Here is a 57671-nt window from a genome sequence, read left to right as displayed (position 1 = left end):
GAGTTGGTCCCGGTCGAGTTCGTCGAGTTCGTATCCGGTGTAGAGCAGGACGTCGGGTTCGCCGTACCCCGCATCGGCGTACCCGTGGCCCGCTCGGACCTCGGCGGCGCGCCGCAGGAATTCCGCGAGCGGTCCGGGCTGCGCGAGCGGTTCACCGCCGCTGACGGTCAGCCCGGTGGCCCCGTCGGCCAGCGCCGCTTTCCACTGGTCGACCAGCTCGTCGACGGTGATCCGCACGCCGCCGGCCGCGTCCCACGTGTCGCGCGACATGCAGCCTTTGCAGGCCAGCGGGCACCCCTGCACCCAGACCCCGAGGCGGACGCCGGGACCGAGCGCGGTGACCGGGTAGTGGCTCCGGCTGATCCGGAGCGCCGGCGCGTTCACGCCGTCGTCCTGATGCCGCGCCGGTGCTGGACCGCCTCGGTGAACGCCGGATCGCCCTGGGCCTGCGCCAATGCCGCGTAGTAGGCGTTCTCCGCGGCCGCGTAGGCCTCGGTGATCGCGCGCTCCTGGTCGGCGGTGGCCGGGGCTCCGTTCTCCGGGTCCAGATAGCCCGGGTTGATGCGACCGGCGATGATCCGCATCACGGTCTCGAAGCGGTCGCGCCGGGCCCGCTGCCGCAGATAAGCCTCCTGATACGGGTGGCGCCTGGCCAGGCCGATCATGAAGGCCATGGCGCCGACCACGAACGACAGCCCGATGAACATGACCACGACGGTGGCGAAGGTGATGTGCGCGGTGTCCGGTCCGGCTTGGCCCGCCTGGAAGATCCGGGCCCTGATGAACCCCGACGCGGTGACCACGGTGAGCCAGGACAGCACCAGCGCCAAGATGGCGTAGCCGATGCGGCGGTCGGTACCGGTGGCCGCGCGGGTCCGCAGCACGGTCCCGGCGACGAAGGGGCCGAACACCACGATCCCGGACGTCGCCGCGGCCAGCCAGCGCGCGGTGCCCGATCCGGCCGGGTCCGTACCGGTGAACCGCTGGAACAGGGAGAACTCGACCCCGGCCTGGACGACGGCCAGACCGATCAGGATGAGCAGCCGCCATACGAACGGCAGCGGCGAGGACTCGCCTTCCCACGGAGTCTGGGCGGCCGGCACCAGGGGGTCGTCGGGGGTGTCGAGCGGGGTGTCGAGCGGGTTGCCGACCGAGTTGCCGAGCGTGGTGCCGATCGGGGTCTCAGCCGGCGCCGTGACGTCGTCCTCGGAGTCGACCAGGCCGCGCAGCCTGGCCTCCTCCTCGTCGGCTGCCAGGCCGGACATCCGGTCCTGGGCCACCGCCATGCGCTCGCGGGCCTCGTCGCGGCGGCGGCGGGCCACGGACACCCGGTCGTCGGTGAGGCGCTGCGCGGTGCGCAGCGACAGCAGCGCGGCCTCGCGCTGGTGGCGCAAGCCCCGGACGTAGTCCAGGTCGTAGTCCTCGGACTCGGTGTCGCCGGCCCCGCCGAACGACCACGGGTCGACCATCGCCGACCGCCCGTCCGCGGTGCCCCGGGCCGCGGCCAGGGCGATCAAACCGGCCCCGGACACGGCGGGCATGGCCGGCGCCGGCAGCGGGGCCGTGCGGCTCACGTCCAGGCCCCGGGCCGCGGCCCACAGCGACCACCACAGGCCGATCAGCCGTTGGAACAGGTTCACAGTCCCCTCCTATCGTGCGTAGACCGCGGCCAGGCCCTCGGCGTGCAGGGCGAGCCGGATCCTGTGGCCGTCGCGCAGGCTGTGCCGATCCGTCCCCGGGATCTCGCTGCCGTCCAGGAACGTGCCGTTCGGCGTCGGCAGCGGCCGGATCCAGGCGGTGCCGTCCGCGTCGACACCGACCACGGCGTGCCGCCGCGAGACGTTGGGGTGGTTCCGGAAGATCCGCGCGTACGGCCCCACCCGGCCCAGTTCCGCGCTGGCCCCCGGTTCCAGCTCGACCTCCCCGGCCGGGAACCGGAGCAGCAGCCGGGGCGGAGTCAGAGCCCTGTGACAGTCCAGGCACTCGACGTTGGTCTCGTCGGGCGGGACGCTCCCGCAGTTCCAGCACCGGGACCGGTCCCAGGCCTGCGCGCCGTCCGGCGCCGGCCCGGGGCCGATCCCGCCCGACACTCCGCCGATCGTCCCCTCCACGTCCGGCGGCGGGTCGTCATAGTGGTCGGCCCGAATGAGCTCGCACATGTGGACCGGGCACATCGGGTCGTCGTCGCCGTAGAACTCCCCCGGTCCGCACTCCGGGCAGCACCAGTTCATCGCCGCGCTCCCGGCGTGACGCGGGCCCGCAGCCGCGGAGCGGAGACGACGTCGCCGGGGATCACGGCGAGGATCTCGACCGTGGCGCCGGCCCCGGCTTCCTCGTCGAACAGCAGCCGGGCCAGCGGGTTGATCAGATTGCTCTCCAACCGGTTGCCGATACCCCGGCCGCCGTTGGCGCTGTCCTGCACGCAGGCCTGGATCAGGTGCCGCCGGGCCGTCTCGTCGAAGCGCAGCTCGATCTCCAGCTCCCGGTCGATGGTCTGGACGATGTTGCCGATCTGCTTGGCGCAGATCTCCTCGGCGGCCGCCGGACCGATGAAGTCGAACACGACGATGTTGTCTCCGAGCCGGTTGAGCAGTTCGGGACGGCCGATCTGCGAGGTGAAGTGGTCCCGCACCGCCGCCGTCACCTTGCTCTCCAGCTCCGAGTAGGGCATCCCGGGCTGGACGATCTGCCTGCGCTCCCCGCTCTCGGGGTCGGTGGCGACGACGCCGAGGTTGGACGTGAAGATCAGGACGCACTCGGAGAAGTAGGTGGTGACGCCCTGGCCGTCGGTGAGCCGGCCGTCCTCCAGGATCTGCAGGAACTTGTCCAGGACCAGCCGGTGCGCCTTCTCGATCTCGTCGAACAGCACCACCTGGAAGGGATTGCGCCGCACCGCCCCGGTGAGCTCGCCGCCGGCCTCGTAGCCGACGTAGCCGGGCGGGGCCCCGATCAGCCGGTCGGCGGCGTGGTCGGCGGCGAACTCGCTCATGTCGAAGCGCAGATAGGAGTCGACGTCGCCGAACAGCAGCGCGGCGACCTGCTTGGCCAGTTCGGTCTTGCCCACGCCGGTGGGACCGGCGAAGAACAGCACGCCGCGGGGCCGGGACTTGGTGCTGGTGGCCTGGGCGCCGGACAGGCCCAGCGCGGCGCGCTTGAGGATGTCCAGGGTCTTGCCGACCGCGCGTTCCTGGCCGATCACGTTGTCCCGGATGACCTTCTCGCCCTCCAGGATGTGCGAGCGGATACTGTCTTGCCGCCAAGGGTTCTGCTCGACGCCCAGCTTGTAGATGCGCACCGCGTCGGCCACCCGGTCGGCGGCGATGCCGCGGTCCAGGGACAGCCGGGCGATCTCGGTCATCGAGCGGAGCGTCATCCCGTCGGTGCGGCCGGCGAACTCCTTCGCCGTCAGTTCGGCCGCCGCGGGATCGGCGGGCGGCGAAGGCAGTCTGGGCACCAGAACGCGGGCGTGGGCTTCCCGGTCCCCCAGGGTCGGCAAGCCGACCGCGACGGTACGGATCGGATCGGCGCCGGCGGTCAGCCAGGCCGGCAGGTCCCGCTCCCCGTCGGCGAGCCAGATGATCGGGTTGAACAGGTGGCCCTCGGCGTCCTGCGGCCGAAGCGGTTTCGCGGTGAGCGCGAGCTTCAGGCAGTAGAGGAAGAAGTCGCGCTCGCCGGTGTCCAGCTGGCCCGGCATGTGCGTTATCCGCGAGGCGTAGTCGAAGACGACGGCGGCGCGCACCGGCGGGACGCAGGCGGGTGGCTTGGCGTGATCGGCCGGTTCGGCCCGATCTGCCTGGCCACTGGGGCCGGTCTGAGGGGTCTGACTTGCCGAGCCGGCGCCGGCGCCGGTGCTGGCGCCGGCATCGGCGGGCGGCTGGGCGGGGGCGCCGACCACTTTGGCCAGCAGCGGCCGCATCCGCTCCAAGGTCGGCCGGCGTCCGACGGCGCGGTTGCCCAACAGCCGATGCGCGGCGGCCAGCGCGGCCGGGGTCTCCGGATGGACGCTGATCCCGTCCACGATGTCGAAACAGATGAAGCACTCGTATCCGCGCGGTTCCAGCGCCTGCCACAGCAATGGCAGCAGCGACGTCGGCCGCGGCGGCCGGCCGGGCTGGGACACCGGGAACTGGTCGCGCAGATTGCCGTGCAGGACGTACTGCGAATGCACCGCGAGGGTGCCGGCGACCTCGCTGACGAAGGCCGGGAAGCCGGGCGGATCGGGCCGCGTTCCGGCGGCGGCGCGGGGGCTGGTGTCAGTGCCGGTGCCAGGGCCGCCGCTGCCGGTGCCGGTGCCGGTGCCGGTGCCGGTGCCGCTGCCGCCGGTGCCCGCGCGAGTGCCGCTGCCACTGCCGGTGCCGCCGGTGTCGGAGCCCATGTCGGTGCCGCCGCTGCCGCCGACGCTGCCGCCGTCCGTATCAGTGTCGGAGCTCATTGCCTGTTCCCCTCCGCCGACGGCGACCGATCGTGGTACCGCACGCCGGGCTGCTCGACCCTCTCGCCGCCCGTGCTCCCGCCGGTGCTCCCGCCCTTGCCCTGCGGCACGTAGCCCTCGTCGGTGACCACGGCCGCGCCGAGCCTGCTGCCCAGCACCCGGATGTCGGCGTTGAATCCGACGCAGCGTTCCTGCTCGCGCGCGGCGGCGTCGTCGCCGTCCACGCCGTGCTCGCGGACCACCCGGCCGTGCAGTGCGCCGTGGCCGTCGACCCAGATCTCGGCGGAGTGTTCCGAGCCCCAGTCCTGCCGGACCAGTCGTAGCTCTGCCGAGTGCCGGATGGCGGGCCCCGACTCCGGTTCCAGGGAGTAGCCCAGCTCGGTCAGGCAGGAGCGCATCAGGCCCTTGACGAAGCCGGCCCGCGCCTGCGCGGCGGCCCACTCGGCGGCCTCGGCGCCCTCGGCGCGCAGGTCCGCGCTGAGGTCCCGGTCGCCGGCGACCACGGCCCGCAGCTTGGCGGCGGTGCCGGAGAACGGCGCCGGCGGATCGACCAGGGCCGACTGCTCCTCCAGCACGATCAGCCATTGGCCGGCCAGCCTGCGCCGGGACGCCGCCGCGTTCACCGCGGCCACCTTGGATCGCAGACTGTCCATATACGACCTCGCCTCGCGCGCGTCGTCCTGGGCCACGCACGCCGCCGCGGCCAGCACCTCGAGGTGCTCGCGCTCGTCGGCGTCCGGGTCGAGGCCGTCCAGGACCGCGTTGACGTCCTGCGTGGTCGGTACCGCGGGGGTCTCGGCGGTGGCGCCGGCTTCCACGGGCTCGCCACGGCGCTTCTGCAGCGTGTGCTGGTAGTCGGCCAGCGCCTTGGCGGCGTCCGGCCGGGCCAGGACGTACTGCGGCAGATAGGCGCCGAGGTGCCTGGCCTCGTCGTCGGCGACCGCCGTGCGCACGGCCGCCTGGGCCTGGGCCACCAGGCGCGCGGTCTTCTCGGTACGCCGCGAGGCTTCAGCGGCGGTGCAGCCGGCGATGCTCAGGAGCGGCGGGATCTCGACCAGGACGCCGGCCTTGGCGGCGCGGGTTTTCAGAGCCCTGATTCGGCTGTTCAGCTCCACGGCGTCGGCCGCGACCACGCCCCAGACCCGGCGCGTGATCTCGGCGTCGGACTGCGCGGCGGCGATGTCCTCCAGCCGCGCGCCGTAATCCCCCACAGCGCGGACCGCGGCCTCGGCCGCGATGCTCGCGGCGCGGGCCACCAGCACGGCTGCCGCCCCCGCGGCCAGCACCGTGGCCGTGGCCGCGGCCGCTGCCGCGGCGTGGGGCGCGATGATGATTGCACCAGAACTCATATATTCCTCCCGTGATGATGTGACGGACAGTGCGGGCCGACGCCCGTCATCGCCCGAGCCCGGCGCCCAGTTCGCGCGCCGCCCGCTCCACGGCGGCCCGTTCGCGCGCGGCGTCGGCCCGCCACGACAGGTAGCGGGCCACGGCCCACACGATCGTCGTGCCGCCGAGGACGAGCGGCGTGGTCACCGGCTGGTAGACGGTCAACAGATACGCCCCCGCCAGCACGCCGGCCGTCACCGCGAGCACGATGCCGCGGCCGGCGATCGTGCGGGCGGCGCGGCCGAGCAGGATGAGGCCGGCGCCGAGCATCGAGTAGCGCGGATGGAAGCGTCCGCCGATCTCCCACGCCAAGAGCGACTCGAAGCCCAGCGTCGAGGCGACGGCGAAGACGGTGGCGACCCAGGCCCGCAGGATCGTCGTCCCGGGCACCTGGCCGGCGATGTCGCTGACGCTCACCGTCAGCGCGCACAGCAGGCCCATGAGGAACACCCCCGCCACGGCCCAGGACAGCGCGAGCGGCCGGTTCTGGCGGCGCGACCACTCGCGCAGCCGCTGGTTGCGCAGCAGCCAGCGGGCGTGGCGCCGTTCGCGGGCCTCCTCCTCGTCCCGTTCGGCGGCGACCTGCTCGGCGTGGCGGCTGAGCCGCAGGGCGATCCACATCCGGTCCGGGTCCTGTGCCAGTTCGGTGAACCAGGGCAGGCGCACGGACCGGGCGCGGCGGCGAAGGTCCGCGCTGATGTCGGCGCGCCGGGCGTCGTCGGTTCCGGCGGCGGCTGCCAGCAGGCACAGGGCAACCGTCCGCCCGGTCGCCTCCGCGTCGCGCCCGCGCAGGATCCGACGCGCCTCGTCGTCGGCGACCGTACGGACCGCCCTCGGCCACCACTCGTACCAGGCCCGCCAGCCGGCGTCGAGCTCGGCCAGGCCGGCACCGCCCTCCAGGCCGTCGGCGGCCACGCCGGTGGTCAGCAGCGGCAGCAGCCGGTGGTTCCACAGCTCCCGGACGATCGCCGGCGCGATCCCGACCCCGTCGGCCGCCTGGCTCGCGAGGTCGGCCAGGCGCGTGCTGGCGATGTGGACGGCCCGGTAGATCGGCGGCTGGGACGGGTCCATGGCGCGCACGAGTCGCAGTAGCCTGACATCGACCGGCTCCCGCGGGTCGCCAGGATCGGGAATCGCTGTCGGACCGTACTGCCCGAGCCAGTGCCGCAGCCGTGCCAATGGTTCCGGGTCACCGGACCGGAACAGGAGCTCGGCAGCGGTGTCCCAGGTCCGGGTGAGGTCCAGGGCCAGCGCGTCGCGGTTGAAGTAGTCGGTGTCCAGATACCGGTAGGCCGTTGGGACCTGAGCCGCGACCCTCCCAGGATCGGCCGGCGCCGGACCCGGGACGGGCGGCGACTCCCCGGCGAGCCAGCGGTCGACCTGGTCGGCGCCCCATCGCGCGGTGTGGTCCTGGGCCAGCAGGCCCTGGCACAGCAGCCGGAGGCGGTCGTCGACCACGCGGTGCACCGCCAGCGGGCCGCCGGCGACGTGGCGGCGCACGGCGTCGTCGTCGGCGCCGGCCAGCAGCCGCGTCCCGGTGGCCAGTTCCATGACGGTCAGGCCGAGCGCCCACCAGTCGCAGGCGGTGGAGAGCCAGCTGCCCGCCAGGAACTCCGGGGGCTGATAGCGCACCGTTCCCGAGCGGTCCTGGGACAGTCCGGGTGCCGGCTGGTGGGAGCTGATGTCGAAGTCGAAGAGCGCCACCTCGAACGGTTCGAGCGTGCGCACCGCGATGTTCGAGGGCTTCACGTCCCGGTGGATCAGGCCGGCCGCGTGCATCGCCGCCAGCGCCGCGCCGAGTTGGCGCACGAGCGCTGTGACGCGGGCCGGGTCCAGACCGCCGGGATGGGCTTCGGACAGCGCCAGCAGGGTGCCGCCGCCCAGGTGCTCCATGATCTCGTAGTCGCGGTCCGCCTCGGTGCCGACTTCGTAGACCGTGACGATGTGCGTGCTCTGTTTCCGCTGCAGGAAGGACTGCACGATCCGCGAGCGCCGGGCATCGTCGTAGAGCTTGAGCACCCGTTCCTCGTCCGTGGCCCGGTCCTTGACCAGATAGACCTCGGCGCGCGCGCCGACCCTGTGCAGGCTGCGGATCACCGCGAAACGGCTGTCCAGGCCCGGCGGCAGGCCGGTGGCCGAGGCTGGGCGCCAGTCGGGGCGATCAGGATCGATCTCAGTCACATCGGCCTCGCCCGGCCGTTGCCGGCCGGGGTCGAGCACGGTCGGCGGGGCCTCCTGGGCACCCGTGCCGATCCCGGAACCGGCCACCGCTAGCTCCGGCAGGTCAGGATGACGGTGACCGACCGGTTCCGCTCGGCCGCCCACGGGATCAGGCTGCCGGTGGCCGTGCGGTCCGGCACGTGGCCGGGGCCGGCGGCCTCGCCGTCGCCCTCGGTGGTGATGCGCGAGGGGTCCACGCCCAGATCGACGAGCACGTTCTTGACCGCCTCGGCGCGGCTCAGGGACAGGATGTGGTCCACGCTCGGGCTGCCGTCGCTGGACACCGAGCCGATCAGCCGGACCTGCTGGGTGTGCCCGGCCAGCAGCCGGGCCAGCGAGCTCAGCGTGGTCTTGGCCACCGCGGGATCGCGGAAGTCCGAGGAGCCGGCGACGAATCCCACGCTGCCCTCGTCGCCGAGCGTGGTGGTGCCGCAGCTGTCGAAGGCCGGCGGGGCTTGCGGCCGCACGACCGCGACCGGCACGGCGGTGGGCACCGAGGTCTGCGGATGGGTGACCTGGACGGTGGTCTGGCACGACGCGCCGGCGTCCTTGGCGATCGTCGTCCACAGGGCATTGATCTGCGTCTGGACGTTCTGCTCGAACATCGGCTGCGGGCCGGCCGTCTGGCCCAGGTCGACGAAGACCACGGCCTTGCCCCGCAGATCCGGTGTCAGGTGCTGGGCGTCCAGGTACTTGGCGACCTCGGCCGGGTCCACGCCGAACATGGCCTGGTCCTGGAAGCTGACCGGCCCGGCGGTGGCGACCCCGGAGTCCAGCACCACGATGGTGCCGCCGGCCGGAGTGTGCTGCCCGGCGACCGACAGCCCGGTGAGGAAGTCCACCTGGGGAGCGCTGGGGCGCAGCGCGCTCACCGCCGCCCCGGTGTCGGCGACGAAGCGGTCGAGGTCGCGCTCCTTGATCCGGGGGTTCTGGCTGCTGGAGGAGAAGTGGCGGTCCTGCACGGTGGCCGGCGTGCCGTCCAGCAGCTCGACCTGGACGTCCTGCCCGGCCAGGGCCGCGTCGTGTACCAGGGTCCTGATCTGCGGCGGCAGCTCCGGCTGCGGACTGTTGGCATGCGCGCCGACGACCAGAGTCAACGGCGCGGAACCGGTGCCGGGACAGGACATCGCCACCGGCTGCTGCTGGGGCGCGGCGTCGGCGCTGCCGGTGAAGAACCCGCAGCCGCTGACGGTGCCGGTCACCGCCAGCAACAGGGCGACCCAGGCATGGCGGGCGGTCGCGATGGTCATGACAGTCATGACGATGCCTCCTCGTGGTGGGCCGGTGCCGGCGCCGAGCGCCGCAGGAACAGGCAGGCCTGGGCCTTCAGCCGTTCGGCCGCGCTGCGGCATTGGTCCTCGGTGGCCTGCCGTGCGACTTCGCGGCGGCGGCGGGCCTGCTCGATCTTCTCCGCGGTCCGCTCCACCCGGGTGTACTGCTGGGCGGTGCGCGCGTGCCGCCGGGCGGCCCGGGCGCGCCGCCGCTGGGCCCGGCCGACCTGCCGGGCGGCGGGGTCGGGGCGGAAATAGCCGGCGACGGCGGCGACCGCGCCGGTGGCGATGTAGAGCATGAAGAAGAAGAGGGCGGCGTAGTGCTCCGTCGTCTCGTCGATGCCGCCGGACACCGTCGAGACCGCACCGTTGGTGTCGACCGTCGAGGTGTCGGAGGAATCGGCCTGGGCGAGCTGGTAGCGGATGACGAAGGCGAGCACCCCCAGGCCGAACCAGACCGCGAACAGGAGCACGGCCAGCAGGCGCGACCGGTGCGGCGAGCGCGGATCCCGGTGCTGCCGGGACTGCCAGCCGGCCCAGTGCGCCAGGGTCAGCGCGACGGCCGCGAAGCCGAACACCACCACCCACACCACGCGTTCCGGGGCGTCCAGGACGGTCACCAGGACTTGGTAGAAGGTGCCGACGTCGACAAGTGCGGCGGCCAGAGCCACGGCCCACAGGCCCAGGCGGGTCCAGCCGGAGCCGAGGATGTCGCCCAGGCTGCGGGTGGTCACGTCGCCGGCGTTCAGCCCGGTGCGCCGGTGCGGGCTCACTGTGAGGTCCTTCACCGGTGCTGCTCCGGCGGGTCGGGGCGGTGCGGGGAGAAGACCGGCGGCTCCTCGGTGGCCGCGACCCGGATCACCTGGTCGGTGATGATCGCGTCCAGCAGCTCGATGCGGAACTGCTCGTCGCGCATCAGGGTGTGGATGCGGGCCAGGTGCGGGGCCACCTTCAGCTCCAACCGGTCCAGGGCGCCGAGCCGGGCGTCGTGGCGGGCGTCGACGCGGCGCATGAACTCGGCGATGTAGGCGTCCACGTAGCGGTCGACGGCGGCCGGGACCACGTCGTCGTCGAGGCCCGCGGCCGCGACGCCGAGCACGGCGACCAGCTCCTCCCAGATCGGGATGAGGTCGATGGCCTCCGGCTCCGGTTCGTCGCTCTTCGCCAGCTCGCGTTCCACCAGCTTGAGATCGCGGCGCATGGCCGCGTTGCGGCCGAAGACGGAGGCGGTCAGGGCGAGATCCATGTCAGAACTCCTGTCGCAGCCACTCGGGGGCGGTGCCGTCGGGGGTCGGCCAGGTCGTGTCGGGGTCGGTGTCGGTGTCGGTATTGGCATCGGTGCCGGTGTCCGTGTTGGTGTCGGCATCCGTGCCGGTGCCGGTGCCGGTGCCGGTGCCGGTATCCGCGTCCTCCGCCGCGGACAGCACCAGCGCCGCGCTGACGGTGTCCTGCCAGCGCAGGGCCGTCAGCCAGTCGGGTTTGTCCAGGACCGGCTTCGGCAGGATGGAGACCAGGCTCGGGCCCTCGGGATGGGTCTGCACCAGCCCCTCCCAGTACCGGCCGATGCGCAACAGACACCTGTCGTGGTGCCGCCAGCCCTGAGCCTGCGCCACCGCGAAGTCCTCGGCGATCAGCGCGTGGACATCGAGGATCGCCTGCCGCCGCACCTGCGCGGCGTTGCGCGCCGACGTCAGCCGCAGCCGTGCCGCCTCGATGCGCTGACGGCGCATAGAACGCCGGCGGTCCAGCAGGGCGCCGGAGGCGACGAGCGACGCCTCGCGGGGGTTGCGGGGCCGCAGCTCGTCCTCGCTGAGCTCGGCGGTGGCGTGCAGCAACTCCTCGCGGCACTGCGCCACCTGCCGCAGATCCGCGGCCAGGCCGTTGTTCAGCGGGATGAGGTGCTTGCGGTGCGGATGGAGGCTGTCCACGAAGGCGCGGAAGGCCTCGTTCATCTCGAACCGGCCGGTGTTCAGCAGGTGCTCGTGATAGACCGTGAGCACCGGCAGTCCGGCCTCGACCAGCTTGATGACGCCGGTGTAGGTCGGGATGCGCTGACGGCCGTCCCGTTTCCCGCGCCGGCCGTCCTGACGCTCGCGACGTCGCCACCTCATCTGGTCGTCTCCTCCGCCCCGGGGCCGGCAGTACCGAACGGCTTTGCGTTGGAGTACTGACGGACGAGAGCGGGAAGCGGCGACAGGGTGGCGATTACGGCGCGACGGGAGCGACCGACATAGTCATCACCCTGATGCGGTGGGAGTGCCCGCGTTGCCCTGGTGGATGAAGGGCGCCCAATTCCAGACGTCGTCCAACGGCGTGCGCGTCTCAGCGAGCAGATATCCGCTCACCGCCGCGATGGGCTCGCGATCGGGGTCCAGCATCCAGCGCTGAGCGGCCCGCAACGCCTCGGCCGGAGTGCTGCCGGCGGCGAGATAGTGGTGGAAGACAACCATGCAGACCGCGGCCGACCAGTCGTCGACCGCCCAGCGCGACCCGATCGCGTCGACGGCGCCCCGGGCCACGAAGGCGGTCGTGAGGGTCAGCGCCTCGTCGTGGTCCCGGCTGCTCAGGTCGGTCTCACAACAGTCGAGGATGACCAGTGCGGAGAACCGGTCCTGCGCGCCGGGCCGCGAGGCGTCGACGATGTCGGCGACGGTGAGGTACTCCGAAGCGGCGTCCGTGTTCTTCCGCGGTCCGGCCGGGCGCGCCAGCAGCAGCCGCGAGGCGGTAGGACGCGTGCTGGCGGTGCCGTGCGCGATGATCTGGACCATCGACGCCGGGTCGCGGTGTTCGTCGCCGGCGAGGGCGATGTGCACTTGTTCGGGGGTACCCGCTGCCTCGACCGGCCCGCCTGTCGCGGCGCCCAGGAGGCGCGCGCCGGGCAGATAGGCCTGCCGGACCGCGGCCGCCTCTTCTTCGGCGTATGGCAGGGTCCTGCTGGGGTCCACGACCAGGACCGGATCGGTGTCGTACGGCTTCCTGCCCCGGGACAGACTGCGCACGAGCTCGTCCGCCGACGCCGCGTAGGAGATGACGAGAAGGTCGCAGGCACGCGGCGGCCGGGACAGTCCGGCGAGCGCAGGCGTGGCCGAGATCCTCGCCGCGTGCCAGGGCACGAGCCCGAGCCGACCGCAGGGGATGAGCACGACGCGGGCCGGCGATTCCGGGGTGGGCACTTCGGGCAGTGCCGCGATCAGCGGATCCAGCACGGATGCCCCGGCCCACGCGCAGAGCTCGTCCAGGGAGACCTCCCAGCGCGGCACTGCCGAGAGGTCGCGCGTCGTGTCTTGGCCGCGCAACCGCTGATAGCGCTTGGCAGACGCGTCCAGGTAATCCACCAGCGGTCCCCGACCCGGGAGCGGAAGCTCTTGGGTGGAACCGTCCCGGCGGATCATCAGGACTGTACCGTCGGCACCTTCAGCGCCGGGCAGGAGGTAGGCGACGGCGTCCACGCCGGCGGCGTCGAGGTGCCGGGCGATCTGGGGCGGCGTCGCCACGATCGGCAGATCCCGCCGGTCCGGCATGCGCAGGGCCGCCAGCGCGCGCCGCCTGAGATCACTGGGCAGATCGAGGTCGCCGGCGGCCTCTCCGACTACCGTTCCCACCTGGTCTCCAGCGCCCGGTCCCGTTCCGATCGGGCGTGACATGGAGCTCTCCCACTGCTCGGCGAGCTCTGTCTCGCCGGCCGCGCGAAGCCGGTCCGGAACGGAGCCGGCGGTCGCGATGGACCGCAGGACCAGGGCGCGGCCGAGCTCCAGGCACTCGATCGCGTCCTGGACGCGGTGGTCCTCCAGGGCCCAGCCGGCGGCTCGAAGTCCGCGCAGGGCCCCGGTCCGCGCGGCCCGCAGTCCGTGTTCGGCGTTGAGCTGGAGCAGCACGTCGTCGGCGACCATGCCGAGGGAGTCGCGGGTCAGTGCCACGGCCCGGCGGTTGTCGTCCAGCGCGGGGTCGTGCCGGGTGCGCAGGGCGTCGGCCAGGCTCCACAGGACGCGACCGGCGATCCGCGAGCCGGTGCGCTCGGTCAGGGCGGCCTCGGCTTGTTCGAGGACGTCGATGGCCTCACCGAGGGCCTGGTCCTTGGCAGGCCCCTCGGTGAGGAGGTATCGCGTCATCAGGCCGGAGGCGATGCCCAGGCGTGTTTGGACCGGACCGTCGTACGAACCCATGTCCGCGCTCAACAGACCGCGCGCACTGTCCACGGCGTCCGCGATCTCGGTCGGCTGCCGTTCGAGCACCGCTGTGATCATGTGGGTCGACGACCATGCGGCCTCCATGAGGGTGCGGACGGCCGTCGGCATCGGCTTGTCGAGCGCGGTCCGCATGAGCGCCTGCGCTTCTCGGGCCATATCCGTGTCCTGACGACGGACGGAGACGCTGAGCTTCGCCAGCGCCAGCTGAAGCGGGTGGAGGAACGCCCATTCGCTCTGGGCCGCGTCCGTAGGAGGACGGGCTTCGAGGAGTTCCGCGAGGAGGCCGTCCAGCGCTTCTTCGTCGTCGGTCTCGATGGCCTCGGACAGGCGCAGGTTCGTGCCGAGGGTCGCGCGTATGAAGCCCAGTTCTTGCTCTGCCGCCGGGATCGGCGCTGGTGGCGGTGGCGCTTGGTGCTCATAAAGACCCAGGGCTTTCGCGGCATCGCCGATGTTGCCGTGGGTGTCGGCCGCCAACGCCAGCAAGCCGGGGTAGACGGAAGTGAAGAGCCAGGACAGTTCGGGGGCCTCCGGACTGCCGGCCACGTCCCGCAGGTGGCGCAGTGCCTGATCCATCTCGCCGGGGTCGTTCGTCCGGCTCGCCGCGGCGAATCGGCCGATGGCGGCGATGGCGGTGCTCCGGCTGTCGCCCTTGTCCGCGTAGCCGGTGATCAGGCTCCTGAACTCGGCGGGAGTCAGGGAGCCGGGAACCGTCACCTCCACGAGCATCGCGAGGTCGTTCCGGATCAGTTGGTCGTCGTGGTCGGGCTGGTCGAGCTGGTCGACAACATCCCGGCGCCCTTGCTGCTGTAGCTGCTGCTCGAGTCTTTCGCCCTGCTGCATCAAGGCACCCATGATCGAGCCGAGCCGGCCGTCGGGCGCCGAGGGCATCCCGCGGATCAGGTCGCCCATCCGCGCCATGCTGAACCCGGTGCCGTCGGACAGGCCGCGCATCAGCTGCAATACGCCGCCCAGCGTCGTGGCGTACGCCATCAGGGGCGGAACACGCGGATCGTCGGGCCGGGCCGCGACGATCTCGTCGAGGACCTCGCGCATCTCGGTCAGGTCCTCGATGAGCTGACCGCCTTGCCGAAGCTGCCCGGCGAAATCAAGGATCGCACCCAACGTGCCGGCGGCCTGCCCGTCGAAGGTGGCCGCGGCCCGGGGCACGAGCAACACCGCGAACAGCAGCATCGCGCTCGCGTCCGTCTCCGCGCTCAGATGCCCGCCGGCTCGCCCCGCCCGGAACCGCCGCAGTCCTTCATCCCGGTCGCCGTCGCTCCATCCGAAGCGAAGACACCGCGACGCGTACAACCCGCCGAGTGTCACCCGAAGCCGCCCGAGCGCGGGGTCGTCATCACTCAACAGCCCACTCGCGCGCACCTCGACCTCGGCGGACTCCTCGATCATCCGATCGAGATCCGCCGCCAGGGGTGTCGCGGTGACGAACGCCTCTGCTCTGACGACCAGGTTCTGTATCTCCGCACGCAGGTTCGAAGCATCCACGAGGCAAGTCTGACGGACGAGACACGCCCATCCCCCGCATAGCCCAGCGCACCATCCACCCGGTCCTGTAAACGAGATCCCCCGAGCAGACAGACTTACCGTGGAAGCATGCCACTGGTTCCGTGGTGGGCGCTGCTGTCATCCGGCACAGCCCCGGTGCTGCTGGTCGTCGGCTCGGCGGCCGCGTCGGCGCTGCAGCCCGCGGGGTACGACCCGCTCAGTCACACGATCAGCGCGCTGGCCTCCAACGAGGCTACGGACCGGTGGTTGATGACGTCGGTGTTAGCCGGGATCGGGGTGTGCTACTTCGTCACCGCGTGCGGGCTGAGGCATGTGCGGCCTGCGGGGCGGGTGATGCTGCTGATGGGCGGGGTTGCTTCGATCGCGGTCGCGCTCTTTCCCGAGCCCGGTTATGGCGGCACCACGCCGCAGCATGTCGTGGCCACCGGGATCGGGTTCACCATGCTGGCCCTCTGGCCGTGTCTGGCCGTGGAGGGGGGTCCGGCGGCGCCGTGGCCGCTGCGGCGGGGGATCTCAGTTGGGTTCACCGTGCTGGTGCTGGGCAGCGCGGTGTGGTTTCTGGTCGCCCTGAACGGTCACGGCGATGCCGGGTTCGCCGAGCGTGTGGTCATCGGGTTGCAGGCGGTGTGGCCGTTGGTCGTCGCCTCGGGCCTGCGGTACTCGGCCCGTCAGCAGGGTCGCCGTCATCCCGACGGCGAAGCCGGCCAGCGCGGGGCCTGGCAGGCCGCCATGCGGAGCGAAGCCGTCGACGGCGAAGGTGGCCAGGCTCTGAGCCGCGGCGGCGATGCCGACCGCCAGCAGCACCGGTGACCACCAGCCGGCCGGGCCGATGCCGCCGGGCAGGCGCAGCATCGGGCGCTCGGCCCAGGTGACGGCCCCGACCACCAGGACGAGCAGCACCGTCAGCAGGGCCAGCCAGAGCAGGCGCAGCTCCCACCACTGCCCGCTGCCGACGGCGGGCTGGCCGAACACCCCGGTGGCGTAGAAGGCGACCGCGACGATCAGCGCCGGCACGAAGTGCCACAGGTAGACGTTCATGACCACGCTGTTCAGGCGCCGCACCCGCGGCCACAGGCGCGGCCCGGCCAGCCGCCGGGACGCCCACGGCTCGGCCGCCAGCACCAGGCCCGACTGGGCCGCGGCGAAGGCCAGGAACGCGATCGAGGGCGGGTTGGTGTTGCCGGACCCGACCATGTCGACCTTGTAGGCCCCGGACGCCACCAGCCCGACCAGCAGCGCCGCCCCGGCCGTGGCCAGCGCGTACGGGCGCCACCGCGGCGAGGTCAGCCTGCCGTCCAGCCACGAGAAGCCCAACTGGTGGATACAGCCCCAGACGAACAGGTAGTCGGCGTAGCCGACGAAGTGCAGGCCGGGGACGGTCTTGAGGATCGAGGCCGCCCCGGTCGCCACGGCCATCGCGGCCGGCACCGCCAGGCCCCAGCGCCGGTGCGCGGCCAGCAGGACCGGCGTGAGGGCGTTGAGCAGCAGGTAGACCGGCAGGAACCACAGGTGCAGGGCCATCAGCCAGGCGATCTCGGCGAGCTCGGCCGAGGGCACGTCCGCCGCCCGCGCGATCAGCACCGCGATGATCGCCACGGCGATGTAGACCGCGGTCGGCCACAGCAGCCGCATCACCCGGTCGCGGACCCAGCGGGTCCAGTCCTGGCCCTCGGCGTGGTGCTTGGCCCAGGACCCGGCGTTGACGTAGCCCCCGACCAGGAAGAACACCGGCATCACCTGCATGCCCCAGGTGACCCAGCGCCCCCAGCGGATGGAGTCGATCGCGTTGACGCCGGACAGCTGCCCGTGCTGGTACGTCACCGAGACCAGCAGCCAGTGGCCGTAGACCACCCCGCTGATGGCCAGGACCCGGAGCAGGTCCGCGTAGCGATTCCGCGCCATGTCGCAGGGCCTACCCGGGTCTGGGGAAATCATCCCCTTCCGCTCATACCGGGGTTCCCGGCGGACGGCCGGACATCGAGGTGATCCCGCCGCTGACCGTCGCCACCCCGGCCGCGACCGCGACCAGGATCGGGAAGACCAGCAGCGCGGCATGGCCGGCGACGTGCGCCAGCAGGACTCCGGCCAGGGCCGGGGCGGCGGCCGCGGCCGAGGTGGCGGCGAGCAGGATCACGCTGACCACCCGGCCCTGCAGGTGGTCGGGGGTGACCGCGGCCTGGTACCCGAACAGGGCGGCGTTGGCGCTGGGGCCCAGGAAGACCGCCACGGCCAAGGGCGCCGCGGCCGCGATGCCCGGGGCCAGCAGGACGCTGACCGTCATCAGGACGGCGGTGGACCAGCAGATCAGCCGGATCAGGGTGGCCAGACGCAGGCGCCGTTGCAGGGCCGGGGCCAGGAAGGCGCCGAGCAGGCCGCCGACCCCGATGATCGCGGTGGCCACGCCGATCAGGGCCGGCGGCTGGCCCGCGCGGCGCAGGGACAAGGTCAGGGCGAAGATCATGCCGGTGAAGGCCATGTTGAGCGGGGTGGCGATGGCGATCAGGGACCGGAGGAAGGGGTTGGCCAGGACGAACCGAAGGCCTTGCCAACCGGACCTGTCACTGTCGACCTCGCCACTACCCCCTCCTTCTCCGTTGCCATCGGCCGGCCCGGGGACCGGCTCTGGGGCCGGCCCGGGGACCGGCTCGGGGACCGGCTCCGGCCGGGCTCGTTGCAGAGGCCGCCGAATGCCCAGCACGGCCACCAGCGAGAACGCGTAGCTCAGAGTGTTGCCCAGGAACGGCAGCGCCCTGCCGAACCCGAACAACAGGCCGCCCAAAGGCGGCCCGGCCAGCGAGGTGCCATACGACCGCGCCTCGTTGCGCGCGACGGCGGTGACGATGTGGTCCGGGCTCACCAGGGCACGGACCGCCGCGTACTCGGTGGTGCTGAACACGGCGGTCGCCGCGGCGCCGGCGACCACCACTGCCAGGATCACCGGCAGCGTGGCCGCCTTCGCCATGACCGCCCAAGCCAAGGCCGCGTAGCCGACGAGGCGGATGGCATCGCAGACGATCAGCAGCCGGCGGCGGTCGAAGCGGTCGGCCAGGACGCCGGCGGGCAGGCGGCAGGCCGTGGCGATGGCCAGGCCCACCGTCCCCACCAGGCCGGCCCGCGTCGGCGAGCCGGTCAGTTGGAGAACCAGAAGGGGCAGAGCAAGGTCGGACATGGCGGTGCCGAGGTCCGACAGGCACTGGCCGCCCCAGAGTAGGTTGAAGTCGCGGTTGCGCCACAGGCCGGGCGCGCTGCCGGCCTGTGGCTGTGCTTGCGGCTGCGGCTGTGGCTGTGCTTGAGGCTGTGACACCCCAGCGGCGGCGACGCGTTCGGTCACGTCCCCTCCGTCGTGGAGATGACGATCATCTTCGACACCGTGCCGTCGTCCCCGACGACGTCGCGCAGGAACCGGAAGCCCAGCCGGCGGCACATCTCCAGGCTCGCGGTGTTCCCCGCGCCGACCATGCCGTAGGCCTCCTTCAGACCGAGGTTGTCAGCGGCGTGGCGTAACAGCCCCCGGACCACCTCCGAGCCCACGCCCCGGCGCCAGAACGGCGGGGCGAGCGCGACGATCAGCTCGTGGCCCTCGACGTTCCCGGTCTTCTTCACCTCCGCGTGGCCCGCGAACTCGCCGTCCATCCACAGGCCCCACACGTCGAACAGCTCCTTGGGGTACACGTCGTCGCGGATCGCGCGGAACAGCGCGCGCAGCTCCGGCTCGCTCACGAGGTCCTGGCCCATCCAGTGGCACACCTCCTCGTTGCGCAGCAGGGTGACGAAATGGTGTTCGTCCTCGTCTCGGTAGGGGATGAAATCCAGGCGGTCGGTGCGCAGGACAGGGGTCACGGTGACCTCCGTGAGAAATGAGCCGGGCTGTGCCGCCGCTCGGCAGTACGAGCGGGGGCACGGGGGTGACGGGGCGCCGGGCGGTGGTTCACCGCCAGCGCCCCGTCTCGCGGTCGATCAGGCCTCGGTCTCGGCCATGCGCTCGCGCAGGCTGCGCGGCCGCATGTCGGTCCAGACCTCGTCGACGTAGGCGGAGCACTCCGCTTCGGTGCCCTCCTTGCCGACGGGCTGCCAGCCCGCGGGCACCTCGATCTCGAGCGGCCACAGCGAGTACTGCTCCTCGTCGTTGCGCAGCACCTGGTAGCGGGTGTTCTCGTCCATGTCACATTCCTTCGTCATCGCTGGGATCGTCCGGGCGGCGAGCGCGGGCGGCGCCGGCGGCGCGCGGCAGTTGCGGGGGCGAGGCCGTGGTGGCATCAGCGGCCTCCTCGGGCATGCCGGGCGATGTTCCGCAGGGCCTGGCCGAACTCCTCGGCCACGCGCCGCACCGCCGGCGTGTTGTGCACGGCGGGCCGGTAGTGCCAGGTGAAGGCCATCCGGCCGTCCCGCACCGCGCCCACCACTTCGACCAGGTGCGAACCGCCGTCGCGCGGGTCGTGGTCCTGGCCGAACGAACCGTGCTCGGCGCGCACCAGGGCGCTGACGGACTCCTGCGATCCGCTGACCGAGCTGACCGAACTGCCCGAGCTGACCGAGCTGACTGAGCTGTCCGCGCGGGCGTCCCACTGGCCGAGGTAGTTGAAGACCACCTCGCTGTGCTGGTGTCTGCCGGCGGCCAGCCGCTCGCGGATCTCGGGCGAGCCGAAGGCGCGCAGAGCTCCGAAGCCCAGACCGTTCGCCGGGATCGTGCGCAGCTGGCGGCGCACCGCCTTCACCAGGGACCGCCAGTCGCGGTCCGGGCCGGAGCCGTCGGGAGAGGGGACCCGCAAGGTGACCGGGTAGACGGTGGTGAACCACCCGACCGTCCGGGACAGGTCCACCCCCTTGATGATCTCCTCGCGGCCGTGCCCCTCCAGGTCCAGGCGGACCACGTCGGTCCCCCGGCACCGGGCCAGCGCCAGCGCCAGGGCGGCCAGCAGCACGTCGTTGACGGCGGTGCGGTAGGCCGCCGGCGCGGCACGCAGCAGGGCGGCCGTGTCCTGCTCGGTCAGCTCGACGGTCACCGCCGCGGTCTCGGCCGGCGGGAACGCCACGAGGTGGTCCGGGACGCCGGGCTCGACGGCCAGCGCCTGCTCCCAGTAGGCGACCTCGTCGTCCAGGCCACCTTCGGCGACGTGCGCCGAAAGCCCCAGCGCCCACTCTCGGAAGGACGTGCTCCGCTCCCCCAGCGCGGTCGGTTCGCCGCGCGCCGCCTGCTGGTAGGCACACTCCAGGTCGTCGCGCAGGACGCGCCAGGAGACGGCGTCGACGACCAGGTGGTGCGCGACCAGCAGGAGGTAGACCGGCCGATCGGGGTCGCCGGTGAACAGGGCCGCGCGCAGCAACGGCCCCTGAGTCAGGTCGAAACCGGCGTGCAGGGCGTCGGCCGCCTTCGTCATGGCCGCATCGGCCTGCTCGGGCACAAGCCCGCTCAGGTCGTGGCAGACCATGATGTTCCCGGTGTTCCCGCTGTTCCCGCTGTCCGCGCTGTCCCCGGTGCGGGCCGGCGGCGGGTTGAACTGGTGCCAGCCCTGTTCGTCCCTCGTGAACTGCATGCGCAGCGCATCGTGGTGCTCCAACAGGGCATTGAGAGCCGCCAACAGCGCCGGCTGGTCGGGGACGGCCTCCAGCTCCAGCAGCGTCGACTGGTTGAAGTGGCCGTGGGCCGCGCGCGGAGTGGTCAGGAACCACTCCTGGATCGGGGTGAGCGGCACCTCGCCTGCGCTGAAGCCGTCGCCGCCGCGCTGCGGGGCGTCGCGCACGACCGTCGCCAACTCGGCCACCGTCTGGTGGCTGAACAGGTCCCGGGTCGCCAGGTGCAGACCGTCGCGGCGCAGCCGGGAGACCACCTGCATGCTCAGGATGGAGTCGCCGCCGAGGACGAAGAAGTTGTCGTCGGCGCCGACGTCCGCCACGCCCAGCACGTCGCCCCAGATCCGGGCGATCCGGCGCTCGATGTCGGTGCGCGGTGCGATCCGCGATCCGGCGGTGGGCACGGCAGGTCCGGGATCGGGCAGCGCCGCGCGGTCGAGCTTGCCGTTCGGGGTCAGCGGCACGCGCTCCAGCGGCACGAAGATCGACGGGATCATGTAGGGCGGCAACAGTTCGGCCAGCTGGGCGCGCAGTTCCACGACCGGCACCCCCGCGTCGGTGGACTCCTGTGCCAAAACGACATAGGCGACGAGCCGCGCCGGGCCGCCGTCCGCGCCGCCGGTGAACACGGTCACGACCGCGTCGCGCACCAGCGACCCGCGCCGCAGCGCGCTCTCGATCTCCCCGGGCTCGATCCGGAAGCCGCGCAGTTTGATCTGGTTGTCGGCACGTCCGGCGAAGCGCAGCTCGCCGTCGGCCTGCCGCCGTCCGAGGTCGCCGGTGCGGTACATGCGCTCCCCCGGCGCACCGAAGGGGTCTGCCACGAACCGGGACGCGGTCAGACCGGGCCGGCCCAGGTACCCGCGGGCCAGACCGGGTCCGCCCAGGTACAGCTCCCCGATCACCCCCGGCGGGACCGGCCGCAGCGCGGCGTCCAGGAGGTAGACCCTGGTGGCGGCGGCGGGGAAGCCGATCGGCGGCGTGCCGTTGCCGGCCGTCAGCGGGCCGGTCCAGGTGGCGACCACGGTGGACTCCGTGGGGCCGTAGGAGTTGACCATCCGCCGCCCCGGCGCCCAGCGGTCGACCAGGTCGGCCGGGCAGGCTTCGGCGCCGACGATCAGGGTGCGCAGCGCCGGCAGCGCGCCGGCCGCCGCGGGCTCCACGGTGGCCAGCGCCGCCGGGGGAATCAGGGTGTGGCTGATCCGGCGCTGCGCGAGCACCTCGGCCAGCCGCTCCCCGACCAGCGGCCCCTCCTCGCCGGTGACCAGCGCGGCCCCGCTGAGCAGCGAGGTGCACAGCTCCAGCACGGAGGCGTCGAAGCTCGGCGAGGCGAACTGCAGCACCCGGTCGCCGGGGCCTGATCCGTACTGCTCGGCGGCGGACGCGGCGAAGCCGGCCAGCCCGCGATGGGTCACCATCACACCCTTGGGCGTCCCGGTCGAGCCGGAGGTGTAGATGACGTACGCCGGGTGCGCCAGGGTGAGCGCGGTGGTGCGATCGGCGTCGGTGGGCGCGGTGTCCGCACTGTCCGCACCGTCCGCGGCCCACACCTCGGCCGGGTCGTCGAGCACCAGGAAGGCGCCCGCGTCGCGCACCATGAACTCCCGCCGCTGCACCGGGTAGTCCGGATCGACCGGCAGGAACGCGCCGCCGGCCTTGCTCACGGCCAGCTGCGCCACCACCGTCTCGGCCGCGCGGGGCAGCGCCAGGGCCACGATCCGCTCCGGTCCCACCCCCTTACCGATGAGCCGGTGCGCCAGCCGGTTGGCCGCCCGGTCCACCTCGGCGTAGGTCAGCTCGCGCGCCCCGGCCACCAGCGCCACCGCGTCCGGCGTGCGGGCCGCCTGCCGCTCGAACAGCTCCGGCAGGGTCGCCTCGGGGACCGGGCCGAACGTGCCGCACGACTGCGCCAGCAGGGTCTCCAGCTCGCCGTCGCGCGCCAGCGGCAGCGTGCCGATGGGGCGGGCGGGGTCCTGCGCGACGGCGGCCAGCAGGGTACTGAGTTGGTCGGCCATCCGGTCGGCGGTGGCGGCGTCGAACAGGTCGGTGTTGTAGGTGAGCGAGCCGCGCAGGTCCCCGGAGTCCGTCTCGGCGAACTCCACCGTGAGGTCGAACGGTGCCTGCTCCACCTCGGTCTCGACGGCGGCGACCGCCAGACCGGGCAGGTCCAGGTCGGCGGACGGGGTGTTCTGCAGGACCACCATGACCTGGAACAGCGGGGTGCGGCTGGTGTCGCGCACCGGCTGGACCTCGTCGACGACGCGCTCGAACGGCACGTCCTGGTGCGCGAAGGCGTCCAGCACCGTGAGCCGCACGCCGCCGAGGAAGTCGGCGAAGGACTCCCGTGCCTCGACCCGCGAGCGCAGTACCAGGGTGTTGACGAAGAACCCGATCAGGTGCTGGATCTCCGCGCGGTCGCGGCCGGAGGTCACCGTGCCGACGGCGATGTCGGTGTCCCCGCTGAGCCGGGCGAGGTAGGCCTGGGTCGCGGCGACGAGCGTGGTGAACAGGGTGGCACCCTGGTTCCGGCCGATGCCGGCCAGGCGGGCGGCGGTCGAGGCGGGGATCAGCAGGTGGGCGGTGGCGCCGTTGCCGGTGCGCACGGCGGGCCGCGGGCGGTCGGTCGGCAGCTGGAGGGGCTCGCTGCCGGTCAGTTGCTCCTTCCAGTAGGCGAGTTGCTCCTCGCTGCCGGTGCTGCCGGTGCTGTCGGTGCTTCCGGTGCCGTCGGTGCTTCCGGTGCCGTCGATACTTCCAGCGCCTCCAGCGCCTCCAGCGCCTTCGGTGCCGCCGTTGCCGCCGTTGCCGCCGTTGCCGCCGGTGCCATCGGTCGAGCGCTGCCAGTGCGCGTAGTCGGCGTACTGGACTGCCAGCGGCGGCAACCCCGGTTCGGCTGAGCCGAGCTCGGCGCGATACAGGTGCGCCAGATCGGTGAGCAGGACGGAGGTCGACCAGCCGTCGGTGATGATGTGGTGCAGATGCAGGGTCAGTACGTGGTCGGCATCGGCCAGCCGGACCAGACCGGCGCGCAGCAGCGGTCCCCGGCGCAGGTTGAAGGAGCGGGCTCGCTCCGAGGCGAGCAGCCGGTGCAGTGCGGGCTCCTGCTTCTCCTCGGACAGCACGGACAGGTCGTGCCACGCCGGCCACACCGGGAACGGCGGATGCACGAGCTGGACGCCATGCCCGTCGACACTGTCGAAGGTGGTCCGCAGCGACTCGTGCCGGGCCACCAGGGCGCTGAGCGCGGCGCCCAGCGCGTCCTGGTCCAGTGTGCCGCGCAGGCGCAGAGCCAGTGCGGTGACGTACTCGGTGCCCCCGGGTGCGAACTCCTCCAGGAACCACAGACGCTGCTGCGCATAGGACATCGGCGCGGCGTCCTGGCGGGAGACCGGCACGATGGCCGGACGCCCCGTACCCGTGCCTCCCGCTCGGCCGCGCTCCTCGGTGAGCAGCCGGGCCAACGCGGCAGGCGTGGGATGGGTGAACACCGCGCGGGGTGTCAGGACCGTGTCGAAGGCCTCGGACAACCGGGAGACGAGCCGGATGCTGAGGATGGAGTCGCCGCCGAGGGCGAAGAAGCCGTCCTCGACGCTGGGCGGCGCGATCCCCAGGACCTCGCCGAAGACCTCCGCTGTGCGTCGCTCGGCCTCAGTGCGCGGCGCGACCCGCTCGTGCTGCCCGGCAACGCCATCGGCGTCGGGGGCGGGCAGCGCCGCGCGGTCCACCTTGCCGTTGCGGTTCAGCGGAAGCGCACTGAGCGGAACGAAGGCGGCGGGGACGAGGTAGTCCGGCAGCGCCTCGGCCGCGAACTCCCGCAGCCCCTGCAGATCGTCCCCGGCCGGGCCGACGACATAGGCCACCAGTCGCTTAACGCCGGGCCGATCCTCGCGGGCGACCACGGCGACGTCGGCAACGCCCGGACCCTCCGCGAGCACGGCCGCCACCTCTCCGGGCTCCACCCGGAAGCCGCGGATCTTCACCTGGTCGTCGGTGCGGCCCAGGAACTCCACGGTCCCGTCCGGCCGCCGCCGTGCCAGGTCGCCGGTGCGGTACATCCGCGCTCCGGGCGGACCGGCGGGATCGGCCAGGAAGCGTGCCGCGGTCTGCCCGGCCCGGCCCAGGTAGCCGCGTGCCAAGCCCTCGCCGGCAATGAACAACTCGCCCGCGCAGCCCGGCGGGACCGGACGCAGCGCGGCGTCCAGGATGTGCACCCGCTTGTCGTCCAGGGGATGGCCGATCGGCACCGGATCGGGCACCGCCGCCGGGTCCGGCAGGGGGAACGAGGTCGCGAAGGTGGTGGTCTCGGTGGGGCCGTAGCCGTTCACGACCCGCAGGCCGGGGCAGGCAGTCAGAACCCTGCGAACCGCAGCCGCCGGTACCACGTCACCGCCGGTCCACAGCTGGCGCAGGCCCGCGAAGCAGTCCGGCGCGTCCTGAGCCAGCAGCCGGAACAGGCCCGCGGTGAGCCAGATCGCGGTCAGCTCCCCGGTGCCGGCCAGCCGGCGCAGCAGCGCGGCATCCACCGGGCCGTCGGGGGCGACGACCACGCAGCCGCCGGTGAGCAGCGGTGCCCACACCTCGAAGGTGGAGGCGTCGAAGGCCACCGGGGAGTGCAGCAGCACCCTGGCACAGTCGCCGTCGGCGAAGCGGCTGTCGGTCGCCAGCGAGGCGACGTCGCGGTGCCGGACCGCCACCGCCTTGGGCTCTCCGGTGGAGCCGGAGGTGAACATCACGTAGGCCAGCTGGTCGGGTGCGGCTGCGGGCAGGCTGCCGGCAAGCGGTTCAGCCGGTTCGACGTCCGCGGCGGCGATCTGCTCCGCGCTCAGCGACCGGACGGCACCGGCAAGGGTGAGCAGTGCACGGCGCCGCTCTTCCGGCGCCCGGGCGTCGACCGGCACGTAGACGCCGCCGGCCTTCAGCACCGCCAGCTGCGCGACGACGAGTTCGGCACAGCGGTCCATCGGCAGCGCCACCCGGTCTTCGGCGGCCAAGCCGTCGGCGAGCAGCCGGGCAGCCAGGCGATCGGACCATTCGGCGAGCCGCTGGTAGCTCAGCTCGCGATCGCCGTCGCGCAGCGCGGTCGCATCGGGGGTGCGTCGGACCTGCTCAGCGAACAGCTCCACCGGGCTGCGCGGATCCGCCGGACGCGCAGTGCTCTGCCACGACGCCAGCAGCGCCCGGTCGGCGTCGGTGAGCGGATCGAGGTCGGCCAGGTCGCCGTCGAGGCCGTCGGCCAGGGCGGTGAGCACGACCACCAGACGGTCCGCCGCGCGCTCCACGGTGGCGCGGTCGAACAACGCGGGGTCGTAGGCCAGGTCGAAGCCGAGCCGCTCGGCCAGGTGGACCCGCAGGCACCAGGGGAACGTCGTGGCGTCGTCGGCACGCACGTCCTCCACGCCCACCCCGGTCCGGGCCGTCACCGACTCGTCGACCGGGTAGTTCTCGAACACCACCATGCTGTCGAACAGCGCCTCGCCGGCCGGCAGCTCGCTCAGGGCCTGGATACGGGACAGGGCAAGATGGTCGAAGGGACGGCCGTCGCTCTGCCGCTCCTGCAAATCCCGCAGCCACGGCCCGATGCCGCCGCCGGGAATCCGCACCCGGGTCGGCACGGTGTTGATGAACATGCCGATCATCGACTCCACGCCGGGCAGCTCGGCCGGACGGCCGGAGACGGTGGTACCGAAGACCACGTCGTCGCTGCCGCTGTAGCGGGCCAGCAGCAACGCCCAAGCGCCTTCCAGCACCGAGTTGACGGTCAGCCCGGCGCGCGCCGCGCTCTCCCGCAGCCGCAGGGAGACCGTCTCGTCCAGCTCGTGCTGGACGGCCTCGGCGGAGCGGGCGCGGTGCGCCTGCGCCGGGGTGCGGTCGTAGGGCAGCGGGGTACGCGCGGTGAAGCCGTCCAGGGCGCCGGCCCAGTGGTCCTCGGCCGCCTGTTCGTCCTGGTCGGCGAGCCAGCGCAGGAAGTCCGCGAAGGGGCGGCGGACCGGAGGGCGCTGCTGCGGGCCGCCGGTGAGGGCGACGTATTGTTCGCAGACTTCTGTCAGGAGTTGGCCGGTGCTCCAGCCGTCGAGGATGAGGTGGTGGGTGGACCACAGCAGCATCAGCTCGTCGTCGGGCAGCGCGGCCAGGGTGAGGCGGGTGAGCGGCGCGGACGTCAGCTCCATCCCGGCGGCGCGGTCGGCGGCGAGCAGCCGTTCGGTCTCGGCCGGTCGTTGCTCGGGCGGCAGCCGGCGCCAGTCCAGGTGGGTGACCGGCAGTTCGGCGCGGTTCAGGACCACCTGGACCGGATGCGGCAGACCGCGCCAGTGCACTGCGGTGCGCAGCGCCGGAGTGCGGTCGGCGACCTGTTGCCAGGCTTCGGCGAACGCGCGCGGGTCTGCCACGCCGGACAGCCGCACGGCGATCCGGTCGAAGTAGAGGCCTTCGGCATCGACGAGGCCGTGGAAGAGCATCCCGGACTGGAGCGGAGTCAGGGGCAGGACGTCGGCGATCTGCCGTCCGTCGCCGATGAGCCGGTCCAGCTGTGCCTGGTTCAGTGCGGCGAGCGGGAAGTCGGACGGCGTGCGGCCGCCGGTCTCGGGGTCGGCGCAGTGCGCCACGATCTCGCGCAGGGCAGTGCACATCTGCTCGGCCAGGTCGCGGACGACGGCCTCGTCGTAGACGGCCGGCGGGTAGGTCCAGCCGAGTTCCAGGCGGCCGCCCTGGACCACGCCGGTGATGTCCAGCAGGTAGGGACGGGCTTGCTCTGGATCGGTGTCGCGGCCGGCCGGGGGGAGCGCGGCGCGATACAGGCCCTGCCCGGCGCCGGTGCCGGTGCCGGCCGACGCGCCGGTGTTTTCGGCGTCCCACTGACCGTGATAGTTGAAGCCGATCCGCGGTGCCGACGCATTGGTCAGCGCACTGTCGGGCACCAGATGGCGCAGAGCTCCGTAGCTGAGTCCGTGCAGGGGAATGGCGCGCAACTGCTCCTTGACCGCGCGCAGAGTGTCGTGCCACCCGGCATCAGGGGCAACCGTCAACGCGAGCGGGAATTCGGCGGTGAACCAGCCGACTGTGCGGGACAGGTCCACGTCGTCGAAGAGGTCTTCCCGGCCGTGTCCCTCGACGCCGACCAGTACGGTCTCGCGCTCGCACCAGCGGGACAACGTACGGCCCAGCGCGCTGAGGAGGACGTCGTTCACCTGCGTGCGATAGACGTCAGGGACCTGACGCAGCAGCGCATCAGTGGTCTGCGCATCCAACGCCACGGTGACGGTGGCCGCGTTCGCGTAGGTGTTGGCACCGGAGCGGCCGACGGGCAGTTCGGCGGGGGCCTCGGCGGTACGCGTCCAGTACTCGACATCAGTATCGAGCGCGCCGGAGCGGGCATGCCGCTCCAGCCGGGTGGCCCAGTGTCCGTAGGCAGTACCTGCCGGTGGCAGTTCGACCGCCCTATAGGCCGTCTCGAAGTCGGCCAGCAGGATGCGCCAGGAGACGCCGTCCACGGCCAGGTGGTGAATGGTGATGACGAGCTGGCCGGACTGCTGCTCGCCGCGATCGAAGAAGAGCACGCGGATCATGCGGCCCTCGACCGGATCCAGTCCAGCCTGAGCCTGGTCGGTCGTGTCCTGGACCGCCGCCTCCAGCGCTGCGGGATCGAGCTCGGCCACGTCGTGCAGCGTGAAGACACCGTCCGGCGCGTCGGCGAGTACCTCCTGACGCCAGCCGGTCTCGGTGTGCCGCATACGAGTACGCAGCGCCGCGTGGCGGCTTGTCAGCGCTTCGGTCGCCCGGCGCAGGGCGGAGGCGTCAGCTCCGGGAGCCAGTTCCAGGCGCTGGGTCATGGTGAACCGCAGCGGGTCGCCGGGGCGGCGCGCGTCGAGGTACCAGTGCTGGATCGGGGTGAGCGGCGCTTCGGTCGGCGCGGTGTCGTCGCCGGCTTCCGAAGGCGCGGTCACGGTTCCGGCTCGCAGAGCGAGTTCGGCCACGGTCTGATGCCGGAAGACGTCCTTGGTGCTCACGGCGATCCCGGCGGCCCGGGCCCGGGAGACGATCTGGATGCTCAGGATGGAGTCGCCGCCGAGCGCGAAGAAGTTGTCGTGCGCGCCGACCCGCTCGGTCCCCAGCGCCTCGGCCCAGATCGCGGCCAGCTGTTCTTCGGTCCCGGACTGCGGCGCCACGTATTCGGTGCCGCTGTCGGGCTGGACCGTCGGGGCGGGCAGCGCGCGCCGGTCGGTCTTGCCGCTGGTGGTGCGCGGGATGCGGTCCAGCGGGACGAACGCGGCCGGGACCATGTAGTCCGGCAGGGTTCGCCGCAGCCGGACGCGGAGTTCGTCGGCGGGCGGAACCGGCTTGCCGGCGGCGGGCACCAGGTAGCCGACGAGCATCGGCCGGCCGGCGTACTCGCGCACGACAACCACGGCCTCTGCGACGTCCGGGTGCTCCAGCAGGGCGGCCTCGACCTCGCCTGGCTCGATCCGGAACCCGCGGATCTTGACCTGCTCGTCGGAGCGGCCGAGCACTTCCAGCAGACCGTGCGCGTCCCAGCGGGCCCGGTCGCCGGTGCGGTACATCCGCTCCCCCGGTGCGCCGTACGGATCGGCCAGGAAGCGGGCGGCGGTCAGGCCCGGCTGGTTCAGGTACCCGCGGGCCACCTGCGCACCGGCCAAGTACAGCTCTCCGGGCAGACCGAGCGGCACCGGTTGCAAGGCGTCGTCGAGCACGTAGGCCCGCAGGTTGCCGCCGGGCCGTCCGACGACCGGGCGGTCGGGGCGCTCGGCGCAGCGGCCGTAGAACGCGTCGACGGTGGTCTCGGTGGGGCCGTAGACGTTGTAGGTCGCTACTCCGAGGTCGCGCTCCGCCGTGGTCAGCTGACGCCAGACGTCGCCGGGGACAGCTTCGCCGCCGACCATCAGCACCCGAGGAAGGTGACGCTCCGGAGCGAGCAGTCCGGCGGCGAGCAGTTCGCGCAGGTAGGACGGGGTGACGTTGACGACGTCCAGGCGGCGCTCGGCGATCTGCGCGCAGAACGCCTCCGGGTCCAGCCGGACGTCCTCGTCGATGAGGTGGACCTCCTGCCCCAGCGCGAGCAGCAGCGGGCCCTCCCAGCTGGTGTCGAAGGAGAACGCGGCGCTGAGCGCCATGCGCAGGCGGCCGTCGGCGATGTGCGGGGCCAGGAGCCCGGCTCGGTGGTCGTGGCAGAGGTTGACGAGCTGGCGGTGTTCCACCGCGACGCCCTTGGGCCGACCGGTCGAGCCGGAGGTGTAGATGATGTAGGCGGCGTGCTGTGGCAGCAGGGGGCTGATGCGGTCGGCATCGGTGAGGTCGTGGCCGGGCAGCCGGTCCCACAACACCTCGCGCAGGTCGTCGGGGGTCAGCAGCATCCGCGGCCGGGCGTCGTCCATCAGGAGTTCGGCGCGTTCCTCGGGCAGCTCGGGATCCACGCACAGCACCGTTCCGCCGGCCTTGAGCACCGCGAACAGGGCGACCACCGCGTCGGACACGCGCGGCAGCCGGATGGCCACCACGTCCTCGGGACCGACGCCGCGCGCGACGAGGTGCCGCGCGAGCCGGTTGGCCCGCTCGTTGAGGCCGGCGAAGTCCAGAGTCGCGTCGCGCGCCACCAGCGCGGTGGTGTGCGGGGTGCGGGCCGCCTGCTGCTCGAACAGCGCCGGGAAGACGGTGTCCGGCACCGGCGATCGCTCGCCGAACCCGGTCTGGAGTACCTGCTCGCGTTCGTCGGCGGTGGTCAGCGGCAGGGTGCCGACGTCGCGCGCCGGATCCTCGGCCACGGCTTCCAGCAGGGTCCGCAGGCACGCGGTCAGGCGTTCGGCGGTGGCCGTGTCGAACAGGCCGGTGCTGTATTCCAGGTAGCCGGTCAGGCCGCCGCCGTTCCCAGTGTCCTCACCGTTCTCGACGAAGTCGAAGGAGAGGTCGAAGGTGGCGTTGCGGACCGGCGGCGTCACCGGCTCCACCCGCAGGCCCGGCAGCAGCGGCACTTCGGCGCCGAGGTTGTGCAAGGCGACCATGACCTGGAACAGCGGGGTGCGGCTGGTGTCGCGCTCGGGATGGAGGGCCTCCACCACGTGCTCGAACGGCACGTCCTGGTGGGCCAGTGCGGCCAGGAAGGTGTCGCGCGAGGCGGTCAGCAGATCGCGGAACGCCTGTTCCGGACGCACGTCGGCGCGCAGAACCAGGGTGTTGACGAACATGCCGACGACGTCGTGGAGTTCGGGCCGTTCCCGCCCGGCGGTGACGGTGCCGACGGCGAAGTCCTGCTGGCCGGACCAGCGGGCCAGCAGGACCTGGCAGGCGGTCAGCAGGGTCATGTACAGCGTGGCGTCGGCCTCCCGGCCGCGCTCGCGCAGCCGTGCGGTGAGCTCGGCGGGCACGCTGAACGCGACCAGCGCGCCTTCCCGGGTGCGGACTGCGGGACGCGGCCGATCGGTGGGCAGCTCCAGCGGCGGGACACCGTTCAGGGAACTGCGCCAGTGCGCGAGGTCGGTCTCGGCGCGGTCGGTGTTGTCGGTGCTGTCAGTGTGGTCGGTGCGGTCGGTGCGGTCGGTGCGGTCGGTGCGGTCGGTGCGGGCGGTGCGGGCGCGTTGCCAGGCGGCGTAGTCGGCGTAGCGCACGGGGAGGTCGGGCAGCTCGGGCCGGCGGCGCTCGCAGGCTGCTGCGTAGAGCTCGCCGAGGTCGCGGCCGAGGACGCCCATCGACCAGCCGTCGGTGACGATGTGGTGGACGGCCAGGATGAGCACGTGCTCATCCGGTGCCGAGCGCACCAGCCGGGCCCGGAGCAGCGGACCGGTGCTCAGGTCGAACGGGGTCGCCGCGAGGTCTTCCAGGAGGCTGTCCAGGGCTGCCGGGGGTTCCCCGCTGAGGTCGACCGTCTCCAGGCCGGCCGGCTGTGGCTGGTGCACGACCTGCCGCGGGTGTCCGTCGTGCTCGGCGAAGGTGGTGCGCAGCGATTCGTGGCGGGAGACCAAGGCGTCCAGGGCGGTGCGCAGGGCGTCCTCGTCGAGAGCTCCGTGCAGGCGCAGCACGGACATGGTGGTGTACTCGGTGCTGCCGGGCTCGAAGCGATCGAGGAACCACAACCGTTGCTGCGCATAAGAAAGCGGCGGTTCGGAGTCGGGGTCTGCGGCGGGGATGGTGTCGTCCGACAAGCCCAGCTCACCGAGGGCCACCGCCAGGTCGGCGAGCCTGGGATGGGTGAACAGCAGGCGTGGCGAGATCTCGGTACCGAACGCCGCGCGCAGCCGGGAGATGACACGGACGGCGAGGATCGAGTCGCCGCCGAGGGCGAAGAAGTTGTCTTCGATGCCGATCTCGCCGGTGTCGAGGACGTCGGTCCACGCGGCGGCGACAAGCTGCTCGGCGGGAGTGCGAGGTGCCGTGTGCTCGCCGTCGGAGGCGAAGCCGTCCGGGCCGGGCGCGGGCAGCGCGCGCCGGTCGAGCTTGCCGTTGACGGTCAGGGGCAGGGCCGCCATCGGGACGTAGGCGGCGGGCACCATGTACGCGGGCAGCAGCCGCTCCAGGTAGGCACGCAGCTCGGCGGCGGACGGCACAGCGGCGGACCGCTCGCCGCTCCCGGCACCGACAATGTGCGCGACCAACCGGCGGGTCCCGGATGAGTCCTCGTACACGCCCACCGCCGCCTCGGCCACGCCCGGGTGGCCGAGCAGCGCGGCCTCGATCTCGCCGGGCTCGATGCGGTAGCCGCGGATCTTCACCTGCTGATCGGCCCGGCCCAGGTATTCCAGTGTGCCGTCGGTGCGGCGGCGGACCCGGTCGCCGGTGCGGTACATGCGGGTGCCGGGGCGGCCGAAGGGGTCGGCGGGGAAGCGGGTGGCGGTCAGGCCCGGCCGGTTCAGGTAGCCGCGGGCCAGGCCCTCCCCTGCGACGTACAGTTCGCCGACCGCGCCGGGAGGCAGCGGGGTGAGACCGGTGTCGAGCACGTACAGCCGCAGGTCGGGGATGCCGATGCCGATCGGTCCGGGGCCGCCGGCCCGGGCGGTCGCGTGCTCCAGTTCGGCCCAGGTGACGTGGACGGTCGTCTCGGTGATGCCGTACATGTTCACCAGGCGCGGCGCGGTGTCCGGGTGGCGCTCGTACCAGTCGGCGAGCCGGGTGACGTCCAGCGCCTCGCCGCCGAAGATCACCGTGCGCAGGGCCAGGCGGTCGCCGGCTTCCGGGTCCTCGGCGTCGGCACGCACCAGCGGGTAGAACGCGGAGGGGGTCTGGTTGAGGACGGTGACCTGCTCGTCGGCCAGCAGCCGCAGGAAGTCCTGCGGGGAGCGGGCGGTGTCGTCGGGCACGACGACGAGGCGGCCGCCGTGTAGCAGCGGGCCCCACAGCTCCCACACCGAGAAGTCGAAGGTGTAGGAGTGGAACAGGGTCCAGACGTCCTCGGCCCCGAGCTCGAACCACTGCCGGGTCTGCTCGAAGAGACGGACCACGTTGGCGTGCGGGATCACGACGCCCTTGGGGCGGCCGGTGGAGCCGGAGGTGAAGATCGCGTAGGCGGGGTGGTCGGGCAGTGGCCGACGGTCCGGGCCGAGTGCCGTAGCCGGCCGCCGTGTTAGCTCGGCACGCACCTCGGCATCTCCCAGCGCCAGGACCGGCACGCCGCCGACCGTATCCGCCGACCTGTACCCGGTGCGCTCGCTGTGCTCGGTCAGGGTCACCAGGGCCACCGGCTCGGCGTCGCCGAGCAGCGCCTCGACGCGCTCGATCGGCAGCGCGGGGTCGATGGGCAGGTAGGCGGCGCCGGTCTTGAGGACGGCGAGGACCGCCACCACCAGATCGACCGAGCGGGGCATGGCCAGCGCGACGAACCGCTCGGGGCGGGCGCCGAGGTCGGCCAGGCGGTGCGCGAGCTGGTTGGCGCGCGCGTTCAGGGTGGCGTAGTCGACGCGTTCGCCGTCGTAGCTGACGGCCTCGGCGTGCGGGGTGCGGGCGGCCTGCGCCTCGAAGAGGTCCACGATGGTCTGCTCGGGCCGGCCCTTCGCCTGGCCGTTCCAGTCGACGAGCATCCGCCGGCGTTCCTCGGCGGTGGTCCAGGCCAGGTCGCGCAGCGGGCGGTCCAGGTCCGCGGCCAGCTGGGCGAACAGCAGGCAGAGCCGGTCGGCCAGGGTGCGTGCGGTCGCGGCGTCGAAGAGCTCGGGGTCGTAGGCCAGGTCGAAGCCGAACCGCTCGCCCTGGTAGGCGCGCAGCACCAGGGCGAAGTTGGTGGCGTCGCGGGAGGAGACCTCGGCCAGGCGCACGCCGGAGTCGGCGGCGGCCTGGTCGAAGGGGTAGTTCTCGAAGGCCACCATGCTGTCGAACAGCGCGCCGCCGGAGGGGACGCCGCTCATGCCGGTCAGCTCGGCCAGGGAGACCGCGGCGAAGCGGCGCGCGTCGGCCTGGGCTTGTTGCAGGTCCCTGAGCCAGGCGGCGGCGGTGCGGCCGGCGGCGCCGTCCACCCGGACCCGCGTCGGCAGGGTATTGATGAACATCCCGATCATCGACTCGGCGCCGGGCAGGTCGTCGGGGCGTCCGGAGACGGTGGTGCCGAACAGGACGTCCGGCTCGCCGCTGTAGCGGGAGAGCAGCAGGGCCCAGGCGCCCTGGACCAGGGTGCCGAGGGTCAGGCCGGCCCGGCGCGCGGTCTGGGCCAGGCGCTGTGACTGCTCCTCGGAGAGCCCGGCGGTGTGCACGGCCGCCGAGCGGGTGCGGTGCACGCCGCGCGGGAAGCGGTCGGCGGGCAGGGGGGTGGGGTCGGCGAAGCCGTCCAGGACGGTGCGCCAGTGGCCGCGCGCGGCCTCGGCGTCCTGGTCGGCGAGCCAGCGCACGTATTCGCCGAAGGGGCGCCGCACCTCCGGCTGCGCTTCGGCGCCGGTGGTGAGGGCGGCGTACTCGGCGAAGACGTCGGTGAGGACCTGGGCCAGGCTCCAGCCGTCCAGGATCATGTGGTGCGAGGTCCAGAGCATGTGCAGACGCGCGTCGGGAAGGCGGAGCAGGGTGAGGCGCATCAGGGGCGCCGAGCCGATGTCAAGGCTCTGCGACAGGCCTTCGGTCTCCGATCGGGCCAGCGCGGCGGCGTGCTGGGCGGGGGTCGCCGCGCGCAGGTCGAGGTGGGTCACGGGGACGCGGACCGTGCGATGGACGACCTGGAGCGGGACGGGGACGCCTTCCCAGACCACCGAGGTGCGCAGGGCGGGGGTGCGGTCGGCGACGCGCTGCCAGGCGAGGGCGAAGGCGTGCGGGTCGCTGACGCCTTCCAGCAGGAGCGCGGCCTGGTCGACGTAGACGTCCTCCTCGCCGCCGACCAGGCGGTGGAAGAGCATGCCCTCCTGGAGCGGCGTGAGCGGCAGGAGGTCTTCGACGTCGCGGCCGTCGCCAGCCAGCCGGTCCACACCGGCCTGGTCCAGCCGGGCCAGCGGGAAGTCCGAGGGGGTGCGGCCGCCGGCCCCGGGGCTCGCGCAGTGCTCGACGATGGCGGCGAGGGCGTCGGTCATGGCGTCGGCGACCCGCTGGACGGTCTGCGCATCGTGGACCTGGTCGCTGTAGTGCCAGGTGAGCTCCAGCTCGCCGCCGGACACCACGGCGGAGACATCGAGGAGGTGGTCCAACGGCTCGTCGGGGGCGATGTCCCGGCCCAGGGTGCCCCCGGCGGGGGTGAAGTCGCCGTCCTGCGGGGCGGTCCACTGACCGTGGTAGTTGAAGGACACCTGCGGCAGCGGCACGTCGCGCAGCCCCCGGGCGGATTCCGCGGGCGAGCCGAGGCGGGCCAGGGCTTCGTAGCTCAGGCCGCGGCGGGGGATGGCGCGCAGGCGTTCCTTGGTGTCCTTGAGGGTGGCGGCCCAGTCGGGTGCGCCGGGCGCTCCGGCCGAACTGAGCGTGACAGGGTACTGGCTCGTGAACCAGCCGACGGTGCGCGACAGGTCGAGCTCATCGCCGAGGTCTTCACGGCCATGGCCCTCGAGCGCGACGGTGACGCGATCGGCGCCAGTCCAGTCCACGAGCGCCCGACCCAGCGCACTGAGCAGAACATCGGCGACCTGGGTGCGGTAGACCGCGGGCACCTGGCGCAGCAGGGCTTCGGTGGTAGCTCGGTCCAGACGGGACTGGACGGTGTGCACGGAACCGGCGAGCGGCACGCCGAGCCGGTCGACGGGCAACGGCGTGCGCGGGGCGAGGGCTTCGGCGGTCCAGTAGGCGAGGTCGGCGTCGAGGTCGCCGGCGCGGACGTGCTCGGTGAAGTGGTGGGCCCAGTCGGTGAAGGTGGTCGGTTCGGGCTCCAAAGCTGCCTGGTGGTAGGCCTGCGCCAGGTCGGCGAGCAGGATGCGCCAGGAGACGCTGTCCACGGCCAAGTGATGCGCAGCCAGGAAAAGCTGTGGCCGAGCCTCACCGGATCGAAGGAGCACCGCGCGCAGCAGTACGCCGGTGGCGGGGTCGAGGGCGGCGCGCGCGGCATCTGCCACCGAACCAGCTTCATCAGTGGGCACATTGTGGCGGGTCAAAAGATCGCTGACCGGCCCGGCCACCGCCTCCTGCCGCCACCCCTCCGCACTCCGCATGAACCGCGTCCGCAGCGCCGGATGCGCCTCCACCACCGCCGCCAGCGCCCGCTCCAGTGCCGCCTCGTCGAGGTCGCGTGGCAGGTCGAGCAGCATCGACATGCTGAAGTGCCGGAGCGCGCCGTGTGTCGCGAAAAACCACTCGTGCACCGGCGTCAGGGGCGCGGGGCCGTCGTGGCGGCGCCTCGGTGTGGTCGGGGCGGGAGCGCGGCCGGCTGCGGCGGCGAGGTCGGCGACCGTCTGGTGCCGGAACACGTCGCCCGAGCTGAGGTGCAGACCGGCGGCGCGCGCCCTGGAAACGGCCTGGATGCTCAGGATCGAGTCGCCGCCCAGCTCGAAGAAGTTGTCCGTGACCCCCACGCGCGCCACGCCCAGCGCCTCGGCCCAGATGCCGGCCAGCGTCTCCTCCTGCGGCGTGCGCGGGGCGACGTACTCCCGGCGGCTCTCCGCTTCCAGGTCCGGCGCGGGCAGGGCGCGGCGGTCGAGCTTGCCGCTGGTGGTCAGGGACAGCGCGTCGAGGGCCGTGAACGTCGAGGGCACCATGTGGTCCGGCAGCACCCGGCGCAGCGCCGCCCGCAGCTCGGCCGACGGCGGCAGGGTGCTGCCGGCGGCGGCCACCGCGTACGCCGCGAGTCGCACGTGCCCCTGCGCATCGGACAGCGCCACCACGGCAGCCGCGCCGACCTCCGGCAGGTCCAGCAGCGCCGCCTCGATCTCGCCGGGCTCGATCCGGTGGCCGCGCACCTTGACCTGCTCGTCGGCGCGCCCGAGGTAGTCCAGGCGGCCGTCGGCGGTCCAGCGGGCCAGGTCGCCGGTGCGGTACATCCGGGTGCCGGCCGGGCCGAACGGGTCCGCGAGGAACCGCGACGCCGTCAGCCCCGGGCGTCCGGCGTAGCCGCGCGCGACCTGCTCGCCGGCCAGATACAGCTCGCCCCCGACGCCGGGCGGCACCGGCCGGAGCCGGGCGTCCAGCACATAAGCCCGCACGTTCGGCAGCGGCCGGCCCACCAGCGGCCGGTCGGCGCCCGCGATACGGCAGGACAGCGCGTCCACGGTGCACTCGGTCGGACCATAGAAGTTGTACGCCGCCACCCCGGGATGCGCGGCGAGCTCCCGCCACAAACCCGCGCCGACCGCTTCGCCGCCGAGCATCAGGACCCGAGGACAGTGCCGCGCGTCGCCGAGCAGTCCGGCGGGCAGCAGCTGCCCGAGGTAGGACGGCGTCACGTCAAGGAAGTCGACCCGGTGCCGCACCACGTACTCGACCAGCGCCGCCGGATCCATCCGCGTCGTCTCGTCCACGAGGTGCAGCGCATGGCCGTCGGCCATCAGCAGCACGCCCTCCAACGACGTGTCGAAGGAGAACGACGCCGTCAACGCCACCCGCAGCGGACCACCGCCCGCATCGGCGACAAAACCCTCCCGATGCGTGGCCAACAAACGCATCGCCGAACGCTGCGACACCACGACGCCCTTGGGCCGTCCGGTAGAGCCGGACGTGTAAATGACGTAGGCGGTGTTCAAAGGATCCAACGGAGCACGCCGGTCGGCATCGACGGGATCGGTATCCGGGGAATCCACCGGGACTTTGAGCAGCGCCGCCTCATCCAGCACCAACGCCGGTCGGGCATCATCCAGCAAATACCGGACCCGCTCCTCCGGCAGCGCGAGATCCACCGGCAGGTAACCGGCGCCGGCCTTCCACACCGCGAGAATCGCCACGATCATGTCGGCGGTCCGTGGCAACCGCAGTGCGACCAGCTGCTCGGGGCCGGCGCCCTGGGCGATCAGATGGTGCGCGAGCCGGTTGGCGCGGGCGTTGAGCGTCGCATAGTCGAACTCTGAGTCACCGGCGACCAGCGCCAGAGCGTCAGGAGTCGAGGCGGCCCGACGCTGGAAGAGCTCCGGATACGTGGCGTCCTCGACAGCGAACCCGTGACCGTTCCAGTCCTGCGTCACCTGCCGGATCTCCGCTTCGGAGAGCAGATCCAGCGTGCCCACCGGCCGGTCCGGCTCGGCCGCCGCGCCGGCCAGAAGCCGCAGCAGCTGATCGGCCATCCGCTCCGCCGTAGTGGCATCAAACAGGTCCCTGCGATACTCCAGCAGCCCCGTCAGTCCGTCCCCCTCCGGCACGAACTCCACGCTCAGATCAAAGGTCGCAGCCTCCCGCGGCACCTCGACCGGCGAGACGTCCAGCCCGTCCGGGCCGGCAGCGGCCGGCGGCGCGGGATGCAGCAGGACCATCACGTCGAACAGCGGATTGCGCCCGGCCTCGCGGCGCGCGCCGACCGCCTCCACCAAACGCTCGAAAGGCGTGTCGCCGTAAGCGAAGGAGTCGTTGACGGTCTCGGCGGCAGCGATCAGCAGCTCGCGGAAGGAACCGGAAGGCACCACCGGCGTGCGCAGCACCACCGTGTTGACGAAGCAGCCGACCGCCCGCTCCAGATCGGTCCGCGACCGCCCCGGCGTGAGCGACCCGACCGTCACGTCCTCCTGACCCGACCAGCGGGCCAACAGCGCCTGCGTGGCGGCGACCAGCACCGTGTAGAGCGTGGTGCGCTGTCCGGTGGCGAGCTCGCGCAGCCGCGCGGTCAAAGCCGCGGGAACAGCGAAGGCGTGCACCGCCCCCGGACCGGACTCCTCCCCGCGCCGCGGGTGGTCCAAAGGCAGCTCAGGCGCGACCGCCCCGACCAGCTGCTCCTTCCAGTAAGCGAGCTGCTTCTCCAGCCGAGCGCCGGAAAGCTGCTGCCGCTGCCACGCCGCGAAGTCCGGGTACTGCGTCGCCACCGGTGCGAGGTCCACAGCAGCGCCGCGGGCCAAGGCGTCGTAGGCGGTGCAGAGCTCCTCCAGCACCACCCCCATCGACCAGCCGTCGGTGACGATGTGATGCGCCGTCACCAACAGCACGTGCGAGGTCTCCGACTCGCGCACCAGGAGAGCCCGCACCAGCGGTCCCTCTCGGAGGTCGAACGGGAGCGAGTACTCCGCCGACAGCACCGACTCAAGGTCCTGTGACGCGCCAAGCTCGCGGACCGGCATCGCCACCGGCTCGACCGGCCCCACGATCTGCGCCAGCCGCCCGTCGCTCTCCTCGAACGTGCTCCGCAGCGCCTCGTGCCGCGCCACGACGGCGCTCAGCGCCTCGGCCAGCGCCGCGCGGTCCAGCTTCCCGCCGAACCGCACCGCGACGGCGCTGTTGTAGCGGGAGTCGCCGGGACGCAGCTGGTCCAGGAACCACAGCCGCTGCTGGACGAAGGACAGCGGCAGCGGCCCGGACCGGTCGGCACGCGGGATGCCCCGGCCGGCGCCGGCGCCGGCGCCGGCCGCTTTGCCGCCGGCGCGTCCGGCCAGCCGGCGCCGCAGCGCCTCCTGCAGGTCGGCGGGCAGTGCGGCGGCGCGGTCTTGCTCGGAAGCCGTCATAGTCCTGGGATCCTCACCGTTCGTCATCGTCGGTACCCCCGTACGCGGCTGCTTCGAGTTCGCTGAGCACCTGCTCCTGCACGATCTCCGCCAGGGCGGCGATGGTGCGGGAGACCATGACGTCCCGGGGCGTCAGCGAGACGTCGAAGGCGTCGTTGGCGCGGGAGGCGATGAGCAGGGCCCGCATGGAGTCCCCGCCGAGCAGGAAGTAGTCGTCCTCGACGCCGACCGGCGTCTCAAGGCTCTGCTCCCAGATCTCCGCCAGCACCTCCTCGGTGGGGGTGCGCGGCGCCACCTGGCCGGTGCTCTCCAGCTCCTCCAGCGGCGGGGGCAGTGCGGCCCGGTCGGTCTTGCCGTTCTCGGTGAGCGGGAAGAGGTCCAGGACCGCGAACGCCGAGGGGACCATGTATCCCGGCAGCGAGCGCGCGAGCATGGCGCGCAGCTCCATGCCGGCCGGCGCCTCGGTGCCGGGCTCGACGAGCAGGTGCGCGACCAGGCGCGGCCGTCCCGGCTCGTCCTCCCGCACGCTGACCACGGCGTCCAGCACGGCCGGGTGGCGCGCCAGCGCCGCCTCGACCTCGCCGGCCTCGATCCGGTGGCCGCGCAACTTGAGCTGGTGGTCGGTCCGGCCCAGGTAGTACAGCTCGCCCTTGCGGTCCCGGCGCACCAGGTCGCCGGTGCGGTACATCCGGGTGCCGGGCGGGCCGAAGGGGTCCGCGACGAACCGGGAGGCGGTCAGGCCGGGCCGGCCCAGATAGCCGCGCGCCAGCGCCGGACCGCTCAGCCACAGGTCGCCTGGCACGCCGCCGGGGACCGGCCGGAGCCGGGAGTCCAGGACGTAGACGCCGAAACCGGGCAGCGCACGCCCGATCGGCGGCACGGAGCCGTCCGCCTCCAGCGGCGCGGACCAGGTGGCGACCACGGTGGCCTCGGTGGGCCCGTAGGAGTTGACCATCCGGTGGTGCGGAGCCCAGCGCGCGACCAGGTCCGCGCCGCACGCCTCGGCGCCGACGATCAGCGTCTTCATGGCGGGCAGGGTGCCGGGGGTGTCGGTGGGCAGCGTGGACAGCGCCGCCGGGGGCAGCAGCGTGTGGGTGATCCGCTCCTCCCGCAACACCCGGGCCAGCTCGTCGCCGAGCAGCGGACCGGGGGCGGGGACCACCAGGCTGGCGCCGTAGGGCAGGGACATGCAGAGTTCGAGCACCGAGGCGTCGAAACTCGGGGTGGCGAACGCCAGGACCCGGTCCCCCGGCGCCACCTGGTAGTGCTCTGCTTCGGCCGCGGCGAACCCGGCGATGCCGCGGTGCGTGACCACGACGCCCTTCGGGGTCCCGGTGGAGCCGGAGGTGTAGATGACGTAGGCCGGGTCGTCCAGGTCGAGCGGCCGGATCCGGTCGGCGTCAGTGGGCCTGTCGGCGTCAGGGGGCCCATCTGCGTCAGTGGGCCGGTCGCCGCGCAGGCCCTCGGACGGCGCGGCCAGCAGGTCGGCGATCTCCTTGGCGTCCAGGGTGAGCACCGGGGCCGCGTCCCGGAGCATCATCTCGACCCGCTCGTCCGGGTAGCCGGGGTCGACCGGCACGAAAGCGGCGCCGGCCTTCGTCACCGCCAGTTCGGCCAGCACCATGTCCGGCGAGCGCGGCAGCAGCAGGGCGACGATGTCGCCGGGTCCGGCGCCGCGCGCGATGAGCCGGTGCGCCAGCCGGTTGGCCAGCGCCTCGACCTCGGCGAAGGTCAGCTCCCGGCCCTCGGCGGCGAGCGCCGGCGCGGTCGGCCACCGGTCGACGGCGGCCTCGACGAGCGCGGCCAGCGTGGCCGGGGCGACCGGCGCGAGCAGCGGACGAGCGGGGCCGCGCAGCAGGCGCTCACGCTCGGCCCCGGGCAGGACGTCGATGTCGTCCAGCCGCAGCGTGCCGTCGGAGGCGGCCAGGACGGACAGCGTGTGCAGCAGCTGGTCGGCCATCGAGGCGGCCGTGCCCGGGTCGAAGTACCTCGGGTCATAGCCGAGTTCCACGCTGAGCCGCTCGTCGGGCGAGACGACGACGGTGAGCGGGTAGTTGGTGGCCTCCCGCGCGTCCAGCTCCCGCAGCAGCAGACCGTGCGCCCCGGCGGTGGTGTCGCCGACCGGGTAGTTCTCGAAGACGACGAGGCTGTCGAACATCGGCGTGCCGGGCGGCAGGTCGCACAGCCGGCGCAGCTCGGACAGCGGTACGTGGTCGTACCGGCGGTCCTCGGCTTGCGCCTGCTGCATCGCGCGCAGCCAGGCGCCGCATTCGGCGGCACCGTCCACGCGGACGCGCGCCGGCAGGGTCGTGATGAACAGCCCGACGATGCTGTCGGCCCCGGCCAGGTCGGCGGGCCGCCCGGAGACGGTGGTGCCGAAGCACACCTGCGACTGGCCGCTCCAGCGGGCCAGGAGCAGGGCCCAGGCGCCCTGGATCAGGGAGTTGAGCGTGAGGCGGTGACGGCGGGCGAACTCCTGGAGCCGGCCGGTCGCGGCCGCGTCGAGCCGTTGCGAGAGCCACGTTCCGGAGCGCGCGGTCGCGGTCGGGGCGGGCCTGCGGTCGTAGGGCAGGGCGGTCGGTGCGGTGAGGTCCGCCAGGACGCCCCGCCAGTGCTCGGTCGCTCCCCCGGTGTCCAGGCCGGCGAGCCAGGCGGCGTAGTCCGCGAAGGGCCGGCGTTCGGGCAGGCTCGGCTGCTCGCCGCGGGCGAGGGCGGCGTGCGCGGCCAGGACGTCCGCCAGCACATGGAAGACGCTCCAGCCGTCGAGCAGGACGTGGTGGAAGGTCCACACCACGCGCACCGCGTCCGGCCCGAGCCGGATCAGGGCCAGGCGCACCAACGGGGCCTGATCCAGCGGCATCGGACGGCTGCGCTGTTCGGCCAGCACCTGCTCCAGCTCCGCCGCGCGCTGCTCGGCCGACAGGGTGCTCCAGTCGTGCTCGGTGACCGGCAGGGTCGCGTCCTGGCGCACCACCTGCACCGGGATCGGCATCCCGGCCACCGCCACGCCGGTTCGCAGCACCGGGGTGCGGTCGACCACGTGCTGCCAGGCGGCGGCCAGCACCCCGAGGTCGCGGGCGCCGTCCAGGACGAAGGTGATCTGCTCGATGTACAAGCCGTGTGCGGCCTCGTCCAGGCCGTGCACGACCATGCCGGTCTGCGTGGGCGTCAGGGGGTAGACGTCGGCGACGCCCGCTCCGGTGCCGACCAACCGGTCCACCGCTGTCTGGTCCAGCGACGCCAGCGGGAAGTCGGACGGCGTGCGGCCGCCCGCGCCGGGCTCGGCGCAGTGCCGGATGATGGCCCGCAGCTCGTCGGCGAGTTCGGATGCCAGCCGGGCCACGGTCTCGCCCCGATGGACCTCGGAGGAGTACGACCAGGTGAAGTCCAGCCGGCCCTCGCTGACCGTTCCGAGGACGTCGAGCAGGAACGGCCGCTTGGCGGTGCGGTCCATGCTTCCGGTCAGGCCGCCCTGGTCCTCGCCCGAGTCCTGGCGGCCGAGGTAGTTGAAGCTGATCTGTGGCAGTTCTGGAAGGCGGGGCAGTTCTGGCAGCAGGACGCTGTCGGAGCGCAGGTAGCGCAGGGCGCCGTAGCCCAGACCACCGTTCGGCACCGCCCGCAGGCTCTCCTTGACCGCCTTAAGTGCGGCACCAGTGTCAGCGTCGCGGGGCACATCCAGCGCGACGGGGTACATCGCGGTGAACCAGCCGACGGTGCGGGTCAGATCGACGCCGTCCAGCAGGTCCTCGCGGCCGTGCGCCTCCAGCGCCACGGTCACCCGGTCGCGGCCGGTCCAGCGGGCCAAGACCCGGCCCAGCGCGCACAGCAAGACGTCGTTGATCCGGGTGCGGTACACCGCGGGTACGTCCTGGAGCAGCGCGCGGGTGTCCTCATCGGACAGTCCGACGGTGAGGGTCTGCTCGGTGGCGGCGGTGTTGGCGCCGTCCAGATCGGTCGGCAGCTGCACCGGGGTGAGGTCCCGCCAGTAGGCGAGCTCGTCGTCGAAGCCACCAGCCTCCGTGTGCGCTGCGAGCCGCTGGGCCCAGGTGCGGAACGAAGTGCTCTTCAGTCCGAGGTCGACGGACTGTCTGTTGCGCAGGGCCTCGTAGGCCGACTGGAAGTCTTCCAGGATCAGGCGCCACGACACCGCGTCCACCACGAGGTGGTGCGCCGCCAGCAGCAGGACCGGGCGACGCCCAACGCCGTCACCATCGCCATCGCCGAAGCGGCACAGCGCCGCCCGCAGCAGCGGTCCAGCGGCCAGATCGAAGCCGCCGATCAGCTCGTCGGTCAGCTCGTTGATATCGCGTTCCCGGTCATGGACGACCAGGTCCACCACACCATCGGGCGCGGTGCCGTACTGGCGCCACTGTCCGGGCCCGGCCGGTTCGTACCGCTGACGCAGCGCGTCATGCTGCTCCAGGACAGCGGCCAGCGCGGCGCGCAGCACCACTTCCTCGACGTCCGGCGCCAGCTGGAGGGAGACCGCCTGCGCGAACCGGGCGTCGGCGCCGAGGGTGCGGAACATCCAGTGCTGCACCGGGGTCAGCGGCGCATCGCCGACGACCACACCCTGTTCGGCCGTGATCTCCGCGCTCGGCGCCCGCTCGGCCGCCTGAGCGAGTTCGGCAAGGGTCTGATGGGTGAACAGGTGCCGAGGCGTGAGGGCGAGGCCGGCCCGGCGGGCGGCCGAGACCAGCTGGATGCCCAGGATCGAGTCGCCGCCGAGCGCGAAGTAGTTGTCGTCGGCCCGGACCTCGGGCACCCCGAGCACCTCGGACCAGATCGCGGCGAGGGTCTTCTCGGCCTCGGTGCTCGGAGCCCGCTCGCCGCGCGCGGCGGGGACGGACCACACCGGCTCGGGCAGAGCGCGCCGGTCCAGCTTGCCGGTCGCGCCGAGCGGCAGCCGCGCCAGCGGGACGACGAGCGCCGGGACCAGGTGGTCCGGCAGTGCGCGGGACAGGAACGCACGCCAGTCGGCGGCGTCCGGCAGTGCGGCATCGGCACCAGCACCAGCATTGGCATTGGCATTGGCATTGGCATTGGCGCCAACGCCAACACCAGCATTGGCATCGGCGCCAGCGCCGCCGCCAGCACCGCCGCCGACGCGCGGCACCGCGTAACCGACCAGCCGCTTGTGGCCGTCGTGGTCCACCACCCGGGCCGCGGCCGCCGCCACCGCCGGGTGGCGGGCCAGCGCGGCCTCGACCTCGCCGAGTTCGATCCGGAACCCGCGCACCTTCACCTGGTCGTCGGTCCGGCCGAGGTAGACCAGGTCGCCCTCTGCGGTCCAGCGCACCAGGTCGCCGGTGCGGTACATGCGCCGGCCGGCCGGGCCGAAGGGGTCGGGCAGGAACCGCGCCGCGGTCAGTCCGGGGCGCCGCAGATAGCCGCGCGCCACGCCGGTACCGGCCAGGTACAGCTCCCCCGGCGCTCCGACGGGGACCGGACGCATGCGATCGTCGAGCACGTAGGCCCGCGTGCCGCCGACGGGTCGGCCGATCGGGGGCTCGCGGTCCGGGTCGTCGGGGTCGCACAGGAACGCGGCGGCGTAGACGGTGGCCTCGGTCGGGCCGTAGATGTTCATGACGCGGCAGCCGGGCACCGCCGCGCGCACCTGGCGCACGGTCCGCGCCGGCAGCGCCTCGCCGGCCAGCACCACGGTGTCCGCGCCGACGTGCACGACGTCCTCGGCCAGCAGCCGGCCCAGCGCCGAGGGCACAGCGCTGAGCAGCCCGGCGCGCCAGGGCTCGGTCCGGTCGGCCAGGGCCAGCACGTCGTGCACGATCTCCACGCAGCCGCCGGACAGCAGCGGCGAGAAGATCTCGAACACCGACACGTCGAAGTTCAGCGAGGTGGAAGCGACCACATGCTCCAGCCCGCGACCCGCGAACTCGGCCACGGCCCAGTCGATCAGCGCCAGCACCGAGTTCTGGGCGACCACGACGCCCTTGGGGCGGCCGGTCGAGCCCGAGGTGTGGATGACATACGCAGGGTGCTGAGGCAGCAGAACGCTGCGACGCTCGCTAGCGTCGACGGCGCCGGTCCCCGCAGCAGCCAACCGCTCGGCGCAGGCCGGCTCGTCCAGCACGATCCGCGTGACCGCACCCTCCGGCAGCCGGTCCCCGGTCCCGGTCGTGGTGATCACGGCGTCCGGTCGCACGTCCGCGAACAGGAACGCGATGCGCTCGGTCGGATAGCCCGGATCGACCGGCAGGTATGCGGCGCCGCTCTTAAGGACCGCGATCATCGCGACGATCAGATCGGCGGTACGGGGCAGCGCCAGCGCGACGAAGCGCTCGGGTCCGGCGCCGGCCTCGATCAGCAGCCGGGCCAGCCGGTTGGAGCGCTCGTCGAGCTCGCGGTAAGTAAGGAGACTGTCTCCGAAGCGCACGGCCGGCGCCTCGGAAGTGAGAGCGGCCTGGCGGGCGAACACCTCGGGCAGCGTGTGCGCCGGCGCCTCGGCGAGCGTTCCGCCGAACCGGTCGAGCAGCTCGCGTCCCCGGTCCGCCGCCAGCAGCGGCAGGTCGGCGAGCCGGCGGTCCAGGTCCTGCGCCATCGCCGTGAGCAGCGTCTCCAGGCTCGCCCCGAGTCCTTCGACGGTCGCCGCGTCGAAGGCGGCGGGGTCGTAGTCGAGGTTGACGGCCAGGGCCTCGCCGGGCTCCACCACGACGCTGAGTGCGTAGTTGGTCGGCTCGACGTCGCGCTCGGATTCGACGGCCAGGCCGTGCTTGCCGGCCGCGTCGGCGTCGAAGGGGTAGTTCTCGAAGACCAGGATGCTGTCGAACAGCGAGGTCCCGCCGGGCACCTCGCTCCAGGTCTGGAGCTGCGCCAGCGAGACGAACTCGTGGCGCCGGTCCTCGGACTGAACGGCCTGCACGTCGCGCAGCCATTCCCGCAGCGGCAGGCGGCCGTCGATCCGGACCCGGGTCGGCAGGGTGTTGATGAACAGTCCGACCATCGAGGTCACCCCGGCCAGGTCGGCGGGTCGTCCGGACACGATCGTGCCGAAGACCACGTCGTCCCCGCCGCCGTAGCGGGACAGCAGCAGCGCCCAGGCGCCCTGCATGACGGTGTTGACGGTCAGCCCCGCGGCCTGTGCCGTCTGGCGCAGCCGCGCCGACACAGCGCCGTCGAGGATCACCTTCACCGACTCCGAAGAGCTGGCCTGATGCGCTTCGGCGGGACGCCGGTCGCGGGGCAGTCCGGTCGGGGCGGGGAACCCGGCGAGCGCCTCCCGCCAGTACTGCTCGGCCCGAGCAGAGTCCTGATCTGCCAGCCAGCGCAGGTAGTCGCCGAACGGCGCGCGCTCGGGCAACCGCGGCCGACGGCCCGAGGTGAGCGCGGCGTATCGTTCGCAGACCTCGTCGAAGACCTGCGCCGCGCTCCAGCCGTCGAGCAGGATGTGGTGGAAGGTCCACACCATCCGCACCCGGGTCGGCGAGAGCCGGATCAGCGCCAACCGCATCAGCGGCGCCCGGCTCAGGTCGAAACCGGCGGCGCGGTCGTCGTCGAGCAGCCGGGCCGTCTGCTGCTCGATCTGGTCGGCCGGCTGCCCGGTCCAGTCGTGGTGGGCCACCGGGATGACCGCCCGCTGCTGCACGACCTGGACCGGCTGAGTGCTGTCCTGCCAGCTCAGCCGGGTGCGCAGGATCGGGTTGGCGTCCGCGGTGCGCTGCCACGCTTCGGCCAGCGCGTGAGCGTCGGTGACGCCGGACAGGACCAGTTGGACCTGGTTGAGGTACGTGCTGCTGTCCGGTTCGAGCAGGCCGTGGAAGAGCATTCCGGCCTGCATCGGCGTCAGCGGGTAGAGGTCGGCGACAGCGCGGCCGTCGCCGACGATCCGGTCCACGGCGGCCTGGTCCAGGCGCGCCAGCGGGAAGTCCGAGGGGGTGCGACCGCCGGCGTCGGCACTGTCGCAGTGGTCGATGATGCCTTCCAGAGCGCGCAGCATGTTCTCGGCCAAAGCGGTGACGGTCTGCTCGAAGTGCCGTCCGACGCTGTAGTGCCAGCTGATCTCCAGACTGTCGTCCTCGACGCGGGCGACCACGTCCAGCAGGTGCGCACGCGCCGTGTCCGGATCCTCGGCACCGCCAAGGCCGCCGGGGACGGCGCGGACCAGGACGGCGTCGTCCGCCGACCAGTCGAACCGGCCCAGATAGTTGAAGCTGACGCCGGGGTCCGGCACGCCGGCGAGCTGTTCGTCGCGGGCGATGTGGCGCAGCGCGCCGTAGCCGATCCCGCGCTCCGGGACCGCGCGCAGCTGCTCCTTCACGGACTTCAGCGCGGCACCCCAGTCCCCGTCGGGGACCTGAAGGGCGACCGGGAAGCAGGTGGTGAACCAGCCGAGGGTGCGCGAGAGGTCGACGTCCTCGAAGAGCTGGTCCTCGCGGCCGTGCCCCTCCAGGTCGATGGCGACCGTGTCCCGCCCGGCCCACGCGCCGAGCACCCGGCCCAGAGCGGTGAGCAGCACATCGTCAATCCGGGTGCGGTAGACGCCGGGAACCTTGCGCAGCAGCTCGTCGGTGCGCGCTCGGTCCAGCCGGACCGTCACGGCCCGGACGTCGGCGGCGGTGTTGCCGCCGCCGACGTCCATCGGGAGCGGCGTCGCGCAGTGTTCTGCGACTTGCCGCCAGTGGGCTCGCTGGTCAGCGAACCCACCAGTCTCGGTGTGGGCGCGCAGCCGCCGCGTCCACTCCTGCACGGAGGTGGTGCGGTCGGGCAGGCGCAGCGTCCGGCCGGCCAAGGCCTGCCGGTATGCGGTCTCCAAGTCCTCCAGCAGGACACGCCAGGAAACCCCGTCGACGACCAAGTGATGCACGACCAGCAGAAGCCGGGCCGATCGGTCGCCGCCGGTGAACAAGCGCGCGGCGAGCAACGGACCGGAGCTCAGGTCGAAGCCGGCGTGCGCCGCCGCTGTCGCCTGCTCTTCGACATCGAAGTCGCAGAGCTCCAACAGGTCGGGGGCGGTGTCGTGCGCGGCGACGCAGTCCTGCCGCCAGCGGCCGTCCGCCCCGAGAGTGAACCGGGACCGCAGCGCGTCGTGGTGCGCCCACAAGGCTTTCAGCGCGCGGCGCAGGGCGTCCGGATCGACTTCATCAGGGGCCTGCAAAACCACCGACTGGTTGAAGAACGCAGCCTGCGGCGGCTGCGGGTCCAGGAACCAGGACTGGATCGGGGTCAGCCCGACCTCCCCGCTCACCGGCTCGATCCCGGCGACCGTCCTGGCGGTGTCGGTCGCGGCGGCAGCCAGCGCGGCGATGGTGGGATGCCGGAACAGGTCGCGCGGGGACAGCGCGAGCCCGGCGCCGCGGGCCCGGGAGACGACCTGGATGCTCAGGATCGAGTCGCCGCCGAGCATGAAGAAGTTGTCGTCGGCGCCGACCCGGTCCACGCCGAGCAGGTCGGCCCAGATCGCGGCGAGCACCGTCTCGGTCTCGGTGCCCGGGGCGCGGTAGGCGGCGTCGCCGCTGCCCGCCGCCCAGTCCGGCGCGGGCAGCCGCCGCCGGTCGACCTTGCCGTTGGCGGTCAGCGGCAGCTCCGGCACAGCGACGAACGCGGCGGGGACCATGTAGTCCGGCAGATCCGCTGCCAGATGCGCCCGCAGCTCGGTGGCCGAGGGCACCTCGGCGCCGTCGGCGGCCACGAGGTGGGCCGCGAGCCGCTTGCGCCCGCCGTCCTCGTACAGCGACACGACCGCCTCGGCGACGGCCGGATGGGCCCGCAGCCGCGCCTCGATCTCGGCGGGCTCGACCCGGAACCCGCGGATCTTGATCTGGTCGTCCACGCGGCCCACGAAGTCCAGGGAGCCGTCCTGGCTCCAGCGGACGACGTCGCCGGTGCGGTACATGCGGGTCCCGGGCGCCCCGAAGGGGTCGGCGAGGTAGCGCGCGGCGGTCTCGGCGGGCCGGCCCGCGTAGCCCCGGGCCAGCCCGGCACCGGCGATGTACAGCTCCCCGGCGATGCCGGGCGGCTGCGGCTGGAGGGCGTCGTCGAGCACGTACACGCGGGTGTTGTCGAGCGGACGCCCGATGGGCAGCACCGGGAACAGCGGGTCGCCGGCGTGGAAGGGCCGCCGGGTGGCGAAGGTGGTGGTCTCGGTCGGGCCGTAGACCGCGACGGCGGTGAGATCGGGGCAGGCTTCCAGGACCCGGCCGATCACCGCGCCCGGCACCGCCTCGCCGCCGGTCCACACCTCGCGGGCGCCGCGGAAGCAGCCCGGATCCTCCTGCGCGAGCAGGCGGAACAGGCCGATGGTCAGGAACAAGTGGCGGACGCCCCGCTCGGTGATGGCGCGCCGGACCCCGGCCGCGTCCAGGTCCTCCGGCGGGGCCAGGACGGCGGTGCCGCCGCGCAGCAGCGGGGTCCAGACCTCGTAGGTGGACGCGTCGAACGCGTGCGGGGAGTGCACGAGGACCCGGTCGTGCTCAGCGAAGGCGCGGTCGAAGGCGAGGGCGACGACGTCGCGCTGGCGCACCGCGACGCCCTTGGGGTTGCCGGTCGAGCCGGAGGTGAACATCAGGTACTGGACGTTGTCGGGGTCGACGGCCGGGGCCGGGGCCGAGCTGGCCGCCGCCGGCCGGGTGCCGGTGTGGGCACGCGCGTCGGTGTCGTCCAGGCGCAACACGTTGTCTGCGGGGCTCAGCTCGCGAGCGGTCCGCTCCCACTCGGCGTCGGTGAGCACCAGCTCGGCCTTGGCCTCGCTCAGCATCGTGCGCAGCCGCTCCTGTGGCGCCCGGCCGTCCAACGGCACGTAGATCCCGCCGAGCCGCACCAGGGCCAGCTGGGCGACGATCAGCCACACCGAACGGCTCATCAACACGGCGACCGACTGTTCGGCGCCGATACCGCGCGCGGCCAGTCGGCCGGCCAGGGCGGCGGCCCGGGCGTCCAACTCGCGGTAGCTGAGCCGCTCGTCGACGGCGTCCAGGGCCACGGCGTCGGGGGTGCGGCGCACCTGAGCGGCGAAGAGCTCTGCGACACTGCCGGCCGGCAGCTCGGTCGCGGTGTCGTTCCAGGCGTCGAGCACCTGCGTGCGCCGCTCGCCGGTCAGCAGCGGCAGCCGGGACGGCGCGCGCCGGGCTCCCCCGGGCAGGCCAGCAAGCAGGACCTTGAGATACTCGGCCATCTGCCCGGCCGTGGCGGCGTCGAACAGCTCCGGGTCGTAGCACAGCCGCAGGCCCAGCTCCGGTCCCGGATAGGCGACCAGCGTCAGCGGGTAGTTGGTGGTCTCGGCGCCGTCCAGGCCGCTCAGGCGCAGCCCGTGCGCGGCGGCGAGGTCGTCGTCCACCGGGTAGTTCTCGAAGACGACGATGCTGCCGAACAGCTCGGCGCGCTCCGGAAGGCCGGTGAACGAGCGCATCCGGGTCAGCGGGACGTAGTCGAAACGGCGGTCCTCGCTCTGGTCCTGCTGCAACCGGCGCAGCCAGTCCAGCACGGTGCCCTCGGCCGGTACCTCGGCGCGGGTCGGCAGGGTCGCGATGAACAGGCCGGTCATCGCCTCGGAGCCGGGGAGCTCCGGCGGCCGGCCGGACACGGTGGTGCCGAACACGACCTCGCGGTGTCCGGCCTGACGGCCGAGCAGCAGCGCCCAGGCGCCCTGAACCAGGGTATTGATGGTGAGGCCGGAGGACTTCGCGAAGTCTTCCAGGGCGCGGGTGGTGTCCGCGGGCACGGTCATCTGGATCGAGTGGCTGGACTCCGCGCGGTGGCTCTCGCGCGGTTCGCGGTCCCAGGGCAGCGGCGTGGCCTCGGTGAGGGTGCCGAGTCGGGCACGCCAGTGGCGTTCGGCCTGGGCCCAGTCGCGCTCGCGCAGCCAGGCCACGTAGTCGCGGTAGGGAGGACGGTCCGGCACGGTCTGCGGCACCGGAACGGATCCGGACAGCTCGGCGTGGCGGGCGAAGACGTCCGAGAGCACCTGGAACAAGCTCCAGCCGTCCAGGACCAGGTGGTGGAAGGACCACACGACGCGCACGCCGGTGTCGCCGATCCGGGCCAGCGTCAGCCGTTGCAGCGGCGCCTTGGCCAGATCGATGCCGGTGGTGCGGTCCAGGCTCAGCAGATCGTCCAGCCGGCCGGCCTGCTCGTCCGGCGTCAGCGCGCGCCAGTCCAGCCGGGTCGCCGTCACCTCGGCGCGGCGCTGGATCACCAGCAGCGGCTCGGGCACGTCCTGCCACACGACCCGGCCGCGCAGCACCGCGTTGCGGTCGGTCACGTGCTGCCAGGCCGCGGCCAGCTTGTCCGGGTCGGGCACGCCCTCCAGCACGAAGGTCAGCTGCTGGAAGTAGGCGGCGCTGTCGTGCTGGGACAGGCTGTGGAAGAGCATGCCGGCCTGGGTCGGCGTCAGCGGCAGGACGTCCTGCACCGCACCGGGGTCGCCGTCCGCGATCCGGTCGACGGCGGCCTGGTCGAGCCGGGCCAGCGGGAAGTCGGACGGGGTGCGTCCGCCGGCGCCGGGCCGGGCCGCGTGCCGGGCCAGGCCGGCCAACGCGTCGGCGAACCCTGATGCCAGGGCCTCGACGGTGGCCTCGGCATGCCGCTGGTCGCTGTAGAACCAGGTGAATTCCAGCACGTCGCCGTCGAGCTGCCCGACGACCTCCAGGGCGTGCGGGCGCGCGGTCAGGGGATCGACGTCCAGCTCCAGGGAGCGGAAGGTGCCTCGGTAGAGGCTGTGCGGGTCGCCCGCGAACGCCATCCGCCCGAGGTAGTTGAAGCTGACCTCGGCACCAGGACGATCCGCCTTGAGCCGGCCGAGCCCGTCCAGGACGTCGTGGCCGATGCCGTGCCGGGGAACCGCGCGCAGCTGTTCCTTGACCTGCTTCAGGACCGTGTCCCAGTCAGCCTGTGCGGGGACGGCCAGGGCGACGGGATGCCGGGTGGTGAACCAGCCGAGGGTGCGGCTGATGTCGAGGTCTGCGAAGAGCTCTTCCCGGCCGTGCCCCTCGATGTCGACCAGCACCTGTTCGTGCCCGCTCCAGGCGCACAGCACCCGGCCCAGCGCACTGAGCAGGACGTCGTTGGCCTGCGTGCGGTAGGTGTCGGGCAGGGTGCGCAGCAGCAGGGAGGTGTCTTCGGGGCTCAGGCGAACGGTGATCGAGGCGGCCGAGGCGTAGGTGTCGGCGCCGTCCTGGTCGGCCGGGAGCGGTTCGGCGGAGTCCGGTATCGCCTGCGACCAGTACTCGGTTTCCTCGTCGAAGCCGCCGCCGGCGGCGAAGGCCTCAAGCCGGTGCGCCCACTCCCGCAGCGGCGAGGACTTGGCCGGCAGGGCCGCCGCGCCGTCATTGCCGTCGCGGCGGGCCTGGTAGGCCAGATCGAGGTCTTCCAGCAGTACCCGCCAGGACACGCCGTCCACGACCAGGTGGTGCACGGCCAGGTGCAGGACCGGCGGCCGGCCGGGTCCGCGGTCGTGGAACACCGCGCGCAGCAGCGGGCCGTGGCCCAGGCCGAAGGGGCCGAAGTGCGGGTTGTCGGTATCAGGGCCGGTATGCCAGTCCAGGCGTATTCGGGGCTGCCGGTCCTCGATGCGCCAACGCGGCTGAGAGTCGCCGCCGTCAGCACCGCCGTCAGCGCCGTCGTCGGCCGGGAAGACCGAGCGCAGGGCGTCGTGGTGGGTCACCAGATCGTTCAGCGCGTTCTGAAGCGCCTCGGCGTCCACATCGTCGGGCAGTTGGAGGGACAGCGCCTGGGCGAAGTGGCCGGGTCGCCCATCGGCGCTGTCGAGCCACCAGCGCTGGATCGGTGTCAGAGGGCTGTCTCCGACGGCGGCCTGGGCGGCGGGAGCTGCGGTTTGCGCACGCCCGGCGGCGTCGGCGCAGCGAGCGAGGGCGGCGACCGTCTGGCAGCGGTAGACGTCCCGCGAGGTCACGGTCAGGCCCTCCTGCCGGGCCCGGGCCACCACCTGGATGCTCAGGATGGAATCGCCGCCGAGCTGGAAGAAGTTGTCGTCCGCGCCGACCGGATCCACCTTCAGGATGTCCGCCCAGATGGCGGCGAAGGCGCGTTCGGTGGCCGTGCGGGGCGGGACGTGGCGCGCGGTGTGCACGGCGGGGCCCGGATCGGGCAGCCGGCTCCGGTCGAGCTTGCCGTTGGGGTTGAGCGGCAGCGCGTCCAGCACCACGACGGCCGACGGCACCAGATACCCGGGCAGCGTCAGGCCGAGTTCTCGGCGTACGGCTTCCGCATCGGGCGCGGCGGAGCCGTCCGGGAGCGCGACGACGTAGCCGATCAGACGCCGGTCTCCGTCACGCTCGGAAACGGTCGCCGCCGCCTCGCCGACGCCCCGGCAGCCGCGCAGCGCCTCCTCGACCTCGCCCAGCTCGATCCGGAATCCCCGGACCTTGACCTGCTGGTCGAGCCGGCCGATGTACTCCAGCCCGCGCTCGGCGCTCCAGCGCACCAGATCCCCGGTGCGGTACATGCGCTCCCCCGGGACACCGAAGGGGTCCGCGACGAAGCGGGAAGCGCTCAAGCCGGGCTGTCCCAGATAGCCGCGCGCCAAGCCACCGCCGCCGAGATACAGCTCGCCCTCGACACCCGGCGGCTGCGGGCGCATCGCCTGGTCCAGAACGTAGGCACGCGTCCGCGCCACCGGCACGCCGATCGGCGGCGCCTGCTCGGACAGCCCGTCCTCGGCGAACCAGGCGGTGGCGTAGACGGTGGCCTCGGAGGGCCCGTAGAGGTTGGCGATCCGGGAGCCGGGCATCGCCTCGCGTACGTCGCGCACGACCTGCGCGGACAGCGCCTCGCCGGCCAGCACGACGATGTCGGCCCCGACCGGGGCGCTCCCCCCGGCCACCAGGTGGGAGATCACCGACGGCACGCCGCTGATCAACCCGACCCGGCGCTCGTCCGGCGCGTCGGCGAGCGCCGGCAGGTCGGCGACGACCTCGATGCCGCCGCCGGCCAGCAGAGGACAGACCAGCTCGAAGACCGACACGTCGAAGTTGAGCGACGTGGAGGCGATCACCTGGTCCAGGTCGTGGAGGCCGAAGCGCTCCCGGACCCAGGCGGCGAGCGCCACGACGCTGCGATGGGTGACCACCACGCCCTTGGGACGGCCGGTCGAGCCCGAGGTGTAGATGACGTAGGCGGGGTGGTCTGGAAGCAGGGGCCGGAGCCGGTCGGCATCGGTCAGGTCGGCGTCGGTCAGGTCGGTGTCTGCCAGGTCGGTGTCGGTCAGGTCGGCACTACCTTGCCCGGGGTCGGCGTCCAGAACTCCGCAGTCCTCCAGGATCAGCGGATCCCAGCCCTCCGGCAGCGCGTCGGCGGTCTCGCGGGTGGCGATGACCAGCGCCGGATCAGCGTCCTGAAGCATCAGCCGGATCCGCTCGACCGGATACGCCGGATCGACCGGCAGGTAGGCCGCGCCTGCCTTCAACACCGCCCACAGCGCCGAGGGCAGCTCTGTAGAGCGGGGAAGGCAGAGCGCGACCAGCTTCTCCGGACCGGCACCGCGCGCGACGAGCAACCGGGCCAGCCGGTTGGCGCGCCGGTTCACCTCCGCGTAGTCCCGCAGCTCCGAGCCGCAGACGACGGCGGTCCGCTCGGGGGTCCGGGCCACCTGCTCCTGGAACAGGTCCGGCAGCACACTGCCGACCAGGTCGCCCTCGCCGGGCGCCGGCGGGTTCCAGGCATCGAGCAGCGCGCGCTGCTCCGGGTCCGAGAGCAGGGGCAGCTCGACGAGCCTGCGCTGCGGGCCGTCCGCCATCTCCGCCAGGAGGCGGTGCAGATGGTCGGACATCCGGGTCACGGTCTGGGCGTCGAAGAGGTCTGTGTTGTACTCGACGGTCAGCACGCAGCCGCCCCGGGCGTCCGGCGCGAACTCCAGGACCAGGTCGAACCGGGCCGCCGGCCGGGGCAGCGGATGGTCCTCCCACCGCAGGCCGCCGGCGTCCGGCAGGTCGGCGGCCGCCTGCTGCTGCACGACGAGCACCTGCACCAGCGGGGTACGACTCGGATCCCGCGGCGGCGCCAGCTCCTCGACCACCCGGTCGAACGGCACCCCGGCGTGCGCGAAGGCATCGAGCACGGTGGCGCGCATGTCCTCGACGAAGCGGTCGACGGTCACCGTCTCGTCCACATCGGCGCGCAGCACGACGGTGTTGGCGAAGAAGCCCACCACCTCTTCCAGCTCACGACGCTCGCGCCCGCTGGTGACGGTCCCGAACGCCACGTCGTTCTGCCCGGAGTAGCGGTGGAAGAGCAGCGCCGACGCCGCCGCGAACAAGGTGAAGACAGTCGTGTCGCGTCCGCCGGCAAGGTTCCGCAGCCGGGCGACCAGCTCCGCCGGGAGGGCGTGCCGATGCGCCGCGCCGGCCGTGGTGCGCACCGGCGGCCGGGGCCGATCGGTGGGGAGCTCCAGGTGCTGCGATCCGGACAGGCAGCGCTTCCAGTAGGCGAGGTCGGCAGCGTCGGCGGCGGCAGCAGCGGCGTCGGCGTTCAACACGCCGGCGGCAACCGCGCCATCCGCGGACTCATCTCCCGCCGCGAGCCTGCGCTGTTCCCACACCGCGAAATCCGGGTACTGCAAAGCCGGTGCGGGCAGCCCGTCCGGCTCGCCGCCGACCTCGCCCCGGTACAGCGCCGCCAGCTCGCGGGTCAGCACGCCGACCGACCAGCCGTCGGTGATGATGTGGTGCTGCCCCACCAGCAGCAGGTGCTCCTCGGCGGTGAGACGGACCAGCAGTGCCCGGGCCAGCGGACCGGTCGCCAGGTCGTAGGGCCGGCTCAGTTCCTCGGTCAGCAGCGCCTCGGCCGCCTCGGCGCGCCGGTCGGCGGCCACTCCGGACAGGTCGGAGATCTCCAGCGGCACGAAGGCTTCCGCGGCGATCCGCTGGACGCCCCGTCCGTCCACCGTGGCGAACGTGGTGCGCAGCGCGTCGTGCCGGGCGGCGAGCCGGTGCAGGGCGCGGCGCAGCGCCTCGGGGTCCGGTGCCCCGAGCAGCCGCAGCACGAAGCCGGTGTTGTACTCGTTCCCGCCGACGGTCAGGTCGTCCAGGAACCACAGCCGGCGCTGGGCGTTGGACAGCGGGAGGTCCTGCCCGATCCCGCCCGCCTCGCGCGCGGCGGGCGGGATCGGCTCGGGGGGCGCGGCGGTGTGCCCGGCGTCGGCACGGGCGTCCAGCATGGGGGCCAGGGCCCCGATGGTGCGTGCGGTGAAGATGTCCCGGACGGTCAGCCGGTGGCCCGTCTCGTCCCGGAGCCGGGCCAGCATCCGCGTGGCCAGGATCGAGTCCCCGCCGAGGTCGAAGAAGTCGGCGGTCCGGCCGACGGCGTCCAGACCCAGGATCTGCGCCCAGATCGCGGCCAGGATGCGTTCCTGGGGCGTCAGCGGCGCCTCCGACGTGCTGACCGCGACGCTCTGCCGGACCGGAGCCGGCAGGGCCCGCATATCAATCTTGTTCTGCGCGGTGAGCGGCATCGCTTCCAGAACGACCACGACCGAGGGCACCAAGTGCGCCGGCAGCTCGGCGGCCACGGCCGCGCGCAGCGCCGCCGGATCCGGTGCCCGGCCCTCCTCGGCGGGCGTCACGTAGCCGACCAGGCGCTCCGCGCCGGGCTCGTCCTCGCGGAGCACGACCACGGCCTCGCCGACCGCGGGCTGTCGGCGCAGGGCCGCCTCGACCTCCCCCGGTTCGATGCGGAAGCCGCGAAGCTTCACCTGCCGGTCCACGCGTCCCAGGAAGTCCAGCTCCCCGTCGGCTCTCCAGCGGACCCGGTCACCGGTGCGGTAGAGCCGGGCGCCGGGCTCGCCGAAGGGGTCCGCGACGAACCGCGCGGCGGTCAGGCCGCCGCGGTTCAGGTAGCCGCGGGCGACGCCGTCGCCGCCGATGTACAGCTCGCCGGCCGAGCCCGGCGGCTGCGGCCGCATCGCGGTGTCGAGGACGTGCACGGTGGTGCGCGGCAACGAGCCGCCGATTGTCGGCGTACCGGTGTCCGCCGACAGCGGTCCGGTCCAGGTGGCCACGATCGTGGCCTCGGTGGGGCCGTAGGAGTTGATCATGCGCCGGCCCGGGGCCCACCGGTCGACGAGCGCCGCCGGGCAGGCCTCCGCACCGACAATCAGGGTACTGAATCCGCGCAGCGTGGCCGCCGCCGAGGCCGGGACGGTGGCCAGCGC

The 57671-nt window shown here is 73.0% G+C and carries 17 protein-coding genes and 1 pseudogene (2 of these 18 cut by a window edge); 1 reads left to right on the top strand and 17 read right to left on the bottom strand.

Features of this window, described 5'->3' with window-relative positions:
• The 11 genes from ABIA35_RS31785 to ABIA35_RS31735 form a co-directional block, all read right to left on the bottom strand.
• Positions 1-384 carry the 5' portion of a 4Fe-4S single cluster domain-containing protein gene (locus ABIA35_RS31785; protein WP_370360342.1) on the bottom strand. 351 nt of this gene lie to the left of the window's left edge, so the window shows 384 of its 735 coding nt (coding positions 1-384); the start codon lies at positions 382-384; the stop codon falls past the left edge of the window.
• Entirely contained in the window at positions 381-1640 is a 1260-nt protein-coding gene (locus ABIA35_RS31780; protein ID WP_370360341.1) for a hypothetical protein, read from the bottom strand. The genes ABIA35_RS31785 and ABIA35_RS31780 overlap by 4 nt, the downstream gene beginning before the upstream one ends.
• 9 nt (positions 1641-1649) lie before the next feature.
• Positions 1650-2231, bottom strand: a complete 582-nt coding sequence (locus tag ABIA35_RS31775; RefSeq protein WP_370344337.1) for an FHA domain-containing protein — start codon at positions 2229-2231, stop codon at positions 1650-1652.
• Entirely contained in the window at positions 2228-4432 is a 2205-nt protein-coding gene (locus ABIA35_RS31770; RefSeq protein ID WP_370360339.1) for an AAA family ATPase, read from the bottom strand. The genes ABIA35_RS31775 and ABIA35_RS31770 overlap by 4 nt, the downstream gene beginning before the upstream one ends.
• Positions 4429-5781: a hypothetical protein gene (locus ABIA35_RS31765; RefSeq protein WP_370360337.1), complete on the bottom strand. Its 1353-nt coding sequence runs from the start codon at positions 5779-5781 to the stop codon at positions 4429-4431. Before ABIA35_RS31765 ends, ABIA35_RS31770 begins: the two co-directional genes overlap by 4 nt.
• Before the next feature lie 46 nt (positions 5782-5827).
• Entirely contained in the window at positions 5828-8089 is a 2262-nt protein-coding gene (locus ABIA35_RS31760; protein ID WP_370360336.1) for a serine/threonine protein kinase, read from the bottom strand.
• Positions 8090-8091: 2 nt separating this feature from the next.
• A complete protein-coding gene (locus ABIA35_RS31755) occupies positions 8092-9300 on the bottom strand; it encodes an OmpA family protein (RefSeq protein WP_370344333.1) in 1209 nt (402 codons plus the stop codon).
• Positions 9297-10100 carry a hypothetical protein gene (locus ABIA35_RS31750; RefSeq protein ID WP_370344332.1) on the bottom strand — a complete coding sequence of 268 codons (804 nt, stop codon included), beginning with the start codon at positions 10098-10100 and terminating at the stop codon, positions 9297-9299. Before ABIA35_RS31750 ends, ABIA35_RS31755 begins: the two co-directional genes overlap by 4 nt.
• A complete protein-coding gene (locus ABIA35_RS31745) occupies positions 10097-10558 on the bottom strand; it encodes a hypothetical protein (protein ID WP_370344331.1) in 462 nt (153 codons plus the stop codon). The genes ABIA35_RS31750 and ABIA35_RS31745 overlap by 4 nt, the downstream gene beginning before the upstream one ends.
• A gap of 1 nt (position 10559) precedes the next feature.
• Positions 10560-11423, bottom strand: a complete 864-nt coding sequence (locus tag ABIA35_RS31740; RefSeq protein WP_370360335.1) for a hypothetical protein — start codon at positions 11421-11423, stop codon at positions 10560-10562.
• Between the two features lie 126 nt (positions 11424-11549).
• Positions 11550-15002, bottom strand: coding sequence for a CHAT domain-containing protein (locus tag ABIA35_RS31735; protein WP_370360333.1), 3453 nt, complete (start codon positions 15000-15002; stop codon positions 11550-11552).
• A 108-nt stretch (positions 15003-15110) separates the two neighbouring features.
• Between ABIA35_RS31735 and ABIA35_RS31730 the strand changes: the two are divergent.
• Positions 15111-15608 (top strand): annotated as a pseudogene (locus tag ABIA35_RS31730) (DUF998 domain-containing protein); the annotation flags it as partial.
• Here ABIA35_RS31730 and ABIA35_RS31725 read toward each other — a convergent pair.
• The 6 genes from ABIA35_RS31725 to ABIA35_RS31700 form a co-directional block, all read right to left on the bottom strand.
• The gene (locus ABIA35_RS31725) at positions 15537-16925 is read right to left on the bottom strand and encodes an acyltransferase (RefSeq protein WP_370360332.1); all 1389 of its coding nucleotides are present in this window, start codon (positions 16923-16925) and stop codon (positions 15537-15539) included. The pseudogene ABIA35_RS31730 and the gene ABIA35_RS31725 sit on opposite strands and share 72 nt — an antisense overlap.
• A 43-nt stretch (positions 16926-16968) precedes the next feature.
• A complete protein-coding gene (locus ABIA35_RS31720; protein ID WP_370360331.1) occupies positions 16969-18354 on the bottom strand; it encodes an MFS transporter in 1386 nt (461 codons plus the stop codon).
• Complete coding sequence (locus ABIA35_RS31715; RefSeq protein ID WP_370344326.1) at positions 18351-18863, bottom strand: GNAT family N-acetyltransferase; 513 nt, start codon at positions 18861-18863, stop codon at positions 18351-18353. Before ABIA35_RS31715 ends, ABIA35_RS31720 begins: the two co-directional genes overlap by 4 nt.
• A 117-nt stretch (positions 18864-18980) precedes the next feature.
• A complete protein-coding gene (locus ABIA35_RS31710; RefSeq protein ID WP_370344325.1) occupies positions 18981-19184 on the bottom strand; it encodes an MbtH family protein in 204 nt (67 codons plus the stop codon).
• Between the two features lie 95 nt (positions 19185-19279).
• Positions 19280-39553 carry a non-ribosomal peptide synthase/polyketide synthase gene (locus ABIA35_RS31705; RefSeq protein WP_370360330.1) on the bottom strand — a complete coding sequence of 6758 codons (20274 nt, stop codon included), beginning with the start codon at positions 39551-39553 and terminating at the stop codon, positions 19280-19282.
• Positions 39554-39566: 13 nt separating this feature from the next.
• Positions 39567-57671 carry the 3' portion of a non-ribosomal peptide synthase/polyketide synthase gene (locus ABIA35_RS31700; RefSeq protein ID WP_370360329.1) on the bottom strand. Its footprint extends 741 nt past the window's final position, so 18105 of the gene's 18846 nt are visible here — the last part of the coding sequence; its start codon lies off the right edge, out of view; it ends in the stop codon at positions 39567-39569.

It is taken from the genome of Catenulispora sp. MAP12-49 (assembly GCF_041262705.1).
In the GTDB taxonomy this organism is placed as follows: domain Bacteria; phylum Actinomycetota; class Actinomycetes; order Streptomycetales; family Catenulisporaceae; genus Catenulispora.
Note: the sequence above shows the minus strand (reverse complement) of the source record. Positions and strands in the feature narration are given on the sequence as shown.

Coding starts and splice junctions, on each gene's coding strand:
- ABIA35_RS31745 (WP_370344331.1), bottom strand. CDS start 10,558: ATGGATCTCGCCCTGACCGCCTCCGTCTTCGGCCGCAACGCGGCCATG.
- ABIA35_RS31725 (WP_370360332.1), bottom strand. CDS start 16,925: ATGGCGCGGAATCGCTACGCGGACCTGCTCCGGGTCCTGGCCATCAGC.
- ABIA35_RS31755 (WP_370344333.1), bottom strand. CDS start 9,300: ATGACTGTCATGACCATCGCGACCGCCCGCCATGCCTGGGTCGCCCTG.
- ABIA35_RS31770 (WP_370360339.1), bottom strand. CDS start 4,432: ATGAGCTCCGACACTGATACGGACGGCGGCAGCGTCGGCGGCAGCGGC.
- ABIA35_RS31765 (WP_370360337.1), bottom strand. CDS start 5,781: ATGAGTTCTGGTGCAATCATCATCGCGCCCCACGCCGCGGCAGCGGCC.
- ABIA35_RS31775 (WP_370344337.1), bottom strand. CDS start 2,231: ATGAACTGGTGCTGCCCGGAGTGCGGACCGGGGGAGTTCTACGGCGAC.
- ABIA35_RS31710 (WP_370344325.1), bottom strand. CDS start 19,184: ATGGACGAGAACACCCGCTACCAGGTGCTGCGCAACGACGAGGAGCAG.
- ABIA35_RS31705 (WP_370360330.1), bottom strand. CDS start 39,553: ATGACGGCTTCCGAGCAAGACCGCGCCGCCGCACTGCCCGCCGACCTG.
- ABIA35_RS31740 (WP_370360335.1), bottom strand. CDS start 11,423: ATGAGGTGGCGACGTCGCGAGCGTCAGGACGGCCGGCGCGGGAAACGG.